We start from the raw sequence: 55,221 nt of genomic DNA on the forward strand, positions 1-55,221 counted from the left end.
ACCACATCAAAATCAACAATCCCTAAACGCCCCACCCCTGCAGCAGCCAAATAAAGCAGTAGCGGTGAGCCCAATCCCCCAGTACCCACACACAACACAGAAGCAGCCTTCAGGCGCTTCTGACCCTCCATGCCCACCTCAGGCAGGATCAAATGCCTGGAAAAGCGTGCGATCTCATCTGGGCACAAACTGATTTCACTAGTGTTGAGCGGAAGCATCGCTGCAGGTATTGGTGCCAACGGCACCTAGCTAATCCAATTGTCCCAAACAATCAGCCAATGCCCATGGAGTAGAAGCACACCTGGTTAAACCACGAAGTTCTCGATAACTTGACCCCAGCATCCATTCCAAAAAGTCCATGACGGAGCCCAGCGAAGTGAACATCGACGCTCAGCCAGTGGACAGCAGCACAGCTGAAAACTCCAATCCCCTTGGGGATTTAGGCGGTGCCGCCGCTGATTTCAAAGAGCGCTATAGCGACGTGCTCGGCAAGGTAAATAACGCTCTTGATGGCGTTAATTGGGCCCAGATGGGTCGCATCGGTAAATCCGTTGGCATCTTGGTGGCCGTGATCGTGGCCCAGGTGTTGATCAAAGGCGTGCTCGACACCATCAATCTTTTACCTGTGGTGCCAGGGCTGCTGGAGCTTCTCGGTTTAGTGGTGGTGGGTAACTGGAGCTGGGGCAACCTGCGCACCAGCACCAAGCGGGAAGAACTGGTGCAGCGGATCACCAAATTGCGTCAGGAATACTTGGGTTGAATCAATCCCCCTGGGATGTGGTGGTAGTTGGGGCCGGCATTGCTGGCCTCACCGCTGCTGCCCTAGCAGCAAAAGCTGGCTCACGGGTGCTGCTACTTGAAGCCCATAACCAAACTGGTGGTTGCGCCGGCACTTTTAGGCGCGGACCATTCACCTTCGACGTTGGTGCCACCCAAGTTGCTGGCCTTGAACTGGGGGGTAGCCACCAAAGGCTTTTTGGTGAGCTCGGCGTAAAACTTCCCAATGCAGCCCCCCTTGATCCCGGCTGCGTTGTGGATCTAAACGATGGCCAGCGGCCAGTGATGCTCTGGCGTGATCCCAAGCGCTGGCAACTGGAACGCAAACAACAATTCCCTGGCAGTGAAGCCTTTTGGCAGCTTTGCGCTGGGCTGCATCATTGCAACTGGGCTTTTGCTTCCCGCCAACCCATCCTGCCGCCACGCAACGGCTGGGATCTGCTGCAACTGCTTAAGGCCGTTGGCCCCGGCAGCCTGGCAAGTGGGCTTTTTATCGGCAACAGCGTGGCTGATTTGCTCAGGCTTTGCGGTTGCCCCAACAACAACGCCAATCGCAGGCTCTGGCGCTTTTTAGATCTACAGCTGCGCCTTTATTCGCAAGAGTCTGCTGAGAACACCGCTGCCCTTTATGGCGCAACTGTGCTCAACATGGCCCAGGAGCCCCTGGGGCTCTGGCATCTTGAAGGTTCAATGCAAGCCCTAAGCGCTGGTTTAGAGCAAGCACTCACAAACCAATCGGGTGAGTTGCGCCTCGGCCATCGCGTTGAAAAGTTGCGTTTCATTGATGGCACCTGGCAAATCAGCGGTCAAAGCATCGCTAAGCAAAAATTTGAGCTAACGAGCGCCCATGTGGTGTGCAGCCTTCCACCCCAGTGCCTACCAGGGCTGTTGGGGGAGCAGCTGCCTGAGTTCTATGCCAAGCGGCTCGCAAGCTTTGCTGATCCATCAGGTGCTTTGGTGCTTTATGGCGCAGTAGAGCGGCAATGCTTACCGCAGGATTGCCCCGGCCACTTTCAGCTCGATTGGCAACAGCCGGGTTCAGTTTTTGTTTCGATCAGCAGTGATGGTGATGGCCGCGCCCCGAGGGGCAAAGCCACGGTTATCGCCAGTGTGTTTACTCCCGCCAAACAATGGTTTGACCTTGATCCCAGCTCCTATGCCAGCAAGAAACAAGAAGCACAACTGGGCATAGAAGCAGCCCTAGGCCAGTTGCTTGGGATTGGCCCCAATGATTGGATTCAACGCGAACTATCAACCCCCAGGGGTTTTGCCCGCTGGACGGGGCGACCCTATGGATTTGTTGGGGGCTTAGGTCAACGGCCTAGGCATTTTGGTCCATTTGGCCTTGCTAGCCGCACACCCTTAAAGCGTCTTTGGCTATGCGGTGATGGCATCTATCCGGGGGAGGGAACCGCTGGGGTGAGTTTGTCTGCGGAAATGGCAGTGAAACAACTATTGGCTTCTGGGGATTAGCTGTGCTGATTGGTTGAATTCAGAGAAATTCTGGCCGCAAGGCCTGGCCACGGCTCAGATGTTGTTCCAATTGATCCCACTGCTCAGCTTCGATTAATTGGCCTATCAACTTGAGTTCTTGGTTGTATAAATCGAGCGCGGCCATAAGAGCAACCCGATTTGATTGGGCAATTAAACGACCCAACTGGGGGTTGCCTCCACCCACCCTTGTGGTGTCTGCAAAACCACTGGAGGCCAATTGCCGAGCCAGGTGGCCTCCAGTGGCAGCTGATTGCAGCAGAGCTGCCCCAGCTAGCACCGGCAGGTGGGAAATCAAGGCAACTGCTTGATCATGCGCTTTGGCATCGCAATACACAGGCTTTGCCCCAAGGGCTAAGGCCAGGGCTTCCACCAACTCCACGGCCGTGGAATCCTCTTGCCCTGAGGGGCTAATTACCCAGGGGCGCCCCTGGAATAGTCCCGCCACTCCAGCTTCCACCCCTGCCGCTGCCGTGCCCGCCATGGGATGGCTTGGCACAAACCGCGGCAAGCGCGAGGCAAGGGCTGCCGCAACAGGTGCTTTAACCGATCCCATATCAGTAATTACTGCCCCAGGGGGCATGGCCTGCACCAGGGCTTCATTGGGGGTAATCAATTGATCTAAAGGCAGTGCTAACACCACCAGGCCACAGTTTTGCAAATGAACTGCGGAAATATCCACCGCGTCTACCAAACCCCTTTCCTTGGCCCGGGTAGCAGTTGCTTGGCGATGCACCCAGCCATTCACCACAAAGCCAAGCCCACGTAAATCAAGGGCCAGGGAGCCACCCATCAAACCCAAACCCACCACACCAATGGGTGCGCCAGCAAGGAGAGTTTTTAGCTGCTGCACCGGATCGAGCTTGGTTGCTGTCATTTTTGGCACGGTGCTGAGGGAAAAGAGGCCATAAAAAGGGGTGCGCTTGGGCAGCTTCCTACGATTGCGCTGCTCAAATTGTGTGAATGCTGGAAGCCCAGGCCCACCTTCGCTTAAAGCAACTGCTTAAGCAGGGTGGTGGATCCAGCTGGCCCCATCACCTAACCCTCACCCGTTTGGTGGCACGCAGCCTGAGGCGGGGGGACCACAGCCTATTTCCAGTGAGTGCCACGGTGGATCGCCCCTGGCTGCTGGGCTTGCTCCTACCGGTGTTGATGGCAAACCATCCGGTGCTGTTGGTGGCAAGTGAAGCTTTACAGCGGCGCTTGCTGCAACGGGAACTGATGTTGCTAGCCGAGGTGGGGTTGCGTCGCCCCCTGTGGCAGGGCATCAATCCACCCCATGAACCTGGGTTATGGATGGTTAGCCCAGCTGAATTAGTGCAGATCTGGCGGAGCGGCAATCTTGGCGAATATCAATTGGTCTGCGCTGAAGCAGAGGAATTGGAGGAACTACTGCGCCAAGGGCAAGCAATTCGTTTAACGCCAAAGGATTGGGATCAATTGGGCAGGGCTAAACCGGAGCTAGCTCAAACCTTGTTGGTTTTACATGAACGCTTGAGCCGGCAATTGCTCAATCGCCCCATTGGCCGCAGCCCGAGTGTTGCGATTGCCGCTGAACAGGAAGCACCCTTACGGCTCTTATTGCAAGGGGTGGAGGGGTTGCCTGAACTCTGGCAACACTGGTGCAAAAGCGATTCACAGCAATGGACCAGCTGGGCGATAACCGAACCGCAGCTGCTGCAATGGAGCTTGGAACGCCAACCGCTTAAACCGCTGGAAAGCCTCAATGGTTTGTTGCTGCAGCGGGGGGCAATTTTGGTGGGTTCTTTGATGCCCCATGGCAAAAGACTGCAAGACCTTGGCCTACGCGAACCGGTATTGGTGCCACTCCACACGCCAGAACGGCAAACGGCCATACCCCTCTATGCCCCAAGGCTGCAGGCGCTGCCAAACAGCCCCTTATTTCCAGAGCAACTTTTGAGCCAATGTAGGCGGCTGGTGCTGGGTCAAATAGGGCTTTCGGTGGTTTTAGTAGACGACAATCCCTTGCGGCAATGGCTGACCAGTGCTCTGGCGGCAGAATTTGGCAGGCGGGTAGACCACGAGCAAACAGCACCGGAAAGCAATGGGGTGATCTGCTGTAGCTGGAGCTGGTGGCTAGCCCACCATCAGCAATTGCCTGCACCAGGCCAACTAATCGTGGGATTGCTGCCGATTGCAAGTTTGGAGGATCCCCTCACGGCAGCTCGGGTAAACGACCTACGGCAGCAGGGGAGGGATTGGTTCAGGGAGCTATTACTGCCGGAAGCGATCGAAAAATTACAAAGGGGGCTTGCACCGCTCCGCGTTAGGGAAGCCGGGCGGCTGGCGATGCTGGATGGAAGATTGCGGGGTAGGGGTTGGGGCCAAAGGGTATTAGAAGCGCTAGAGCCCTTCGAGCCACTGGAACGACTATTGCCGTTCTAGTGGCCAGTTGCACTGCCACACTGCAAATAAGCCGATAAAAAAGCATGGGTGAAGCCCGCCGTCGCTCCAGCCAGGGATTACCCCCTAGGCAAACCAAAAAGGCTGCGCCTAAAGACGACTCCCCCCGCATTATGGCCTGGCTACCGCTAACTCAAAACCAAGCCCGTGAGTTTGTAAGCCTCACCAGCAAAGGCGCCTGGGTTGGCATCGGTGCCATGGCATTGCTCTGGATCACCGTACGTTTTATTGGCCCAGCCGCTGGCTGGTGGCAGCTCTCCGATGGCTGAGCCGGTGCCGTTCCCCACACATTGCAAACCCACTAGGTATTTACACTCCCAAAATCAAAAGAAATCATTAGGATGGGGCAACTTCAGGTGTTACCTGTGTTCCTACGTTTATCCGCCCAGTACCAAGACTTAGTAAAAGATCTGGTTCTCAGCCTGAGGGCCCTGGCCGACACCCTTAAAAAAGAAGGTGTTGCCGCCAGCTGCTACTCCTGCGGTGATGACGGCAGCCATGGCGCCTCCTTCGTTGCCGACCTACTTGATGGCCATGCGGTGCGGTTTCTGGTTTCTGATTGCGGAATCAGCTGGATGGAGATGCGCCACGGGGTAGAGCTGGTGAAACTTGAAGGAGCTGAAGCAATCCAAGAACTGGATCGCCTCAGCAAACACCTGCGCAGCATCCAAAGCAAAAGGCGCTCTGGAAAGCAAGCGCAAATCCCCGCAGCCGCTTCAGCTCGCCTCGGCTAAGGCCGCAGAGCCGCTGGAATCTTCACTAACGCCCCGCTCAGATCCCTCCTTACGTTTTGCTGCAGCCACAGCAAGAGGTTTCATTGAATTAGCGGTTACATCCGCCCCCTCAGTGAGTTTCTGACGGGTTTTAACTTCAATAACTTCTTTGGCTTCAGGGTTTTGCTCAAGCCAAGTGATCGTGTTGTCACGACCCTGGCCAACGTTGTCTCCGTCGTAGCTATACCAAGCACCCTTGCGAATCACCACACCGGTTTCTTCCGCCAAGTCGAGTAGGCAACCCAAGGTGCTGATGCCGCGGCCAAAAAGGATGTCGAACTCAGCGATGCGGAAGGGCGGTGCAACCTTATTTTTTGCCACTTTCACCTTGGCGCGAATTCCATATTCCTCAGTTCCCCGCTTGAGGGTTTGAATCCTTCTGATATCAAGCCGCACGGAGGCGTAAAACTTCAGCGCATTACCACCGGTGGTTGTTTCAGGGTTGCCATAGGCAATGCCGATCTTCTGGCGCAACTGGTTCAGGAAGATCACGGTGCAGCCGGATTTGCCGATGTTGCCGGTGATTTTTCGCATCGCTTGGCTCATCAAACGGGCCTGACTACCTACCGCCAGATCACCCATTTCCCCCTCAATCTCAGCCCTTGGAGTGAGGGCCGCCACGGAATCCACCACCACGATGTCTACGGCAGCGGAACGCACCAGTTGATCAACGATCTCAAGGGCCATTTCGCCAGTGTCTGGCTGGGACACCAACAGATTTTCGATATCCACCCCCAGGGAGGCCGCATACATCGGATCGAGGGCGTGTTCAGCATCCACAAAGGCAGCCACGCCGCCCCGCTTCTGCACCTCGGCAATGGCATGGAGGGTGAGGGTGGTTTTACCGGAACTCTCCGGGCCGTAAACCTCCACAACCCGACCCTTTGGATAGCCGCCACCAAGGGCGAGATCAAGGGTGAGGGCACCAGTGGAAATGGTTTCAACCCGCATGCGGGAAGCATCCCCCAAGCGCATGATCGAACCTTTACCGAAATTGCGCTCGATCTGGTTCAACACAAGCCCTAGGGCTTTCTCTCGCTCCCCGGCGGAAGGTGCACCAGCTTGGAGGGAACCAGCCGTGGGTGAGCTGGCTTGGGATTTCGAATCAGCGGTCATGGGCTACTCAGCAGCAAAGAAAAAGTGGCTAAATCAAGTGAAAACAGATAGCTCCGGAATATCCGGGCATCGTGCAACCACCAGGAGAGAAGTGCCACCCAAGCCGCCCGGTGTATCGATCGGCAGGGGCAGAACTGGTTAGTTCAAATGTATTGTAACAAATCAGGGCCAATCGTCTAGGGGTTTCGCCAGGGTTTCAGGGTTGAGCAGCCCAATCCGTGCCGGTAGGTGGTCTTTGTCTTCAGGCAGCAGGTAGCCCCAGCTCACCAGCAGGCAACTCACTTGCTCCAATCCTGGGGTTTCCAACACCTCCTCGAGGGTGAGGCGGCGATCCTCTAAAAATCTCCAAACGCTCTGCCCCGTTCTCCGTTCAGCCAGCAAGCGCCTTAAAACTGAGGGCTTAGGCCCCTGTTCGCGGCCATAAACGGCAGCCGGCTCCAAGCCATGGGCTTGCAGCAACTCGCGGGTGAATTCAGCACTTTTAGTTGTAAGCACCTGCCAGGGCTCACCATCCTCCTGAAAACGCCACAAGCGCTCCTGCATCCAGGGGTAAACCCGATGCCTAGCCAGCCAACCTTCACGGTTGCTTGCAATCGCCTCTTGCCGCACCTGGTCGAGCAATTGGGTTAGTTGTGCCTGCTTCCAGCCAAGCAAGGCAAGACTTGCCTGCAGAGCCGAGCTGTAATTGCGCTGAAAATCGGCTTGGGGTAGGGCCTTTCCAGCCACTAAAGCTGCCAGCACCGGCATTTCCCAACCAGCCAAAACCCTCGGGCGCAGGGCTGTAAATAAGGCTGGAATCGCCTCAGGCAGGGGTTCGAGGGAGGGGAGCAAACGCAGGGCGCAGCTCCTGGCGGCCCACCAATATTCCGCCATGCCATCGATCACCACCCCGTCGAAATCGGTGATCAGCACAGGGATCCCCCAATAAAAAAGTCAGCAAAGGTAACTAAAAACTGGGTCGCTAGGATTCGAACCTAGGAATGGCGGTACCAAAAACCGCTGCCTTACCGCTTGGCGACGACCCATTGGAGCGGAATCAGGCCCATAACTGCCTGACGAGCTCTTATATAGCCATAAAAGGCCACCCAGCGTCAAACCCTTAGCCCAAACAGCCCAGCTATTCAGCTGTCAACTTTGCACCGTGGTGGCGCAACAAGCGCTCTAGGGCCCGTTGCACCTGGGTCAAACTATTGGCCTTGATCACATGGATTGGCACCCCGCCATCGCGGGCCTCTCGCCGCACCTCCGGGTTCAAACCCAATTGCTGCCGGCCGGCTAATACCGCGTCAGCAAGGGGAAGTTCATCGGCCAATTGCACAGGCCAATGGCGACTGCGGGCCGCCTGCAACACCAGCCGCGGGGCAATGCCGCAGCAATAAACCCGCAGGGGTGCAGTTGTTGGCTGCAATGGTTTCAACACTGGCTTTAAAACCGGCTTGGCCGGCCGCAACAGCAGGCGCGGCAAGGGCTGCTCCACCCTCAAGCAACCCTTGCTATCCACGCTGCGAATTTCAGGCTGGGCTGCATCACCCCGGAGCAAGCGATCTACGGTGGCGGCCACATCTGCGTGCACCAGCCAGCGGCTGCGGCTATGCATCTCCACCGCGAGGGGAAAAGTGGGGGCAGCAGAGCGCTCTAAAACCGCCTTGCGGCTTCCCCTGCGGCGGGCTTCATCATCCCCAAGCGTTACAGCTTGAATGCCGCCTACCAGGTCGGAAAGGGTTGGATTGCGCAACAAATTTTCTAAGGCGTTGCCATGGGCGGTGGCCACCAGCTGCACCCCCCGTTCCGCGATGCTGCGGGCAGCAAGGGCCTCCTCGGCGGTGCCGATCTCATCGATCACGATCACCTGAGGCATGTGATTTTCCACCGCTTCAATCATTACCCGGTGCTGCCACTGGGGTTTTGCCACCTGCATGCGCCTGGCGCGACCGATGGCCGGATGGGGCACATCGCCGTCGCCGGCGATTTCATTACTGGTATCAATAACAACAACCCGCTTAGCAAATTCATCGGCCAACACCCTGGCAATTTCCCTTAGGGCCGTGGTTTTACCAACCCCTGGCGGCCCCAAAAGCAGCAGTGATTGGGCTGAATCAAGCAGATCCCGCACCATTGCCACGGTTCCTGAAACTGAACGCCCCACCCGGCAGGTGAGGCCGATCACCACACCAGAGCGGTTACGCAAGGCACTGATTCGATGCAAGGTGCCTGCAATGCCAGCCCGGTTGTCACCACCAAAAGCCCCCAGTTGATCGATAACAAATTGAAGATCCTCGCCACTGATTGGCTTTGATCCCAAATCAACGCAACCATTTAGGTAGCGGGCCTCAGCTGTTCTACCCAAATCAAGAACCACCTCCAGCAGGCCCTCCCGCTGGGCTGCCGTTGCCAGATGGGGTTGAAACGAAGGGGGAAGCACCGCCAGAAGGCGATCCAAATCATCGGTAACCCGATGTTCCTTGATCGTTACCGCAATGGACGTTTGGCCAGCTGCTGCGAACACAATTCCAGTTAGGGCCAGATCCCCACTGGTTTTAGCAGGCCCAGAGCTGCTCCAGGGAGCGTTGCGCCTGGGGCCAGAGGTTTGGGCAATTAAGAAGCCGTTGCCCGCCCAGCTCTGCCTCCAGCAAAAAAGGTTGCAATAGGGAGCGGGCACTACCCCCGTAGGCGATGCCAGCAATCCCGCCACGGGCGGGGGTAAGGGGAAGCTCAAGCCGCTGCAAACGCCTGCGGCTATCAGCATTGGTGCCCCCAGCCAGCTGCAGGCAACCCGGTGGCAAAGAGCGGCGCCACCGCTCCAGCAGAGCAATGGCGCCTTGGGCAGTGCCCGCTCCAATATCACCACTCATCGGCCGCCCATCCAATTGCCACAACCAAGGCCAACCGGATTGTTTTAGGTGGCCGTGCAGCTGCCAGAGGTAAGCCGCGTATGGCAACTGGCCAGCTCCAACAACACCGGCATGGCAACTCACAGCCAAAAGTTTGAGGGGTAAGCCACTGGCCTTTAATCCCGCCAGCAATTGGACAAAGGCCTCGCCGCGGCCAACGGCGGTGTGCACTTCGATGGCATCGGGTTTCAGCTCCTGCAAAAGTTGCAAAAGTTGGGCACTATCAAGCTTTATCGCCTGCTCTTGGATCAAATCCAAGGGGCATATCGATAAACAACGGCCACAGCCATAACAACGTTCAGCAATAACGCCGCAGGCGGCATCTATCGCCCTCGCCGGACAAACAGGGATGCAGGGTTTTGGACAATCGCTTGGGCATAGCTGGGGATCAAATACGGCTTTACGAAAGTGGGGATCAGCGCCGTCGTTGAGGCTGAGCATCAACCAGGGCCGGCGGGGCACTCCCTGGTTGAGGGCCCAATCAATTCCGCGCTTAACGGCAGCCACCACGCCGAAATCAGCAGCCACATCAAGGCAATGGGCGCCTGCCATGGTGGCCAAAGCAGCCTGATCTTCAAGGCCCTGCAGGTCGTGGTTGCTCGCACCACCAATCCACTTAACCCAGCACCCTTTGGCTAGGGCTTCTTTGGGATCAAGCCATGGCTCAGCTGATGCCAAGGTCTGCCAGGGGTTGCCAGCGCAAATTGCGAGAACCACCCATTTCGAGCACAAAATGCAAGCGGGGCTCCCTTTCACAAAGGGCCAGCAGGCTGCTGCGCTCCGCCGCCGATAAAACTTGGCCTTCCAGCAACCAAATCAACACGGGGTTGGGCCCTGAAAGGGCTGGGCCCAGTTGGGGCATCACCATTTGAACCTCCCCCACAGCAGCTTCTTTACCAACCCTTTGATGGCCCAGGTGGGGAGGGCGGATGCCATGGAGACCAAGCAAAAACACCTCTGGATCGCCCAAGCCCCGCACGGAACTCAGCTCGGTGTGATAACCGCAGGCCCGCATGCGCCTCAGCAATCTGGTTTCAGCACCACCCTCCAATGGGGCATATAAGGCCAATGCTTTGGATCGCTCCAGATCTCGGCGGAAAGTGCGGCCGCTGAGCAGCAGGGGCATGGGGGGCACCAGCAATTGAACAGAGTGTGGCAGGGATGGGGGCTAACTCCCATGGGTTAGGATATTTGCTTGCGCATTTGATGTTGCGCCCGAGCGCTAGCCGGGCCTCCAATTTCAATGCTAGGAGCCATCAGAGTTGATGGCCTCCTTTTGGCCAGTGCAGGTTCTGAGTTTTCAGAATTTGCCGGGAAACTTGCACCGGAATTCCTCCCCTAAGGGAAATCGCGGTGATCAGTCTCAGCCACCCCTGTCCTGAAACTTTTTCAGATTCAGACAGATCCCTGCCGGCTTCAACGGTTTTCCGTTGGGGGCTGGCTATTACAGCTGGCGTGTTTCACCTCCCATGTCTATCGGCATTCTTGGGAAGAAATTGGGCATGTCCCAGTTCTTCGACAACGAAGGCAAATCCATTCCGGTCACTTTGATCGAAGCGGGTCCCTGCCGCATCACCCAAGTCAAAACCCCAGCCAACGACGGTTACACCGCTGTTCAAATTGGTTTTGGCGACATCCGCGAAAAACTCGTAAACCGTCCTGCCCAGGGTCACCTGAGCAAATCCGGTAGCGAGCCCCTGCGCCACCTCAAGGAATACCGCGTCGATTCCATCGATGGGGTTGAACTTGGCGGCGATCTCACAGTTGAAGCCTTCAGTCCTGGACAGAAGGTAGATGTGAGTGGCGACACCATGGGCCGTGGTTTTTCCGGATTGCAAAAACGCCATGGCTTTAGCCGTGGACCCATGACCCACGGTTCAAAAAACCACCGGGAACCTGGATCCATCGGCGCCGGCACCACCCCTGGCCGGGTTTACCCCGGTAAGCGGATGGCTGGTCGCTACGGCGGCACCAAAACCACCGTTAAGGGTTTGGTTGTGCTGAAGGTTGATACCGAACGCAACCTCTTGGTGGTGAAGGGCTCAGTTCCGGGTAAGCCGGGAGCCCTGTTGAGCATCCAACCCGCCAAGCGGGTTGGCTCCAAGGCCGCATCGTGAGGGAGGGAACCATGGTTAATTGTGTAATTCGCGACTGGCAGGGCAAGGAAGCCGGAAAAGCTTCCCTGGATCTAGCCGTTGCCAAAGAAAGCTCCGCCGCCAACATCGTTCATCGCGCAGTGGTGCGGCAGCTGGCCAATGCCCGTCAAGGCACCGCCAGTTCCCTCACCAGGGCCGAAGTGCGTGGTGGTGGCCGCAAGCCCTACAAGCAAAAAGGCACTGGTCGAGCCCGTCAGGGTTCGATCCGCACCCCCCTGAGGCCAGGTGGTGGTGTGATTTTCGGCCCTAAGCCCCGCTCCTACGAGCTGTCCATGAACCGCAAGGAGCGGCGCCTAGCGCTGCGCACTGCGCTCATGAGCCGCAGCGCCGACCTAGTGGTGGTGAAAGCCTTCGGCAGCGAACTGGCAAAACCCCGCACCAAAGATGTGGTGGCTGCCCTCGAGCGCTGGGGAGTTCCCCAGGGCACGAAGGTGTTGCTGGTGGTAGCCGAACTGGCCAGCAGCGTGAAGTTGTCCGTGCGCAATCTGCCCACGGTGAAACTTATCGCTGCTGATCAACTAAACGTTTTTGATCTCCTCAATGCCCAAAAGCTTGTGGTGAGCGAAGACGCCCTTGTGAAGATCCAAGAGGTGTATGGCAATGGCTGAACGTTTTAGCGATCGCCTGGCGGACGTAATCCGTCGGCCCCTGATTACCGAGAAGGCCACCCGCGCCCTCGAGCTAAATCAGTACACCTTCGAAGTAGACCCCAGGGCCGCCAAGCCCGACATCAAGGCCGCAGTTGAGCATCTCTTCTCGGTCAAGGTAATTGGGGTTAGCACCATGAATCCACCGCGCCGCACCAGGCGGGTGGGTCGCTTCTCCGGTCGCCGCGCCCAGGTCAAAAAGGCCGTGGTGAGGTTGGCCGAGGGCAGCAGCATCCAGCTTTTCCCTGAGTCGTAAGGAGCGCTAACCATGGGAATCCGTAGCTATCGCCCCTATACCCCCGGCACTCGCACCCGGGTGGTTAGCGATTTCAGTGAAATAACCCGGCGCAAGCCGGAACGCAGCCTGGTGGTGGCAAAACACCGCCGCAAGGGCCGCAACAACCGCGGTGTGATCACTTGCCGTCACCGCGGCGGTGGCCACAAACGCCTCTATCGAATCGTTGATTTCCGCCGCAATAAGCACGGTGTTGTGGGTCGGGTGGCCGCCATCCAATACGACCCCCATCGCAATGCTCGCCTCGCCCTCCTCTATTACACGGATGGTGAAAAGCGCTACATCCTCCACCCCGCTGGAGTGGTGGTGGGTCAGGAGGTTGTTTCCGGTCCCGATTCACCGATAGAGGTGGGCAATGCCCTTCCCCTATCTGCCATCCCCCTTGGTTCAAGCGTCCACAATGTGGAGCTATATGCCGGCAGGGGTGGCCAAATGGTGCGCACCGCCGGGGCCAGCGCTCAGGTGATGGCAAAAGAGGGGGATTATGTCGCCCTCAAATTGCCCTCCACTGAGGTAAGGCTTGTGCGCCGCGAGTGCTACGCCACTTTGGGCGAAGTAGGTAACGCCGAAATCCGCAACACCAGCCTGGGCAAGGCAGGTCGCAAACGTTGGCTGGGTCGCCGGCCCGAGGTTCGCGGCAGTGTGATGAATCCCTGCGACCACCCCCACGGTGGTGGTGAGGGACGCGCCCCCATTGGTCGCTCTGGTCCTGTTACCCCTTGGGGTAAACCCGCCCTGGGCTACAAAACCCGGAAGCGCAACAAGCCCAGCAACCAATACGTTCTCCGCAAGCGTCGCCGCATCTCCAAGCGGAGCCGTGGCGGACGGGATTCTTGATGACTTACCTCTGCCCGCTGATCGCTTAAACCGCCATGGGACGTTCACTAAAAAAAGGACCATTTGTTGCCGACAGCCTTCTCCGCAAAGTGGAGAAGAACAACACTGCCGGAGAAAAGCCTGTGATCAAAACCTGGTCACGAGCTTCAACAATCCTGCCGATGATGATCGGCCACACCATTGCCGTTCACAACGGCAAAACCCATGTGCCGGTCTACGTGACCGAGCAAATGGTTGGCCACAAACTGGGGGAATTCGCCCCCACGCGCTCCTTCCGGGGCCACATCAAGGACAAGAAAGGAGCACGTTGAGATGGCCAAAACAATCCTCACCCCAAACCAAGCCCTTGCCCACGCCCGCTACGTGCGGGGTTCCGTGTCCAAGGTCCGCCGTGTGCTCGATCAAATTCGGGGTCGGAGCTACCGCGACGCCCTGATCATGCTCGAGTTCATGCCCTACCGCTCCACCGGACCCATAACCAAGGTGCTGCGGTCTGCGGTGGCCAATGCCGAGCACAACCTCGGCATCGACCCCGGCAGCCTGGTCATTTCGATGGCCAGCGCCGACATGGGACCTTCCATGAAGCGCTTTCGGCCCCGCGCCCAAGGGCGGGCCTACGCGATTAAGAAACCCACCTGTCACATCTCCATTGGTGTGACTCCCCAAGACGCCTAAAGACCGATGGGACACAAAATCAACCCGACCGGCCTGCGCCTGGGGATCACCCAGGAACATCGCTCCCGCTGGTACGCACCCGCCCGCACCTACCCCACCTTGCTCAAGGAAGACGAGCAGATTCGTCTGTTCGTTAACAAGAAGTACGCAGCTGCTGGCATCAGCAGTGTGCTCATCGCCCGCAAGGCAGACCAGCTTGAGGTGGAACTAAAAACCGCCCGCCCTGGTGTGTTGGTGGGTAGGCAAGGCAGCGGCATCGAAGAGCTTCGTGCCGGAATCCAAAAAACCATCGGAGATACCACCCGTCAGGTGCGCATCAACGTGGTTGAGGTGGAACGGGTAGACGCGGATTCATTCCTGTTGGCTGAATACATCGCCCAACAGTTGGAAAAACGTGTGGCCTTTCGCCGCGTAATTCGCATGGCCGTTCAACGGGCCCAGCGGGCAGGAGTGCTTGGTTTGAAAATTCAGGTGAGTGGGCGCCTAAATGGTGCCGAAATCGCCAGAACGGAATGGACCCGCGAGGGCCGTGTTCCCCTTCACACCCTGCGGGCAGACATTGATTACGCCACCAAAGTGGCCAGCACCACCTATGGGGTGTTGGGCATCAAGGTTTGGATTTTCAAAGGTGAAGTTCTGCCAGGGCAAAAGGAGCAGCCCCCTGTGGGAGCCGCTCCCCGTCGCCGCACCAGTCGGCGGCCCCAAGATTTCGAAGATCGCTCTAACGAGGAGTGAGGGAGTCCTAAACCATGCTTAGTCCACGTCGCGTCAAATTCCGCAAACAACAGCGAGGTCGCATGCGCGGCATCGCCACCAGAGGCAACACCATTGCCTTTGGTTCGTTTGCCCTCCAAGCCCAGGAATGCGGTTGGGTTACCGCTCGGCAGATCGAAGCCAGCCGCCGTGCCATGAGCCGCTTAACCAAGCGGGGAGGAAAAATCTGGATTCGGATCTTCCCAGACAAACCCGTCACCATGCGGGCTGCGGAAACCCGGATGGGCTCCGGCAAGGGCAACCCAGAATTCTGGGTTGCAGTTGTTAAGCCAGGTCGAATTCTCTTTGAGATGGGTGGCCCTGAAATCAACGAAGCCTTGGCTAAACAAGCCATGCGTCTCGCCCAATACAAATTGCCGGTGAAAACCAAATTCATCGTCAAAGCGGAAGAGGAGGCCACCACGGAGGCCGCCGCTGAACCCATCGCAGTGGAGTCTTAAACCATGGCCCTACCCGAAATCGCCAACCTGCGCAGCCTCAGCGACGGCGAAATTTCAGAACAGATCAGCGGCACCCGAAGGGAACTGTTTGATCTGCGTTTCCAGCAGGCCACCAGCCGTCTGGAAAACCCCCACCGTTTCCGCCATGCCCGCCTCAAGCTGGCCCAGCTACTAACGGTGCAAAAGGAGCGCTCCAGCTCCATTGCCGCCCTCTGACCCCCTAAAAACCATGGCACTCAAAGAAAGGGTCGGCACCGTCGTTAGCGACAAGATGGACAAAACGGTGGTGGTGGCGGTGGAAAACCGTTTTCCCCATCCCATCTACAAAAAGACGGTTAGCCGCACCACCAGATACAAGGCTCACGATGAGGAGAACCGTTGCCAAATCGGCGACAAAGTCCGCATCACCGAAACTCGCCCCCTCAGTCGCACCAAGCGCTGGACGGTGGCCGAGATCATGACCACCCTCCTAGGGGCCCGCTGAGCTAAAACCCATGATTCAGCAAGAAACCTATCTAAACGTTGCCGACAACAGCGGCGCCAAAAGGATCCAATGCATCCGTGTATTGGGAACCAATCGGCGTTATGCCCACGTTGGTGATGTGATTGTTGCCGCCGTTAAAGACGCCATGCCCAACATGGGCGTGAAAAAGTCTGATGTGGTTAAGGCAGTAGTGGTGCGCACAAAGCACACCCTGCGCCGGGATACCGGCAATTCGATTCGCTTCGACGACAACGCCGCAGTGATTATCAATGCCGACAACAACCCAAAGGGCACGAGGGTTTTTGGCCCCGTGGCTAGGGAATTAAGGGAACGCAATTTCACCAAAATTGTTTCCCTTGCTCCGGAGGTGATCTGAAATGGCCGCCTCCACCCCCACCCGGATCAAGATGAAGATCCGCAAGGGCGACACCGTTCAGGTGATCACCGGCAAAGACAAGGGTAAAACCGGCGAAGTAATTCGCACTTTCCCCTGGGAGAACCGTGTTCTTGTTCAAGGGGTAAACCTAAGAACCAAACATGTGAAACCCACCCAAGAGGGTGAATCCGGCCGAATTCTCACCGAAGAAACATCCCTGCATGCTTCCAACGTGATGGTTTATTCCACCTCTAAACAGGTGGCCAGCCGCGTGGAACTCGTTGTCGATAAAGACGGCAACAAAAAGCGCAGGCTCAAGAAAACTGGGGAATTTCTTGATTGAGGCCCCAGCCTCCGCCCACCAGTTAAAGCCCCCCTTCTGGCTCTGACCCAGTCCAGAGTCATCACCAAAACCCCGCCATGTCTCTCAAAACTCGCTACCGGGAAGCGATCCAGCCAAAGCTGCTCAAGGATCTCAACTTTTCCAATATCCACCAGGTTCCCAAAGTGGTGAAAATCACTGTGAACCGTGGATTAGGTGAAGCGGCAACAAATGCCAAGGCCCTTGAAGCATCCCTAACTGAAATCGCCACTATCACCGGCCAAAAGCCGATGGTTACCCGCGCCAAGAAAGCGATCGCCACTTTCAAAATTCGCGCTGGCATGCCGATTGGCATCGCTGTAACCCTCAGGGGCGACAGGATGTATGCGTTTTTAGAGCGCTTGATCAATCTGGCCTTGCCACGGATCCGCGATTTTCGCGGCGTAAGTGAAAAGAGTTTTGATGGCAGGGGTAACTACACCCTTGGAGTTCGGGAACAGATCATCTTTCCTGAAATCTCCTTCGACAAAATCGACGCCATCCGGGGCATGGACATAACCATCGTGACCAGCGCCCGTAACGACGAAGAAGGCCGCGCCCTTCTCCGCGAGATGGGGATGCCGTTCCGCAGCAACTGATCGCCCTCGTTCCGGAAACCGCTATGGCCAACCACGACCCAATTTCAGACATGCTCACTCGCATTCGTAATGCCTGTGAGAAACGTCACCCAACCACCCGCATTCCTTCCTCTCGGATGTGCCGCAGCATCGCCAAGGTGCTGCAGCAGGAGGGCTTCATCTCCGAAATCGCCGAGGAGGGCGAAGGGGTGAGCAAGGAGCTTGTGCTCTCCCTCAAATACAGCGGCAAGCAACGCCAGCCCTCAATCCGCTCAGTGCAGCGGGTGAGCAAGCCAGGTTTGCGCATCTATAGCAATCGCCGCGAGCTTCCCAAAGTATTGGGGGGCCTGGGGGTTGCAATTATCTCAACCTCGAAAGGGGTAATGAGCGACCGCACCGCCCGTAAAGAAGGCGTGGGCGGTGAAGTGCTCTGCTACGTGTACTGATCGGAGAACAAACCATGTCACGCATAGGAAAAAATCCGATCCCCCTCCCCGACAAGGTGTCTGTGGAGATCAATGGCCTCGCCGTAAAGGTGAAGGGTCCCAAAGGTGAATTGAACCGTGTGTTACCTGAGGGTGTAGTTGTCACCCAAGCGGAAAACATTCTCACCGTGGCCGCCCTAGATGGCACCCGCCGTTCGAGGGAGCGTCACGGCCTTTGCCGCACTCTGGTGGCAAATATGGTTGAAGGTGTATCGAAAGGATTCACCCGCAAATTAGAAATTATTGGGGTTGGCTATCGCGCTGCTGTAAAAGGCACAACCCTTGTTGTTAACGCTGGCTATAGCCACCAGGTGGAAATTGAACCTCCCACCGGGGTAACTTTTGCGGTGGAAAACAACACTCAGGTGATGGTTTCCGGGGCAGATAAGGAGATTGTGGGCAATGAAGCCGCCAAGGTTCGCGCCATCCGACCACCGGAGCCCTACAAAGGCAAAGGGATCAAATACGAAGGCGAACGCATCCTTCGTAAGGCCGGAAAGACCGGCAAGAAATAAAGCCGCTCTCCTGTACTTCCAATTCCTGCCATGTCTTCCACTTCCCGCAAACAGCAAACCCAACGCCGCCACCGGCGGCTCCGTCGCCATCTCGAGGGCACACCGGATCGTCCACGGCTTGCTGTTTATCGATCCAACGAGCACATATATGCTCAAGTGATAGATGACGCCGCCCAGCACACCTTGGCGGCTGCTTCCAGCCTCGATAAAGACCTGCGCACTGGTTTACCCAGTGGCTCCAACTGTGATGCTTCCATCGCCGTTGGCCAGCTGGTTGCCAAGCGTGCCCTTGCCAAAGGCATCCAACAGGTGGTCTTCGACCGCGGCGGCAACCTGTACCACGGTCGGGTGAAAGCCCTTGCCGAAGCTGCCCGGGAAGCGGGCCTTAAGTTCTGATCCTGCGAAAACATGACTGAATCCAACGACCAGATCCAGGCCCAGGACATTCCCGGCGCCGCTGATGTTCCCGCCGCTGCCGATGGGCAGGGCGATCGCCGTGGCGGCCGCCAAGGTGGTGGCGGTGAGCGCCGCGGCCGCGGGGAGAGGCGCGGCAACCGCAGAGATCAAGAACGCGATTCCGAATGGCAGGAACGGGTTGTTCAAATCCGCCGCGTTTCTAAAACCGTTAAAGGCGGTAAAAAAATGAGCTTCCGGGCCATCGTTGTAGTTGGCAACGAAAAGGGCCAAGTGGGCGTTGGCGTTGGCAAAGCCGGTGATGTGATTGGTGCCGTTAAGAAAGGCGTTGCCGATGGCAAAAAGCATCTGGTTAAGGTGCCCCTCACCCGTCACAACTCCATACCCACCATGGGAACTGGTTGTGATGGTGCAGCCAGTGTTTTGATGCGTCCCGCAGCCCCTGGTACCGGAGTAATTGCAGGCGGATCAATCCGCACGGTGTTGGAATTGGCTGGGGTTAAGAACGTTCTTGCTAAGCGCCTAGGCAGCAAAACGCCGCTCAACAATGCCCGGGCAACCATGGTGGCCCTTCGCGGGTTGCGCACCCACCAAGACACCGCCAAAGAGCGCGGTATTCCCCTAGAGCAGATCTACTCCTAACCCCATAGCCATGTCCCTAACTCTTCAAACCCTCCAGCCACAAAAAGGCTCCCGCCGCCGCAAATTGCGCAAAGGTCGCGGCATCGCCGCCGGCCAAGGCGCCAGCTGTGGTTTTGGCATGCGCGGTCAAAAATCCAGATCCGGTCGCCCCACCAGGCCCGGATTTGAAGGTGGGCAAATGCCCCTTTATCGCCGGGTGCCAAAGCTCAAGCATTTCACCCTGGTTAACCCCACCTTTTTCACAGTGCTCAATGTGGGCAAGTTGGCCCAGTTAAAAGCCGGTACGGTTGTTACGCGCGAGTCTTTAGAGGAAGCCGGGATCCTCACCAGTCCTAAGCATCCCCTTAAGGTGCTTGGCAACGGTGAACTAAAGGTAAAACTCACCGTTCGGGCTGCCGCTTTCACCGCCACCGCCCGGGAAAAGATCGAAGCCGCTGGCGGTAGTTGCGAACTGATCGACTAATTGATTATTCACCTCCTGCGTCCACCGATCCATGGTTGTTAGTAGGGGTCGCACCCCAAGCGCTGGGGAAGTAATCACCCAGTTGATTCAAGCCAAAAGTTTGAGGGATCGTGTTCTCACAACCCTTGGTCTTTTGGTGTTAGTGAGGCTTGGCATCTATATCCCAATGCCAGGGATTGATCGTGTGGCCTTTCAGCAATTCATCCAGCAGGGTGGTCAGCTGATTGGTTTCCTCGACATCTTTACCGGTGGTGGTATTTCATCTTTAGGGATTTTCGCCCTAGGCATTCTGCCTTTCATCAACGCCTCGATCATCCTGCAGTTGCTTACTGCATCCCTACCCAGCCTTGAAGATCTCCAAAAAAATGAAGGTGAGGCTGGCCGGCGCAAAATTGCCCAAATCACCCGTTACGTAGCCCTTGGCTGGGGCATTTTGCAAAGCGTGGTTTTTGCTTTGATACTGCGGCCCTATGCCGTGGAATCGGTTTCACCAACTGTATTTGTGGTGCAAACAGCCCTTGCCCTGGTTACGGGTTCAATGGTGGTGATGTGGATCTCAGAGGTAATTACCGAACGGGGCATTGGCCAAGGCGCCTCCCTGGTGATCTTTCTAAACATCGTTGCCACTTTGCCCAAGGCCCTCGGTTCAACCGTTGAGCTGGCTCAAAGCGGAGATCGAGGCACGATCGCTGGCATTCTTGTACTGGTAGTTATTTTCATAATTACGATTTTAGGGATTGTTTCTGTTCAAGAGGGCAGCAGACGCATACCCATAGTTAGTGCGAAACGCCAGGTTGGTAGCGGTGCAATGTTGCCGGAAAGGCAAAGCTACCTACCCCTGAAATTAAATGCCGGTGGAGTGATGCCAATCATCTTTGCCTCTGCCGTGATATTTCTACCCCTAACCGTGGCAAATCTCACAAAAAGTGAATTGCTTATCAAGGTTGCTGGCTACCTAAATCCAAACAGCAGTACCCCATGGGTATATGCATTGGTGTTTTTTGGCCTGATTTGCGGCTTTTCCTTCTTCTATGCCACCCTCACCCTTAATCCCCAAGACATCGCTACGAACCTAAAAAAAGGTGGTGTAGCGGTACCTGGTGTGCGGCCTGGCACTGCCACTGCCAAGTTTCTTAGTGGGGTTCAAAACAGGCTCACCCTGCTTGGTGGCCTATTCCTCGGTGCCGTAGCAATTATTCCCGCCGCCGTTGAGGGGGCCACAAATGTAAAAACTTTCCAGGGGCTTGGGGCCACATCCCTGTTAATCCTTGTGGGTGTTGCTATCGACACGGCTAAACAGGTGCAAACCTATGTGATTTCCCAGCGTTACGAAGGGATGGTGCGCCAATGAGTTTTCGCTTGCTTTTTCTTGGCCCCCCCGGAGCGGGCAAAGGAACCCAGGCCCAACTGCTCGCCTCAAACCACCAACTGCTCCATCTATCCACCGGTGATCTGCTGCGGGCGGAAGTTAAAGCTGCAAGCCCCTTGGGCCTTGAGGCTGAAGCGGTCATGAATCGGGGTGAGTTGGTGAGCGATGCCTTAGTGCTTGCAATAGTGCGCAGCCGGCTCAGCAACCACGAGGGGGGATGGCTACTTGATGGATTCCCCCGCAATCTGCCCCAAGCGGAAGCATTAGATCAACTGCTAACTGAATTAAATCAACCGCTCCACAAGGTGTTGTTGATGGAATTAAACGATGATGAATTAGTGGAGCGTTTATTAGCCCGTGGCAGGGCCGACGACAACGAAACAGTGATTCGGCATCGATTGCAGGTTTATCGCGAGCAAACCGCCCCACTAATTGATTACTACCAAGCCCGCGGCCAATTGCATGCCGTGCCGAGCACCGGTAGCATTGAAACAGTTGGCAGGGCAGTAGAAGAAGCCCTTAAGGCCGCGTGATAAGATCTTTGTTTGTGAATAGGAGAGCACACCAATGAAGGTGCGCGCCTCAGTGAAGCGCATGTGCGACAAATGCCGGGTGATTCGTCGCCACGGTCGGGTCATGGTGATCTGCACCAACCCAAAGCACAAGCAGCGCCAGGGTTAACCCCCTCCCCTAGGTCCAAGGCCTAGGGCCCGCCTCAAATTCATCACTCTCTACAACATTTCCCCAGTGGCTCGGATTATCGGCGTAGATATCCCCCGCGACAAGCGGGTGGAGATCTCCCTCACTTACATCTATGGCGTGGGTCTTACTAGGGCCCAAAAGATCCTTGCCTTGAGTGGCGTTAATCCGGATACCCGGGTTAAGGATCTGAGCGATAGCGATGTCCAGAAACTGAGGGTGGCAGCCGAAACCTTCACCCTTGAGGGTGACCTTCGCCGCCAAGAGGGCATGGCGATGAAGCGCCTCCAAGACATCGGTTGCCTGCGTGGTCGTCGTCACCGCATGGGTCTGCCTGTTCGCGGTCAACGCACCCGCACCAATGCCCGCACCCGCCGTGGTGCCCGCAAAACCGTGGCCGGCAAGAAGAAGTAATTCTTCCTGTTTGTTTGCTGCTGTTTTCACCAGTTCTGCCGCTTGGAAAAGGTTTTTCCTTGCGTCACCAGAACTTCCACTGTTCTTTGATCACCTTCCTGCACCAGCAGGCCCACCACCATGGCAAAGCCAGCCAAAAAAACAGGCCCTAAAAAGGCCAAACGCAATGTCCCTAATGGCGTTGCCCACATTCAAAGCACGTTCAATAACACGATCGTGTCGATCACAGACACGGCCGGGGAAGTGATTTCCTGGTCGTCTGCAGGGGCTAGCGGCTTTAAAGGGGCCCGCAAAGGCACTCCCTTTGCTGCCCAAACCGCCGCTGAAGCCGCTGGTCGCCGTGCCCTCGAGCAGGGCATGCGTCAAATCGAAGTATTGGTTCGTGGCCCTGGCTCAGGTAGGGAAACGGCCATCCGGGCCCTTCAGGTGGCTGGGCTCGAAATCACCTTGATTCGCGACGTAACCCCCTTACCCCATAACGGCTGTCGCCGAGCCAAGCGCCGCCGCGTTTGATCGCTTCAGTTTTGCTTTAACCGCCCTTCGCCCTTTAGATCTTCCGGCCGTGTTGCAGTTCCAAATTGACCGCGTCGACTACCAGATCGGCGAAGACCGCTCCCAAACCGGAGTGTTCGTAATCGGCCCCCTCGATCGGGGCCAAGCCACCACCCTTGGCAATTCCCTGCGCAGGGAATTGATGAGTGGTTTAGAGGGCACCGCCGTTACTGCAGTGCGCATCAGTGGTGTTAACCACGAATACGCCACGGTTCCTGGCGTTCGCGAAGATGTTCTCGACATCCTTTTGAACTGCAAGGAGCTAATCCTCAACAGCCGTAGCCGCGATACCGAAATCGGCCGCTTGGTGATGAACGGCCCCGCCCTTGTAACTGCTGCTGATCTGCAGTTCTCTTCCCAGGTTTCGGTAGTAGATAACCAAAGGCCAATCGCCACCATCGCCGAAGGCCATAGCCTCGAGCTGGAAATCCACGTGGAGCGTGGCGTGGGCTACCGCCCCGTGGAGCGCGGCTGCGAAGACACCGCCTCCCTTGATCTTCTTCAGATCGATGCGGTGTTCATGCCCGTTCGCCGGGTGAACTACACAGTGGATGAAACCGCTGTGGGTGAAGGCGGTTCCGCCCGGGAAAGGCTGCGGCTTGAGATTCAAACCAATGGCTCGATCACCCCAGACGACGCCATGGCCCAAGCAGCAAACCAGCTGATCACCCTGTTCCAACCGCTGGCCACCCTTTCCATGGTGGAAGAACCAGGCGTGGAACCTGAACCAACAGCTGAAAGTCAAATTCCGCTCGAGGAACTCAATCTTTCAGTGCGGGCCTACAACTGCCTCAAGCGAGCCCAGGTGAACTCTGTTTCAGATTTAATGGGCTTTAGCTATGAAGATCTCCTAGAGATCAAAAACTTCGGCTCCAAATCGGCAGACGAAGTTATTGAAGCCCTGGAGCGCATTGGCATCTCCCTCCCCCAAAGCCGCACCCCTGCCTAAATCCACCCATAATTTCCTCTCACCATGCGCCACCAATGTCGCGTCCCCATGCTGGGACGCCCCGCCGACCAACGCAAAGCCCTGCTTAGGGGCCTCACTACCCAATTGATCAGGGAGGGTCGCGTTACCACAACCAAAGCTCGCGCCAAGGCCCTGCGGGATGAAGCCGAACGCATGATCACCCTTGCTAAAGATGGCAGCCTTGCCTCTCGCCGTAGGGCCATGGGCTACATCTACGACAAGCAGTTGGTGCATGCCCTATTTGATAAGGCAGCCGACCGTTATGGCGACCGTAAGGGCGGCTACACCCGCATAATCCGCACCGTGCCCCGCCGTGGTGACAACGCTGTGATGGCCATTATCGAATTGGTTTGAGCCAACGCATTGCCCTTTGTGTGCAATACGACGGCAGCCATTTTTGTGGCTGGCAAAGGCAGGATGGCAAACCCACCGTGCAAGCCAGCCTTGAGCAAGCAATCAATAACCTTGATCCTCTGCCAGGGGAATTGGAGCCCACCGGCCGCAGCTTTGCCGCTGGCCGCACCGATGCCGGTGTTCATGCCGCTGGCCAGGTGGTTCATTTCGATTGCCATGGCCCCATACCTGCCGATCGCTGGGCCGCTGCCTTAAATGGTCGCCTACCCGCCAGCATTCGTGTGAGTGCTGCAGTGGTGGTAGACACCCCTTGGCATGCCTGTTTCTCAGCCAGCTACCGGCGCTACCGCTACACCATTTTAAATAGCAGGCGCCCCAACCTGTTTCTGGCCCCCTTCAGTTGGCATCGCTACCAATGGCAACTGGAAGCAGAACCGATGGCCAGGGCCTTAAACGAACTTGTTGGCACCCACGACTTTGCAGCCTTTCAAAAAGCCGGCAGCTCCAGGAGCCATAGCCGCACCACCGTAGAGGAGGTGGATTTACAACGGGAGGGTGACATTCTCAGCATCGAAATCCAAGCCACAGGCTTTTTATATGGAATGGTTCGGTTACTGATGGGTCAATTGGTGGCGGTTGGTGAGGGTCGCCTCAGCGAAGCCTGCTTTCGCAAGCGCTGGCAGGAATGCCAACGCCAGGAAGTGAAGGAAGCCGCTCCCCCCCAAGGGCTTTGCCTTCTTAGGGTTGGTTACCCGCAGCCAATATTTCCCTTAGCTGCATGGTACGATTGTCTACCGCGGTATCGGCTGGAGACTTCCGAACCGCCGCCTGTTGCCAGGCTCAACTCAAGCTCCTTATCCACCAGATCCTGCATAGCAGGGCAAACCCCGTGATTCCGGCCTGCCGGCGCGATGAACAAAACAGTAGTCCCCTCCATTGCATCCCTCGAACGCCACTGGTATGTGGTTGACGCGGAAAATAAGTGCCTCGGCCGCCTCGCCAGTGAGGTAGCCCAGGTATTGCGCGGCAAAAACAAGCCCACCTTCACGCCTCACCTGGATGCTGGTGATTTCGTGATTGTGATCAACGCCGAGAAGGTGAAGGTTACAGGCAATAAATCCAGCCAAAAGGTATATCGCCGCCATTCCGGCAGGCCCGGTGGCATGAAGGTGGAAACCTTCTCTGCCCTCCAAGGGCGCATTCCTGAAAGGATTGTGGAAACAGCCATTAAAGGAATGCTCCCCCACAACGCCTTAGGCCGTCAGTTGTTTCGCAAACTGAAGGTTTATAAGGGCACTGAGCATCCCCACGCTGCCCAGTTACCAAAACCCCTTGAGCTCAATCCCGCCGCAACCCTCAAATGACATTAAGCAATAAGCCAGTTGTGTATTGGGGCACAGGTCGCCGCAAAACCGCAGTTGCCCGTGTGCGGGTAGTTCCTGGTAGTGGCACCATCACCATCAATGGCCGCCCCGGCGATAACTACCTCAACTACAACCCCACCTACATCAGTTCCGTTCGGGCACCGTTGGAAACCCTCGGCCTGGCTAAGGAATACGACATTCTGGTGAATGTTCGTGGCGGCGGTTTAACCGGCCAAGCCGATGCCATCAAGCAGGGGGCGGCCAGGGCCTTGTGCGATCTGTCTCCCGACAACCGCAAACCACTTAAAAGTGAAGGTCACCTCAGCCGTGATCCTCGCGCTAAGGAACGTCGTAAATACGGCCTGAAGAAAGCCCGTAAAGCACCTCAATTCTCCAAACGCTAAACACAGCCATGCCAAAGGCCGATATTCATCCAACCTGGTATCCAGATGCCAAGGTGATCTGCAATGGAGAGGTGGTTATGACCACAGGCTCCACTTCTCCTGAACTACATGTGGATGTGTGGAGTGGCAACCACCCCTTCTACACCGGTACGCAAAAAATCCTTGACACCGAGGGCCGCGTTGATCGCTTCATGCGCAAATACGGCATGGGCGGCGTTAATGATGCGCCAAAAGAAACCTGATCACATCCTGAGTTCCGCCTGTTTTGGACAGCTCCTTCGTGACCGATCGGCTCGAAGCCACCTGTCGCACCTTTGAAGCCCTTGAACGCCAACTGGCTGATCCCAGCGTGGCGGCTGATCCGCAGCAACTACTGAAACTTGCAAGGGAGCGTTCCAAGCTGGAACCCCTGGTGCTTGATTACCATCAGCTGCAAAACATCACCAAGCAAAGCCTGCAGGCAAAGGAAATGCTGCGGGAATCAAGGGGTGATGCCGAAATGGAATTACTGGCCCAAGAAGAAATTCAAAATTTAGAAACAGATCGTTTATTACTTGAAGAAAAACTACGCCTAGCACTATTACCAAGCGATCCCCGCGATGAACGCAGTGTGATGCTTGAAATTAGGGCTGGTGCCGGCGGTGATGAAGCTGCCCTATGGGCAGGTGATCTAGCCAGGATGTATGAACGCTTTGCTCAAACTGAAGGCTGGCAGGTGCAACCTGTGAGCACTTCAGAAGCAGAACTTGGTGGCTTTAAAGAGCTTATTTTGGCAATTCGTGGCGATGGAGTATTTAGCCAGCTGAAATATGAAGCCGGTGTTCATAGGGTGCAACGGGTGCCAGCTACTGAATCCCAAGGCAGGGTGCACACATCAACCGCCACCGTTGCGGTAATGCCAGAGGCAGATCCTGTTGATGTTCAACTAGACCCTAAAGATTTAGAAATAAGCACCGCCCGCTCCGGTGGTGCTGGCGGCCAAAATGTAAACAAAGTAGAAACTGCCATCGACCTATTTCATAAACCAAGCGGCATCAGAGTATTTTGCACCCAAGAGCGTTCGCAAATGCAAAATAGAGAGCGGGCCTTAGAAATATTAAGGGCCAAATTATTAGCTTTGGAGATGGAAGCAGCTGCAAATGCTGAAAGCTCAGCCCGCAGGGCACAAGTTGGTAGTGGCGATCGCAGTGAAAAAATCCGCACCTACAACTACAAAGACAACCGCACTACCGACCATCGCCTGGGGCGTAATTTTCCATTGGAAACAGTGCTTCAGGGTCAACTAGCTGAAGTTATTGGTGCCTGCATTCATGCCGATCAACAAAAACAGTTAGAAGAGCTTGCCCACAATCACAATTAACTCAAGCACCGATCACATATTTACGCCATTCTTCTCTACGGCCATTGCGTATTTGACGGGTTGCTTCGAAATAGAGAGTGCTCACTGGCCGGCGCGGCACTGAACCCATAGGCATGTCGGCTTCCTTCGGGGTGCGGCTGCCTTTTCTTACATTGCAACGGATGCAGGCAGTTATCACATTTTCCCAAGTGTCTTGGCCGCCGCGGCTGCGGGGAATTACATGATCAATTGATAATTGCTCACCTTTATATCCACAATATTGACAGGTGTGGTGATCGCGTTGGAAAACATTGCGGCGTGTTAGTGGTAATTCCTTAAAGGGAACCCGCACAAATTGCCTTAATCGAATAACGGTGGGCGATAAAAAGTCTTGGCGCAGGGTTCGCTGTTCATGTTCGAGCCCCTCCGCCTTTCCCTTAAGCACCATCACCACCGCCCTGCGCCAACTGGTGATATTGAGCGGCTCGTAGGACGCATTGAGAACGAGAACGTGGCCCACGCAATGCGCCCTGGGTGCGTTCATGCTAACGAAACATCGACCCCCATCAATGTCGCTCGTGATGCATGGTCCCCAGCAACGGGCCTGGGTGGAAATCAACCGGGAAGCGATCACTCAAAACACAAGCCGCATAATCGCCTCGCTCGCAGCTGATTGCCAGTTGATGGCAGTGGTAAAAGCCGATGGCTATGGCCATGGGGCAGTAACAGTGGCCCAGGCGGCCCTTAAAGGTGGTGCCAGCAGCTTTGGCGTTGCAACCCTCGCCGAGGCCATTGAACTGCGTCAAGCCGGTATCAAGCAGCCTGTGTTGGTGCTGGGCAATCTGCTCGAGCCTGAGGAATTTCGCTGTTGCCTCTATTGGCAATTGATGCCCACCATCAGCTGCCTCCGCCAAGCGCAGGTGGCAAACCAGGTGGCAGCAACTGCAGGCACCGCCCTTGCCGTTCAACTCAAGCTTGATACGGGCATGGCCCGTCTTGGCGCCCCATGGCAGGAGGGGCCGGATTTATGGCAAGCCCTAGGCGCCATGGCTGATCTGGAACTGCATGGTTTGTATTCCCATCTGGCTGATGCTGATCAAGCCGGCAGCAGCCAAACCGATTTACAAAAGCAACGCTTTGAGCGGGTTTTAAAACAGCTAGGTGACATTCAACAAAGGCCTGGTTTTTTCCACCTGGCTAATTCGGCCGCCACCTTGGCTGATCGCAGCTTGCACTACAACCAAGTGCGGGTTGGGCTCGCGATCTACGGCCATGCACCCGCTGCCCACCTAAGCCAGAAACTAAACCTGCAAGCTGCGATGAGTGTGCGGGCCCGGGTAACCCTGATCAGGGAAGTGCCAAGCGGTGTTGGGGTGAGCTATGGCCATCGCTTCATTACAAAACGCCCCAGTCGCCTGGCCGTTTTAGGCATTGGCTATGCCGATGGTGTGGCCCGGTTGCTATCTGGACGCATGCATGTAATGGCCAAAGGCCAACGCCTACCCCAAGTTGGCAACATCACCATGGATCAAATGGTGATCGATGCCACCGACCTACCCAGCCTGCAGGAGGGGGAGGTGGTAACCCTGCTGGGGCAGGGGGAAAACGACCAAATCGGCCCTGAAATTTGGAGTGAAGCCTGTGGCACAATTCCCTGGGAAATACTTTGCAGCTTTAATCACCGCCTACCGCGGCTGCCCTCCAGCCAGGAGCACTGATAAGCTGCAAATACCGCTGGAGAGGTGGCTGAGCGGTTGAAAGCGGCTCCCTGCTAAGGAGTTACAGGGGGCAACTCTTGTCGAGGGTTCGAATCCCTCCCTCTCCGTTCCCACTAAAAAAACCTAGAGCAGATTTATCTCTTTAGGGATTCACTGAGCCTGCGCGCCAAAGCAGGCAAAAATTGGTTATCCGCTGCCCAACTGCTGCCTTCACTAAAGGCAACCAGCAGAAATGGAGCGCAATCTGGTACTTCGCAATAGGCCGCATCATGGCGCGCTTTGCTCATCCACCCGGCTTTGCTCCACAGGCAACTGCCTTCAGCTAAGCCTTCACCAAAAAAACCATCCACTTGATTTTCGGGATCGCTGAGGCGTTCAGATTTATCAAGGCTGCGGCTCAAAGCAGCACGAATTCGGGCACTCGCTAATGGTGATTGCCAAGCGCCAGCGATCACCCCATGCAATAAACGGGCCGTTACATCTGTATTAAGGCGGTTGCGATTTTCTTTATTGCTGCCATAAAACTTTTGTTCTCGGCCATAGGGGCCATCGGTCCAGGTTTTTTGACAAACATTGCAACCCTCCCATTCCGGCCATGCCAAGCCTTCAAACCATTGATTAATTAGTTGGCGCTGGCGGGCCCAACTATTGAATGGATCAGCTGGTAACTCCGAGCCGCTGCTGGTGCCTGTGAGTAGGTCAACCACAAGGGAAGTGGCATCGTTGCTGGAATCACGCAACATCGCCCCAAAGGCACGGCGTAATTCAGCGCCTTCCAGCAATAGATCCCGGGCCAACCAACTTTCAACAGCAGCGGCATAAAAAAGCTTCACCACACTTGCTGGGTAGCGAAGCTGCCGGCCAAGGTGGCTGGCTCCAGCCTGGGGCATTTGCCAAAAATCCGCCTCACTTATGGAAGCTGCTAAATCAAGGGGAGAGCTGGAATAAACCAACCAAGTAACACTCAGTTCACTCAGATCAGCAGAGGTTTGCTCTGTTAGCTCAGCCAAATTGGCCGCCAGCAGTTCCCCCAGATTTGGATCCTGGCTGTAGAACGCCATTGCATCAGCACACCGCAATGGCGACCCTAAACGCCCTGCCCGAAAATCTTGCGGCAACGCCAGAGCTGCTGCTACCCCTTAGCCGCTGGCAACTAACTCTCCCCTTAAACCTCTACAGCTCCCCCAGGGGCATGGGTTTAGCCACCCAGGCATGGCCAGGCCGCCGCTTGCAGTTGCTGGCGGAACCAGCCCAAGAGAAGCGCCGCCTGGTGCAACTAGAGGAAGATGGCTATCGCGGCTGGATTGATCCCCAGCAATTGCTTGGCAATGGGGTTAGCTGCCCGGCCCATCGCCCCAGGCTTCTAGATGCAGCGGCAATTGATGCCCTGATGCCTCAATTGCTCACAAATGCAATGGCGGCAATGGCTGTGCCAAACAATTACCTATGGGGAGGCAGCCTCGGCCCCAACTTTGATTGTTCGGGCATTGTTCAACGTTTATTTGCCGATCTCGGTGTTTGGATTCCAAGGGATGCCTATCAACAGGAACGTTTTTGCCAAGCCATAGCTGTTAATTCAAATTGCTTAAGCCTCTTAAAGCCAGGTGATCTGATCTTTTTTGGCAGCCCCCAACGCTGCAGCCATGTGGGTTTGCACCTAGGCGAGGGCAGATACCTGCACAGCTCTGGGGCCAGCCATGGCCGCAATGGCATCGGCATCGATGCGTTATGGGCTAGCGATAAGCACCCTGTTGCCTGCCATTACAGGGCTGAATTACGGGGTGCTGGCAGAGTGCAGCGCTGCCACGATGGCAGCCATCTCCCCTGAACATCCGCCGGCCGTGACCATTTCCGTGGTGATACCCCTTTTCAATGAAGAGGAGAGCCTGCCCCTACTAGTTGCCCAATTGCTTGGCACCATGCGGGGTTTTGGCGAACCATTTGAACTGGTTTTAGTAGACGACGGCTCCAGCGATGGCACCGCAAAAGTTCTAAGCCAACTCAGCAAAACCACCCCTGAATTGGTGGCCGTATTACTGCGGCGCAACTATGGCCAAACAGCGGCAATGGCTGCTGGTTTTGATGCAAGCCAAGGGGAAGAGATCGTTACCCTCGATGGTGATCTTCAAAACGACCCAGCCGATATCCCACTGATGTTGCAGAAATTACGGGAGGGTTTTGATCTGGTGAGCGGCTGGCGCCATCAACGTCAAGATGCTGCCCTTAGCCGCCTTCTGCCCTCAAAACTGGCTAACCGATTGATTGCTTCCGTTACCGATGTGCGGCTCCACGACTACGGCTGCTCCCTAAAGGCCTATCGCCGTGAAGTGTTAGCCGACATGAATCTCTACGGTGAATTGCATCGCTTTCTGCCGGCCCTGGCCTCAATTGAAGGGGCTCGGATTACAGAACTGAAGGTGAACCATCAACCCCGCCGTTATGGCAAAAGCAAATACGGCATCGATAGAACCTTTCGGGTGCTGATGGATTTGCTCACGGTGTGGTTCATGAAGCGCTTCCTCACAAGGCCCATGCATGTTTTTGGCTTCTGGGGATTACTTGCAATTGCAGCAGGCAGCCTCATGGGTTTGGTGTTGGTGGCCGAAAAGCTCTTGGGCAACAACATTGGCAACCGCCCCCTGCTCACCCTTTGCGTGTTGCTACTGCTGGCAGGGGTGCAACTTTTTTGCTTTGGCCTTCTGGGGGAACTAATGATGCGCACCTACCACGAAAGCCAAGGACGCCCTATTTATCGGATTAGAGCCACCTTGAGGGGTGCCGCAGGTTGAACTTTTATGACGCCCATGGCAAGCCAGCGAACCTGGGCAATAGAGCTCCGTACAGTCCGATGGCTGGAGCCTCGGCTCCTGATGTCCTGACAGGTGTTTTCAACCAATGACGGGAGAATTTGCCGCAGCCTGGATGCCCTCAGTGTTCATTCCACTGGTGGGAATCGGCTTGCCTGCAGTGGTTATGGCTCTGCTTTTCAATGTGATTGAGGCTCGCGACTGAGATGACTGTTACCCCCGTGGCCGACCCCTGCGTCGGCAATCTGGCCACACCGGTAAATAGCAGCTGGTTCACGAAGGCCTTCCTGAATGCCCTGCCTGCCTATCGCCCTTCCCTTTCCCCTAATCGCAGGGGCTTGGAAGTGGGGATGGCCCATGGCTTCTTCCTCTACGGACCCTTCAGCATTTGCGGCCCACTCCGCAACACCGATTACGCCGCCACCGCTGGTTTACTAGCCGCCGTTGGTTTGGTTTCAATCCTCACGGTTTGCCTCTCCATCTACGGCACCGCCGGCAGGGGACCAAACGTGCAGCCCCCTGATGCCACCATTGACAATCCCCCCGCAGACCTGTTCACCAAAGCGGGTTGGGCGGAATTTGCCAGTGGTTTTTGGCTAGGCGGCTGCGGTGGTGCAGCCTTTGCTTGGTTCTTAGCTGGCACCACCCTGGTTTCACCTCTGGTGAATATTGCCGGTGGTGTTTGGAGCGTGGGTTAAGCAAAAACTGACAAGATCGGTTAACCACCGCAGGCATTCCTGCTGATGTCGGTTTCTGATCCGTTTTTAAAGCGACCGCTGCTCACCTTGGTGCTCAGCGTGCTCGTGGTACTTGCTGGGGTGCTGAGCCTTTTGGGCATGCAGGTGGAAAACCTGCCCCCCATCGCCCCCAGCAAAGTAACCGTTAGGGCCAATTACCCTGGCGCTGGCGCTGAGGTGGTTGAGCAGGGTGTAACAACCCTGCTGGAACGCCAGCTGAACAGCCTGGAGCGGCTTGAATCGATTCGCTCCTCCAGCACCGCCAATGGGGCAAGTGTTGAACTCACTTTTAGTGAGGGAGTTGCAGATGATCGTCGCAGCTCAGAACTAAATCAAATCAATGTTCAAAACGAAGCAAACCTCGTTACACGCCAATTACCGCAATCGGTAATTCGCCAAGGTTTGCAGGTGAGGCGCACCAGCACCGATTTGCTCATGGTGCTTAGTTTTAGCGATAAAAGTAAAATATATAGCCAGCAATTCATCAGTAGCTGGGTAGATCGCTACCTGCGCGATCCCCTATTAAGGCTTCCAGGAATTGGCGAAGTTACACTCACCGGCAGCGGCAATCTTGCCTATCGGCTCTGGCTTAATCCACAACAATTAAATCGCTACCGCCTCACAATCAACGACGTTAGCGCCGCATTACAAAAAGAAAATGTATTAGCGGCACTGGGGCAGGTGGGTGATGCGCCAAGCCCTGATCGCCAGCAATACAACCTCCCCCTGCGCATGGAGGGCCGCCTGCGCAGCCAAACCGAACTCGAAAATCTAATCGTTGCTCCTTTAGCTGATGGCAATAGCGTTAGGTTGAAGGATTTAGGCAGAGTTAGCCTGGGGGATGAGAACTACAGCAGCAGCGCCCGCAACTTAAAAGGTGAGGCAACCGTTGCCCTTTCCATATATCAAAGGGATGGCAGCAACGCCCTGGAATTAAGTGAAGCGGTGCAACAACTTTTAGATCAAGTGCGCGCTGATGTGCCGCCAGGGCTTCAGATACAAACGATTGTAGATGTGGCAGATAACGTTCGCGAAAACATCCATCACGCCGTTGATGCCCTTAGGGATGCGGTTCTACTGGTGTTTTTAGTTTTACTATTAGGCTTAGGGAATTGGCGCCTAGCTGTGATAACAGCCATCGCAGTTCCGGTTTCATTGTTTGGCAGCTTTATTTTATTGCGGGGCATGGATGGCTCTATTAACACCCTCACCCTATTCGGCCTTGTTTTGGCATCTGGGGTGGTAGTTGATGATGCAATTGTTGTTAGCGAAGACATTGGCAGACGCATCGATCAAGGGGAGACGCCAAGCCAAGCGGCAGCTAATACGATGCGGGAACTTAGCGGTGCCGTAATTGCCACATCACTGGTTTTAGTGGTGGTATTTCTGCCGGTATTACTAATGCCTGGCTCCGTAGGAAAACTATATCAACCGATCGCAGTGGTAATTGGCAGTTCAATTTTAATCTCAATGCTCAACGCACTCACCTTCACACCAGTTGCATCTACGCTAATACTTTCACAAAAATTCGGGGCAGCTCCCAAACAACTTCTACCTGTACAAAATTTCATAAAACGCTGCGAAAAATGGCTGCTTAGTTTACAAAATCCATACCAGAAAGCATTGGAATTCGCCTTGAGGCAGCGGCGTTTTGTTGTTATTGGTTTATTTGCGGGCCTGCTAATTACCGGCATTGGCGTTAAGAGTATTCCCACTGGCTTCATTCCCCAAGAAGACGATGGTCAAATCCGTGGTGTGCTTGTTCTGCCTGAAGGTGCTTCCCTAAAACGTACGGAAAAAGCGATGGAGCAAATCCGTAAAGTAGTTGAGAAAGAACCATTAATACGCGTTGGTAATTTCTATGCAGGCCGTTCATTTGGTGATAGCGCTTCAAATAAAGGTGTATTTTTTCTACGGCTACAGCCATTGGATAAAAGGGGCTACGGCAAAGAACAAAGCACGGCTGCGGTTATTGAGAAACTAAATCTGCCCCTACGCAAAGCATTAAAGGGAAGCGGCCGGGTAAATCTCAGCCAGCCACCGCCGGTGCGGGGATTTGGATCAGAAGGTGGGCTTGAACTCGAATTATTGGATGTGAGTGCAGGCGGCCTAAGCCTTGGCGCCTTTGGGGAGGAGGCGCAAGACTTTATCCGTAAAGCGGAAGCCACTGGCAAATTTGAAAGGGTAAGCACTCGATTTAATCCAGATTCACCCGCCCTACAGGTGGTGCCTAATCGCGAAAGAATGGCGGCCGTTGGTGTGAACCTGCAAGATCTGGTGGCCGTGTTGGGCGAAAGTTTTGGCAGCAGTTATGTGAACGACACCTTTGAAGACGGCAGGGTGCGCCGCATCCTGATTCAGTTGGAAGCTGAAGACCGCAGCAAACCAGAGGATGTGCTGCGTTTAATGGTGCGCAATCGCAAGGGTGAATTAATCCCGGTTTCCAGCTTGGTGCGCCTTGAGCAGGCCTATGGACCCACAAGCATCAACCACAGCGAACAAAGCCGTTCCATAGCAATCCAAGCCTTGCCCAAAGCAGGCATCAGCAGTGGCCAAGCAATTGAACTGGTGCAACAGGTGCAGGCCCAGCGCAATAGCCCCATCACTGAATTGAACTTCACAGGTCTTACCCGGGAAGAACAAAAAGCCAGTGGCAGCACCTGGGGTTTATTTGGGCTTGGTTTAGCAGTGGTGTATCTACTGCTGGCAGCGCTTTATGAAAGTGCAATCGATCCATTGGTGATTCTAATCACCGTGCCTTTGGGTTTACTTGGCGTGGTGATTGGGCTTGCCAGCAGGGGATTTTTTCTTGATGTGTATGGCCAAGTGGGAATTTTGGTGCTGATTAGCCTCGCGGCAAAAAACGGGATTTTGATCGTTGAATTTGCCAATCAAAAACTGCGTGAGGGCAAAGCAGTGGAAGTGGCAATTAGGGAAGCAGCTGCCTTGAGATTGCGGCCAATCCTGCTCACTGCAGTGGCTTCACTGGCAGGGTTCCTACCACTTGTGCTTGCTAGGGGCGCAGGGGCTGCCAGCAGGGCAAGCATTGGCACCGTGGTTTTTAGCGGTTTGCTTGTTTCCACAAGCTTAAGTTTATTTGTACTGCCGGTGATCTATGAAATTGTTAAACAGTGGGAGCTGAGGGGCAAAAAAAATACTGGTTAAGAAATGGTTTAGGCGGGCTTTGATTTGGCAGGATCAAGTTAGATAGCTCCAAGCAAATGAAAGCACCAAAAAAGCTGCCTGATCACTTGAAATTTGAAGAAAGTACCCTGCGGGCTGCCGCTTCGGTTCTATTTAGACGCCTTATTGGTGGCGGGATGAAGGCAGAGGAGGCAGCGGGCTTCATTTGCGATCAGCTCAAGCAGCATTTAATCAATGAACATAAAACTGATATGGAATGCCTAAATAAATAAAAGATACTGAGAAAGGGATATAAATAAAGGCATAAAAAAACCTCCGCTGCGGCGGAGGTTTGAGATCAATCAGAATGATTAATCAGAATGGTAGTAGCAACTATCCAAACTTACTTGCAGTTGATGCAATCAAGAATGCAGCGTAGGTGAGGATATAACCAATGGTGAAATGAGCCAAACCAACCACCCGAGCCTGCACGATAGATAGGGCTACGGGCTTATCACGCCAGCCCACCAAGTTGGCGAGGGGAGTGCGTTGATGGGCCCAAACGATGGTTTCAATCAGCTCCTGCCAATAACCACGCCAAGAGATCAGGAACATGAAACCGGTTGCCCACACAAGGTGACCAAACAGGAACATCCAAGCCCAAACGGCGAGATTATTTGAACCCATGGGGTTGTAGCCATTGATCAACTGGGAGCTATTAAGCCACAGGTAATCACGGAACCATCCCATCAGATAGGTGCTTGATTCATTGAACTGGGCCACATTTCCCTGCCAAATAGCAAGGTGTTTCCAGTGCCAATAGAAAGTAACCCAACCAACGGTATTCAAGGCCCAGAAAACAGCTAGATAGAAGGAATCCCAGGCTGAGATGTCGCAGGTGCCGCCACGGCCGGGGCCATCACAGGGGAAGGAATAGCCGAAGTCCTTTTTGTCGGGCATCAGCTTGGAACCCCTGGCATCAAGGGCACCCTTCACAAGTATGAGCGTTGTGGTGTGAAGTCCGAGGGCAATTGCGTGGTGCACAAGGAAATCACCAGGGCCGATCGGCAGGAACAGATCGGTATTAGGTGAGTTGATTGCATTCATCCAACCACCCATGTAGGCCGCATTTGCATGGCTGGCGGCGCTGCCCGCATTAGAGAGCAGCACATCCATGCCATACATGGCCTTACCGGAAGCAGCCTGCACAAACTGGGCGAAAACCGGCTCCACCAAGATCTGCTTTTCAGGGGTACCGAAGGCAACTACTACGTCGTTATGAACGTAGAGGCCAAGGGTATGGAAACCAAGGAAAAGAGATACCCAGCTGAGGTGACTAATGATTGCTTCTTTGTGATCAAGCATCCGAGCCAGAACATTGTTCTTATTGGCTTCAGGGTCGTAATCACGAATGAAGAAGATCGCACCGTGGGCAAAGGCACCGCACATCAAGAAGATGGCGATGTATTGGTGGTGGGTATACAGGGCTGCCTGGGTTGTGTAGTCCCTCGCGATGAAGGCATAGGAGGGCATGGCATACATGTGTTGCGCCACCAAACTGGTGATCACACCTAGGGATGCCAAGGCCAAACCAAGCTGGAAGTGCAGCGAGTTATTAATCGTGTCGTAGAGGCCCTTATGGCCGGCGCCCAAGTTGCCTGGGGTGCCCTGGGGGGGATTGTGGGCTTCAAGAATTTCGCGAATCGAGTGACCGATGCCGAAATTGGTGCGGTACATGTGGCCAGCGATCACAAAGATGCAACCGATAGCCAAATGGTGGTGGGCGATATCAGTGAGCCACAGGGCTTCACTCTGGGGGTGAAAACCACCGAGGAAGGTGAGGATCGCTGTGCCAGCTCCTTCGGAACTACCGAAGATTTGGTTCATGCCATCTGGATTTTCGGCATAAACACCCCAATTGCCGGTGAAGAAGGGTCCAAGACCGGCTGGGTGGGGAAGCGTGGTGAGGAAGTTGTCCCAACCAACGTGTTGACCGCGGGCTTCTGGAATGGCCACGTGAACCAGGTGACCGGTCCAGGCGATTGAACTAAAGCCAAACAGCACCGCAAGGTGGTGATTGAGCCTTGATTCAGCGTTTTTAAACCACGCCAAGGAGGGGCGGAATTTTGGCTGGAGATGGAGCCAACCGGCAAATAAAGCCCAAGCCGAGAGGATCATCATGAAGATGGAACCTTGATACAGCTCGGCATTGCTGCGCATTCCAATGGTGTACCACCAGTGGTACAAACCGGAATAGGCAATGTTTACCGGGGATGAGGCACCCGCTTGGGTAAAGGCATCGATGGCGCCTTGACCGAAGTGGGGATCCCAAATCGCATGGGCGATGGGACGGATATGCAGGGGATCTGTAACCCACTGCTCAAAGTTGCCTTGCCAGGCGATATGGAACAGGTTTCCCGACACCCAGAGGCCAATGATGGCCAAATGTCCGAAGTGGGTGGAGAAGAGCTTTTGGTAAAGCTTCTCCTCGGTCATGCCGTCGTGGCTCTCGAAATCGTGAGCCGTGGCAATGCCGTACCAAATGCGGCGGGTGGTGGGGTCCTGGGCCAGACCCTGGCTAAACGAAGGAAATTTCGTTGCCATTGGATGAGGTCAGAAGGGGGTAAGTCAGCCCACCGCGATGATGCGGGCCAAGAAGAAGGACCAAGTGGTAACGATGCCGCCTAACAAGTAGTGGGCAACGCCAACCGCACGGCCTTGAAGAATGCTCAGGGCACGGGGCTGGATAGCCGGAGCAACCTTGAGCTTGTTGTGAGCCCAAACGATGGACTCAATCAATTCCTGCCAATAGCCGCGGCCGCTGAACAGGAACATCAGGCTGAATGCCCAGATGAAGTGGGCGCCCAGGAACATCAGGCCATAGGCACTGGTGGCTGAGCCGTAGCTGTTGATCACCTGGGAGGCTTGGGCCCACAGGAAATCACGCAACCAGCCATTAATGGTGAGGGCACTTTGGGCAAAGTTGCCGTTGGTGATGTGCTGAATGGTGCCGTTTGCATTAACGGTTCCCCAAACGTCGCTTTGCATCTTCCAAGAGAAGTGGAAGATCACGATCGAGAGGGAGTTGTACATCCAGAACAGGCCAAGGAACACATGGTCCCAACCGGAAACCTGACAGGTACCGCCACGGCCGGGGCCATCGCAGGGGAAGGCAAAACCGAGGTTTGCTTTGTCTGGAACCAAGCGTGAACTACGGCTATAAAGCACGCCCTTGAGCAGGATCAACACCGTCACGTGAATCGTGAAGGCATGGATGTGGTGCACCATGAAATCAGCGGTGCCTAGGGGGATTGGCCCCACCGCAATCTTGTTGCCCACCGCTATCACCGTGCCATTGAACACTTCGCTCACGCTGGCAAGGGCGTTGGGGGCAGTGGTGCCCGCTGCTGCCGCATGCAGGCCTTGAATCCACTGGGCAAATACCGGACGCAGCTGAATTGCTGAATCACTAAACATGTCTTGGGGACGCCCCAAAGCACGCATGGTGTCGTTGTGGATATACAAGCCAAAGCTATGGAAGCCCAACCAGATGCACACCCAATTGAGGTGGCTGATCAGGGCATCACGGGCCTTGAGTACCCGATCAAGCACGTTGTCCACATGCTTGGCGGGGTCGTAGTCGCGCACCATGGCGATGGAAGCATGGGCCCCAGCACCAACGATGAGGAAACCACCAATCCACATGTGGTGAGTAAATATCGACAGCTGCGTTGGGTAATCGATACCTATATATGGATATGGAGGCATCGCATACATGTGCTGGGCAACGATGATGGTTAAGGAACCAAGCATCGCCAAGTTCACAGCCAACTGGGCATGCCAGGAGTTGGTCATGAACTCAAACAAACCATCGTGACCACGGCTAGCTGGGAACAGGAGGGGATCACCCTTCTGGCCCTCAAGGATCTCCTTGATGCTGTGGCCAATGCCCCAGTTGGTTCTATACATGTGGCCAGCAACGATGAACAGAACCGCAATCGCCAAGTGGTGATGGGCGATGTCTGTCATCCAAAGGCTGCCGGTTACAGGATTCAGGCCACCCTTAAAGGTGAGGAAATCGCTGTAGGCAGCCCAGTTACCGGTAAAGAAAGCACCAATGCCTTCCTTAATACCTGGATACAACTGACCCAACAAATCCTGATTCAGGAAAGCGTGGGGCAGGGGAATATCAGCCACTGAGGCAATGGTTTTGCCATCAAGACTGAGGGGTTGCCCCGCATCGATGGCATCCATCAACAGGGTGGTGGGCAGGGACACATGAATCAGGTGTCCTGTCCAGGAAAGGGATCCCAACCCAAGCAAACCAGCCAAGTGGTGGTTGAGCATCGACTCAACGTTTTGGAACCACTCCAGCTTTGGTGCTGCCTTGTGGTAGTGGAAAACGCCTGCATTGAGCATCAGGCCAGCCATCACAAGAGCGCCAATGGCGGTAGCCAGTAGCTGGGTTTCATTGGTGAAACCCCAGGCGCGCCAAACATGGAAAAGGCCGGAGGTCATCTGGATGCCGTGGAATCCAGCACCCATGTCGCCGTTAAGGATCTCCTGGCCAAAAATTGGCCAAACCACCTGGGCACTCGGTTTGACGTGCAGGGGATCGGCTAACCAGCCGGAGTAGTTGGAGAAACGCGCTCCGTGGAAGAAGGCGCCGCTCAACCAAATAAAGATCACGGCCAAGTGGCCGAAGTGAGCGCTGAAGATCTTGCGGGAAACCTCTTCAAGATCACTGGTGTGACTGTCGAAGTCGTGAGCGCGAGAGTGGAGGTTCCAAATCCAGGTTGTGGTTTTGGGGCCTTTAGCAAGGGCTCGATCGAAATGTCCGGGCTTGCCGAGCGTGTCGAAATCGACAGGTACGGGGTTCCGGTCGACCATTGCCTTCGCTTTACTCCCACGTTCTGGTGGGCTGATGGTCATCGAGACGTTCCTCGAGGGTTGGGGTCGGAGGCCAAGGGGAAAAACCCAAGGCCGCTGGGGCACAAAATCCCAGAAAAAACAAGGGCAAAACCCCTGCTAGCACTGGGTAACGGGCCCCAGCTTGGGGGACCGCTTTTTTGAGTATACGCATCAAAAGCGGCCTGTTTGCAATGCAGTTACAAAGGTTCAATCCCTGTGGGGGACAGGGGTTTTTACTAAGCAAAATAACAACAAAAAGCTTTTATTTTTTGGAGTTGATAAACACATTTAAGGGGTAATTGCCCCGTTTGAATCATGTGATTAATCGGTGCATTAACTGCGCTTCACTGGAATAGCGTCAACCTGTTTGCCAAATTGGGCCGCCTGCTCTTGCACCTTCAAGCCTTGCGCGCCCGCTTGATCGGGGCAATAGTGCTAATCGCCCTCGGCCTAAGCCTGGGACTTAGCTCAATACAGCCTGTATTCGCAAGCGATTTACAGGAAGTTGCCCCTCCGGGAGCCGCCCAACAATTGAGCAAAGCCCTTGGCCAACGCCAGCCGCAGTTGGAACTGCTAAGCCCAAGCGATGGCAGCCTCTTGCCCGATGGTCCCTGGACCCTGAAATTGCGCCTAAGCGATTGGCCCCTGGTACAAAGCAACGATTTTGGGCCGGGGCCCCACCTGGTGATTCAACAAGACAACGAGGCACCGATCAGGATCTTCGAAGCTCCCTCTGGTACTAACAGCATCGAAATCCCCATGGCTGCACTAACCCCTGGCAGCCACCGGCTCAGTGCCTATGCCGCTTTGCCCTGGGGCGAGGCAGTGGCCAATCGAAAGGCAAGGGGAAACTGGCGTTTTCAGCGGCTAGCGGCCAACCCCCAAGCATTGCCAGCCCCAAACAGCCCCCAGCTTGTGGCAGTGCCTTCACCCCAATTGGCAGCTGGCTACCCGGTGCCAATCAATTGGTTCCTTGTTGATGCTCCCCTACAAAATTTGAAACCAGATGATGCCCATTGGCGCCTGCGGCTAAGCCTTGATGGAGCCGCAAGCCTTCTGCAGCAGGAAGACCCCCTATGGCTTGCCCCCCTAGATCCCGGCAGCCATGCCTTGGGCCTTGAGTTGCTTGATGGCAATGGCACGCCCCTAGGGGCGCCATTCAATAGTTTGATGCAAGAACTGAAGGTGCCGCCTCGCAGCGTGGCGCCGCCAGCAATGTTTAAAAACCAATTGCAGCCGGAAGAATTGGAAGCATTGCTAAATCCCAACTACCAATCAGCAAAACCGGAACCGGTGGTTGCACCTGAACCAGTGGTTGAACTTGTAGTTGAGCCTGAACCGGTAGTTGAACCTGAACCTGTAGTTGAGCCAGAAGCAGTTGAAAATGGGGAAGAGAGTTGATGCAACTTGGTATCTGTGCCAGCCAAGCTGGCCTCAGCCAGCTGGAGCCTTTGCTGCTCTGCGGCGAACTGCAAGCAATCCTGGTGCCCGAGCACCTACTCAATCCAAATCGGCCGCAACTGCAAGCCAGCAGTGAATTAAACAAGCTCTGGCCCGATATTGAATTACTGCTGGGTGCCATGGCTGCTGGCGCTTTAATTCGCCTGGTTTCACCATTATTAAAAAGTAAAAATAGTGATCCCGCAGTATTACTAATTGATGGCAGTGGTGAACTGTTAATTCCTCTGTTAGGGGGCCATGGCGCCGGCGGTGATCGCCACGCCAATCGTGTTGCGCCACTGCTGAAAGCAAAAGTTGTATTCACTGGTTTCAGCAGTAGCAACGGCCGAATTGCCTTGGATAGCTGGGGTGCCAGCTGGGGTTGGCAAAAAGGCCAAGGTGCCTGGGATGAACTGATGAAACAAACGGCGCGCAACCAGGTGGTGCTTATTTCCCAGGATTCAGGCAACCCCTTAGCCCTGGAGAGCCTTAAGGCCAGTGGTGTGCCAATGCAAATTGCTGAAAGCGATAGCCAAGCTGAGTTGCTGATTAGCGCAAAGCTCGGCCCTGGCTGCCGCTGGCATCCAGCGGTGCTTTGGCTTGGTATTGGTTGTGAACGAAATAGCAACCTATTGCTGTTGCAAAAGGCAGTAGCCCAGGTTTTTAAGGAAGCAAATTTGGCAGAAGCAGCCATAGCTGGTGTGGCCAGCCTTGATCTAAAAGCAGATGAACCAGCCCTACTTGCCTTGGCAGCTGGGCGTAGCTGGCCATTGCGCTTTTTTTCTGCCGAAGCGCTCGCTCCAATCAAAGTGCCAAACCCGTCTGCCGTGGTGGCAAAGGAGGTGGGCACAGCCAGTGTGGCGGAAGCGGCTGCCCTGGCGGCAGCAGGCCCCGGCGCTGAATTGATCAAACCTAAGGCGATTTTCCATGGCGCCCCCGGAGAAGGGGCCGTAACCGTTGCTGTCGCCAAGGCCGCCGCGGGCTGGGCACCACAACAGGGTGCTTTGCATCTGGTGGGGGCAGGACCCGGCTCCATTGAACAACTAACAGCGGCTGCCCGCAGCGCCCTCGCTGCAAGCCAGGTTTGGGTTGGCTACGGCTTGTACCTAGATCTTTTAGAACCCCTACGCCGCAAAGATCAAATTCGGCTGGAGGGCCAATTAACCCTGGAAAGGCAGCGCTGCCGCCAGGCCTTGAACTTGGCCTGTGGGGGCACATCAGTGGCGCTGATTTCAAGTGGCGACAGTGGCATGTATGGCATGGCAGGCCTTGCCCTTGAGGAATGGCTTGTTTTAGGGGAGCAGGAACGGCCCGAATTCATCGTTCACCCTGGCATCTCCGCATTTCAGATGGCCGCGGCCCGCCTAGGGGCACCACTAATGCATGATCTCTGCACAATCAGCCTCAGCGACAGGCTTACCCCTTGGGCCCTGATTGAAAAACGCCTAGGGGCAGCCGCAAATGGTGATTTTGTGGTGGCTTTATATAACCCCCGCTCCCAGGGGCGCTCCTGGCAACTGGCTCGAGCCATTGAATTGCTGCTTGAGCAGCGAGCCCCCACAACACCAGTGGCAATCTGCCGCCAACTTTCAAGGCCAGAAGAATCAATCAGCCTGCACCAATTAGCTGAATTACCTGTTGAACAGGTAGACATGTTTAGCTTGGTATTAGTTGGTAATAGCAGCACAAAAGTTGCAGCTGGCATGATGGCAACCCCCAGGGGTTATCCCGGAGCTGAATTGAGTTAGTTCGTAGATTATTTGTTATTTAATTATTCGATTAGCAGAGCCTGAATTATTTCAAACAATTGCCTTTGGGTTTATGGCTGTGGCTCTTCCCCCTCCCGAACGCCCATGCGGAGCTCTCAAGAAACAACACCGCGTCTGCCTGATCACGCAAATAATCAATCAGCACATCCGTATCTACAACCAATACTGACGATTGCTTGGGTTCAACCATCAAGGAACTAGCGGCGCCTGGCGGTTGAGCTCAGAGCGCAGATCGAGCCAACTGGGAAGATCCTCCCTAGCGGCCCAAAGCCCGTGGGCCTGATGTATACGGTATACATCAGTTCGAGCTGGTTTAAGTCGGGATGACAGGATTCGAACCTGCGGCCCCTTCGTCCCGAACGAAGTGCGCTACCAAGCTGCGCCACATCCCGATAGGTTGATTCTAGGAGAGTGTTGTGTTGAAACCCCCCTGGTTACGCGTGAAGGCCCCCCAGCGGGCCCGCATTGGAGAGGTGGCTGATCTCCTGCTGGATCTCAAATTAAATACGGTTTGCCAGGAGGCCAGCTGCCCAAATATTGGTGAATGCTTTGCCGCTGGCACAGCCACTTTTTTAATCATGGGGCCTGGGTGCACCAGGGCCTGCCCCTATTGCGACATCGACTTTGATAAAAGTGTGCGGCAGCTGGATCCCAGCGAACCGGAACGGCTTGGTGAGGCAGTGGCCCGCATGGGACTCGGCCATGTGGTGATCACCTCAGTTAATCGCGACGACCTCGCCGATGGTGGCGCTAGTCAATTTGTTGCCTGCATTGAGCAGGTGCGCAGGCGCAGTCCATTCACCACGATTGAATTGTTGATCCCTGATTTCTGCGGCAACTGGGATGCCCTCGCAGCTGTGATGCAAGCAGCCCCTGAGGTGCTTAACCACAACATCGAAACGGTGCCACGGCTCTATAAACAAGCGCGCCCCCAAGCCAACTACGCCCGCTCCCTCGAACTACTGCAGCGGGTGCGCAGCGGCTGGCCGCGCTCCTACACAAAATCAGGCCTAATGGTGGGTTTAGGTGAAAGCAACGCCGAAGTTGTGGAGGTTATGGCTGATCTACGCCAACACAAAGTAGACATCGTTACGATCGGTCAATACCTGTCGCCGGGGCCGAAACATCTAGCCGTAGATCGCTTCGTAACGCCGGAACAATTTGAGTTATTCCGCCGCCAAGGCGAAGCCGAACTGGGCTTCCTGCAGGTGGTTAGCAGCCCCCTAACCCGCAGCAGTTACCACGCCGGAGAGGTGCAACGGTTGATGCGGGAGCACCCCCGTTAACTGGGCGTTACTAGCACCTTAAAACGCTGTTTCCAACTGGGCCAATCCGCCAGCAAAGCTGCAGCCTTGGCGCTGCCGGTGGCCTCTAGATGGCCCTCCAGCAGTGATTTCAGCAGGGCATCTTGTTCAGAGTTGCTGATGGGCTCGATCGCCACGATCTCCTGGTTAACGCGCTGGGCGAGGCCAGCATCCTCATCAAGAATGAAAGCAATTCCACCCGTCATACCGGCCGCCACGTTGCGCCCCGTGGAGCCAAGCACAACCACCACGCCGCCTGTCATGTATTCACAACAGTGGTCGCCGGCACCTTCCACCACCGCTTTACAGCCGCTGTTGCGCACGGCAAAGCGCTCGCCAGCCCTACCAAGGGCATACAACTCACCGCCGGTGGCGCCATAGAGGCAGGTGTTACCAAGGATCACCTGGTTGCCTGGATCTTTAACCCCCGCCGGTGGTACCACGATCAGGCGTCCGCCATTAATGCCTTTACCCACGTAGTCGTTTGCTTCGCCCACCAAACGCAATTGCATGCCTTGAAGCACAAATGCACCAAAACTTTGGCCAGCGGCGCCATTGAAATTGAGCGCAAGTTCGCCGTTGAAACCTTTATTGCCATGGCGAGCTGCAATCTCCCCTGCAATGCGCGCACCCACACTGCGATCAGTGTTAACAATCTCTAAATCACAACTCATGCGGCCATGGCCATCAATCGCAGCCATCACCTCAGCATCAGCTAAAAGTTGATCTTCCAGAACCAAACCATTGCCATGGGCAGTGGCTGAATGCTTCAACCAAGAACGATCAGCGGCGGCGGGGATCGAATTAATTAAGCAGGAAAGATCAAGCGCTTTAGTTTTAGCAAGGGCCACCACACGGGGTTGCAGTAATTCACTGCGGCCAATTAAATCCTCCAAGCGGGCCACACCGAGCACACTCAATAGCTGACGCACCTCCTCAGCTACAAACAGGAAAAAATTCACCACATGTTCAGGCACCCCAGGGAACCGCTTACGCAGATTTTCCTTTTGGGTAGCCACCCCCACAGGGCAGTTATTGGTGTGGCAAACCCTGGCCATGATGCACCCCTCCGCGATCATCGCCACCGAACCAAAGCCAAACTCTTCAGCACCTAAAAGCGCAGCAATCAGCACATCCCAGCCGGTTTTAAGGCCACCATCAGCCCGCAGTAAAACCCGATCGCGCAGGCCATTTTCCAGTAGGGCGCGATGTACCTCAGTGAGGCCAAGCTCCCATGGACTGCCGGCATGTTTAATCGAGCTGAGCGGCGAAGCACCGGTGCCACCATCGTGGCCGGAAATCTGGATCACATCGGCATTTGCCTTAGCTACGCCAGCGGCAATGGTGCCTATACCTATCTCTGCCACAAGTTTCACACTCACCTTGGCGGCGGGATGAACCTGGTGTAGATCGTGAATCAGCTGGGCTAGATCTTCAATTGAATAGATGTCGTGATGGGGTGGCGGTGAAATCAAAGCAACACCCGGCTTGCTATTGCGCAACCAGGCGATGTAGCTATCAACCTTGGGACCGGGCAATTGGCCGCCTTCCCCTGGCTTCGCCCCTTGGGCAACCTTGATTTCTAGTTGACGGCCGCTGCGTAGATATTCGGGCGTAACACCAAAACGGCCAGAGGCGATTTGTTTAATCGCTGAACAGGCGCTATCACCATTACGCAGGCCATTGAGGTTTGGCAGGGTGGCTGAATGCCCCTCGCCATCCACATCCTTAAGGGCATGGAAGCGGGCTGGATCTTCACCGCCTTCGCCGCTGTTGCTCTTGCCGCCGATGCGATTCATCGCAATTGCCAACACCTCATGGGCCTCCCTTGAAAGGGCGCCCAAACTCATGCCACCGGTGCAAAAGCGGCTGCAAATGCTCTCCACACTCTCCACCTGTTCGATCGGCAGGGGGGTGGCCGCCGGCTTTAGCTCAAGCAGGTCCCGCAGGGCCGTAACCGGACGGTTTTCCAGCAGGGTTTTGTAGGTATTGAAATGGTTGTAGCCGGGGCCCTCTTTAACAGCTGCGTGCAGGGCTTTTGCCATATCCGGGCTGTTGAGGTGATATTCCCCACCAGTGCGGTATTGAACAAAACCCATGAATTCGAGCTTGCTGCGATTCAGCTCTGGGTACGCCTTGGCATGGAAACCAAGGGTTTCATTAGCCAACTCCGCCAAACTCAAACCCGCCACGCGGCTAGTGGTACCGGTGAAAGCCAATTCAATTAAATCTGCACCAATGCCAATCGCCTCAAATATCTGGGCACCGTGGTAGCTAGCAAGCAGGGAAATACCGATCTTAGATAAAATCTTACGCAGGCCATCTTCCAGAGATTTACGTACATTTGCCTGCACCTTATCAATACTTAAAGCCGGCAACTTACCGGTTTCAATTAATTTCTGCACCCGTGCTTGAGCCAGCCACTGGCGACTGGTTTCCCAGGTGAGCCAGGGGCAAACGGCACTGGCGCCATAGCCAATCAAACAAGCGAGATGATGGGTGGTCCAGCACTGGGCCGTATCCAGCACCAGAGATGTTTGTAAACGCAGGCCTAGCTTGAGCAGGTGATGGTGCACAGCACCCACCGCCAAAAGCGGAGGGATATAACTGGTGCTGGCATCAATACCTCGATCGGAAAGTATCAGGATCTGATTACCACCTTTCACCGCCTGTTCAGCATCAAATTGCAAGCGCTTTAAGGCTTGCTCCAGAGCCACTGGACCAGGGCTGATCGGCATCAAAGTTGAGATGCAACAGCAGGGGAGCCCCTGGTTTGCAAGGGAGGCCAATTCCGCCTCGTTGAGCACTGGGCTTGAAAGATGCAATACCGCCGCCGCCTCAGCTTCGGGCTTAAGGGGCGAACCTCGCTTACCCAAGTGCATCTCCAGGCTCATCACCAACTTTTCCCGCAATGGATCAATCGGCGGGTTGGTTACCTGGGCAAAACGTTGCTTGAAATAGTCGTAAAGCAGATGGGGTTTATTGGATAAAACGGCAAGGGGAATGTCGTCGCCCATGCAGTAGGTGGGCTCCTTACCCTGGCCTGCCATGTCTTCGATTACAAGATCAAGATCCTCTGCACTGAAGCCAAAGGCGGTTTGCAGCCGCAACAGCTGCTCTTCTTGCAGCTGGCTGGCCTGTTGCCAGGGTTGCGGGCTAAGGCTTAAGCGGTGCTCTTTTAACCAAGTGCCGTAGGGGTGCCGAGCTGCCACCTCTTGTTTTAATTGCCAATTGCGCAATAAACGGCCCTGCTCCAGATCCACAGCCAACATCTGGCCCGGCCCAAGGCGTCCCTTTTCAATAATCAAGCTTTCATCAAGTTCCACCACACCTGTTTCAGAACCCATCACCACGTAGCCATCACTGGTAATGCAATAACGAGCAGGGCGTAAACCATTGCGATCCAGGGTGGCGCCAACGCTGCGGCCATCGCTAAATACCAATAGGGCCGGCCCATCCCATGGTTCCTGGGTGCAAGCTGAATATTCGTAGAAGGCCTGGATTTCGGGCTTATCGGCCAGTTCCGGCTGATCCCTAAATGCCTCTGGCACCAAGGTGAGCAAACTTTCCGTAATCGGCCGGCCGCTGCGAACGAGCAACTCCAAGGTGGCATCAAGGTTGGCCGAATCACTGAAGGCTGGATTCACCAAAGGTTTGAGTTCGGCAGCAGCTTCGCCCCAAATCCCATCGAGATTTGCCTCTGCAGCCCTCGCCCAATTGATATTGCCCAGCAGGGTATTTATTTCACCGTTATGGCCCAAGAGCCGCATCGGCTGGGCCAGGGGCCAACGGGGCAGGGTATTTGTACTAAAGCGCCGGTGGTAAACGGCGTAACTTACGCAAAAGCGTTGATCGCGCAGGTCTTGATAAAAGGCAGATAACACCGCAGAACGAACCATCGCCTTATAAACAACGGTGCGGCAACTGAGGGAAGCGAAATAAAGCTCTCCCACCTCAGCGCCCCAGGCTGCCGCCCGCACCCTTTCACCCACCCGCCGCCGCAGGCGAAACAACAAAGCCTCTAGGGCTTCAGCAGCTTGCAGCTCCCCTGGTGGTGCGATCAGCCACTGCTCAATAACGGGGGCTGTTTTGCGTGCCATCGCACCCAAAACAGCATCAACCACTGGCACCTCTCGCCAACCCAGGCTGGAGAGGCCAAGGGCGAGGGCCTCCTCCTCACAAAATTGTTTGGCTTGGGATCGCCTACTGCCATCGGCAGGCAAAAAGACCATCCCCAAGCCCCGCAATTGCTTGGCGCTGGCAGCCGCCTGGGGCCACACCGCCTCTAAGTAGTGCCAGGGGATGCCGCACAAAACCCCGGCGCCATCACCGGAATCACCATCACCGCAGGAACCACCCCGATGTTCCATACAATCCAAGGCCCGCAGGGCTTGCTGCAACAACCAATGGCTGGCTTGCCCCTGGAGCTGCGCCAAAAACCCAACGCCACAGGCATCTTTTTCCCCAGCCACAGCTGCTGGAGCAGGGCTATCGCAATGGGGCCACTGGGCGTTATCGATCAGAAACATGGGCGGGGGAGCACCTGCTGGAATGCAAACAATCCGAACAACTTCCGGATTGCCGTAAACCAGCCCAAGCTGGAATCCTAAAAGTTTGCTACCTAGCTAAGTTGCATCCCTTAGTGCCGGGGGGAAAGTGCTGCCATTAGAGCCACCGGCTGCCTTGATTTCTCAAGTTGCCCCAAGGGAAGGGGCCGATATAAGTATTAATGGCAAAAAGATGCAGGCGCCCTGGCGCTGGGAAGAAAGCAGCCCACCAAAGCTCTGGCTACCCCTAGACGTTCTAGAAGCCCAATTTGGCGTTAACAAAACCAGTGCTGCCAACGGCAGCTTGAATTTGAGCTGGTTTGGCCGTGATCTTGGCGTTCCAGTTCAAAACCAACGCAGCCTTCAAGACGAAGTGGCGGTGGAGGTGGGGGACTTTTTTCGCAATTTAGGGGTGGATAGCAAAGTGAAAACGTCCCCTTTGGGGGGCTCAACGCTGGAACTTGAACTGCCTGCCGCCAGGGTTTTGCAGGTGCGCAATTCCAGGTTGCATTCTCAATTGCGGGTTGTGCTCGACCTCAGCGGCCCAACCTTGGTGCAGAAGCAAGGGGAAAATTTGCAGCTCAATTTGAGTAATCCAGAACTTGCCCTTCGGGGCCTGCGCCAACAGGGATTAGCCGCTCAAATGAATGGTTCCCTTCTGCAGCTATCAAGCCAGGGGATTACTAATTTCAGCCTGGGGAGCCCAGCCAGGCTTGTTTTTGATCAAACCCTGCAAAGGGCAAGCATCAGCCCGCCAGCAATAGAGCCCTTAGCCGCTGCGGCCAATCCCAATGCCGCCCCGGCAATGGAGCAAAAAATATTGAACCTGAATGGCCAGCGCTATCAAATTAGTTTCGTGCGCTTTGATCCAATCCGCAGTGCCTATGCGTTGGTGCCCCTAAGCCGCAAACAAATGGAAGGCCTTGGATCATTGGCGGGCCTCGCCCGAGCCCAAGGGGCATTGGCGGCCCTCAATGGCGGCTTCTTTAACCGTGTGCGCGAATTACCCCTTGGTGGCCTGAGGGAGCAGGGGGCCTGGCTATCCGGGCCAATCCTCAACCGCGGGGCCATTGCCTGGCAAATAGGGCAACAACCAATTTTCAGCAATGTGCGCCTGGAGGAATGGCTGAGCGATAGCCAAGGCAATCGCTGGCCCCTCGGAGCACTTAACAGTGGATATGTGCAAAAGGGTTTTGGCCACTACAACAGCCTTTGGGGTGCGGTTTACAGGCCGATCACAAGCCAGGAAAGCGGATGGATTTTGGAAAATGGCCGCGTTTTGGAAATCCTGTCTGCAGAGCAGATGGCCGCTGGTGTGCCCCTGCGCCAAGGTCAAGCTTTAGTGGTGGCAAGAGGGGGCAGCCAATTGCCGCTGCAACCGGGGGATGCGGTTCAACTGCAAAGGGATTTATTTCCAGAACGGATGAATGCGATGCCAAACCTGCTTCAAGCCGGGCCGCTGCTCTTGAACCAAGGCCAGGTGGTGCTGAATGGGGCAGCGGAAAATTTCAGCCCAGCCTTTATGGAACAAAGGGCACCCCGCAGCGTGGTGGCGGGCGATGGTGATCAGGTGTGGCTGATCGCTTTGGAGGGTTTGGATAACAGGGGCCCCACCCTGGCGGAAAGCGCTGAGTTGTTGTTGCAACTCGGCTTAAAACAAGCACTTAACTTGGATGGAGGCAGTTCCACAGCCCTGTTAGTTGAAGGCCGTGAAGGTAAAAGTGGCCGGGGCATAGGTTCAGCCATTCATAACGGCCTTGGCCTTGTAGTTCGCACCAACCGCTAATTGCCATGAACCAAACTGCAGGCCTAAAGATCACAGCGCGGGCCGCCGCTGAACTTTGTCGCCAGGCGGCCTGCGGCGGCGAGCCAGGGGCGATGGCGCTGGAATTGGTGCCGGGCAGCTGTGAAGCCTGGGCGATTCAATTGCGGGCCGGCACTGGGGAGGCAGCCATTGCCCGCAGTGATGGCATAACCCTCTATGGCCATAGCCACCAATTGCAGCTACTTCAAGGTTTGCAGCTTGATTTTCAAAGTTCCCTCAGTGGCGGTGGTTTTTTGTTGCGGGGTGGCGAACAGATCCGCAGCTGCACTTGCGGAGCAGCTTTTACCCCGAGGGGGTAAAGTGTCAGATTGTCGAATCAGCACGGCCCTATGGCCTGCCACCGGTTTTAGATGCCCACCATCCAACAACTGATCCGCACCGAGCGGCAGAGTCTTATTCGTAAGACCAAATCCCCTGCCCTCAAGGCCTGCCCTGAGCGCCGTGGGGTTTGTACCCGCGTTTATACCTCCACACCTAAGAAGCCAAACTCAGCCCTCCGCAAGGTGGCCAGGGTGAGGCTCACCTCTGGTTTTGAAGTAACGGCCTATATCCCAGGTATTGGCCACAACCTGCAGGAGCACTCGGTGGTGTTGATCCGCGGCGGCAGGGTTAAGGATCTTCCCGGTGTGAGATATCACATCATCCGCGGCACCCTCGATACCTCCGGGGTGAAGGATCGCCGCCAGAGCCGCTCTAAATACGGCGCCAAAACACCAAAGGATTGAGCCCAGGCGCTGCTCAGCAATCAACTCCCGACCCTCGCTAATTTTCTCCCCCCATGTCCCGCCGCAACGCAGCTGAGAAACGCCCGGTTCTGCCCGATCCGCAATTCAACAGCCGTTTGGCCTCAATGATTGTGGCCCGCCTGATGAAGCACGGTAAAAAGTCCACAGCCCAGCGAATCCTCTCGGATGCCTTCGGCATGATCAACGAACGCACGGGGGTTGATCCCTTGGAAGTGTTCGAAACCGCTGTGCGCAATGCAACCCCCTTGGTGGAGGTTCGCGCCCGCCGGGTTGGTGGTGCCACCTATCAGGTGCCCATGGAAGTGCGCCAAGAGCGGGGTACGGCCATGGCCCTGCGTTGGCTTGTGAATTTCTCCAGGGCCCGCAATGGCCGCAGCATGGCCCAGAAACTTGCCGGTGAATTGATGGATGCCGCCAATGAGGCCGGCAGCGCCGTTCGCAAGCGGGAAGAAACCCACAAAATGGCTGAAGCAAACAAGGCTTTTGCCCACTACCGCTATTGAGCAACTTGATAGTTAGCGCTTGGGCCAACAGCTAACTAATCACCAACCTGTAGAGTTGCGCCCGCTTTTAAAGCACACCTAAGGAGCATCCCGTGGCTCGCGCCTTCCCTTTAGACCGCGTCAGAAATATCGGCATTGCCGCCCATATCGATGCCGGCAAAACCACCACCACCGAAAGAATTCTGTTCTATTCGGGTGTGGTGCACAAAATGGGCGAGGTGCACGATGGCGCCGCCGTCACCGACTGGATGGAACAGGAAAAGGAGCGGGGTATCACAATTACCGCCGCTGCTATTTCCACCAGCTGGAAAGATCACCGCATCAACATTATTGATACACCTGGCCACGTGGATTTCACCATTGAGGTGGAACGTTCCATGCGGGTTCTTGATGGTGTGATCGCTGTATTTTGCGCCGTTGGTGGTGTTCAACCACAATCGGAAACAGTGTGGCGCCAGGCGGATCGCTACAAAGTGCCGCGGATGGTATTTGTTAATAAAATGGATAGAACAGGAGCAAACTTCCTGAGGGTTTATGAACAAATCAAGGATCGATTGAAGGCAAAGGCAGCTCCGATTCAATTGCCAATCGGTGCCGAAAACGACCTTAAAGGAATTATCGACCTAGTTCAAAATAAAGCATTTATCTACACAAACGATCTGGGTACAGATATTTTAGAAGTTGATATTCCAGATGACATGAAGGAGTCGGCCGCAGAGTGGCGCTCCAAACTGATGGAATCAGTTGCTGAGCTGGATGAGGAGTTGATTGAAGTATTCCTTGAAACCGGTGAATTAAGCGAAGCTCAATTGCGCAAAGGTATTCGCGAGGGCGTTGTTAAGCATGGCCTTGTGCCGATGCTCTGCGGCTCTGCCTTTAAAAACAAGGGCGTTCAATTGATGCTTGATGCGGTGGTGGATTACCTGCCCGCACCCATTGATGTGCCCCCGATCCAAGGCATACTTCCCAACGGTGAAGAGGGAATCAGGGTCTGTGAAGACAACGCCTCCTTCAGCGCCTTGGCCTTCAAAGTTATGGCCGATCCCTATGGAAAACTAACCTTTGTTCGTTTGTATTCAGGTGTGCTGCAAAAAGGCAGTTACGTGATGAATTCAACCAAAGATAAAAAAGAGCGCATCTCCCGTTTAATTCTGCTCAAAGCAGATGATCGCGAGGAGGTTGATGAGTTGCGCGCTGGCGATTTAGGCGCTGTGCTCGGCCTAAAAGACACCACCACTGGCGATACCCTTTGCGTTGATTCCGATCCAATTATTTTGGAATCACTGTTTATCCCAGAACCGGTTATTTCCGTGGCTGTTGAGCCCAAAACCAAGGGCGACATGGAAAAACTATCCAAAGCCCTGCAATCACTCTCTGAAGAAGATCCCACCTTCAGGGTTAGAACGGATCCAGAAACAAGCCAAACAGTTATCGCCGGCATGGGCGAACTTCACCTGGAAATCCTGGTGGATCGCATGCTCAGGGAATTCAAAGTGGAGGCAAATATTGGTGCTCCACAGGTTTCCTATCGGGAAACAATTCGCGGCAGTTCAAAGGGTGAGGGCAAATTTGCCCGTCAAACCGGTGGTAAAGGTCAATACGGCCATGTGGTTATCCAGATGGAACCTGGCGAACCCGGCACTGGTTTTGTGTTTGAAAACAAAATTGTTGGCGGCATTGTTCCCAAGGAATACATCGGCCCTGCCGAAGCTGGCATGAAAGAAACTTGCCAATCGGGCGTTATCGCTGGCTATCCCCTCATCGATGTGAAGGTATCAATGATCGATGGTTCGTACCACGACGTTGACTCCTCCGAGATGGCCTTCAAAATTGCCGGTTCGATGGCTTTCAAAGATGGCGTGAAGAAGTGCAATCCTGTGCTTCTTGAGCCAATGATGAAAGTAGAAGTGGAAATTCCAGAAGATTATCTCGGTTCAGTTATTGGCGACCTTTCCTCTAGGCGCGGTCAGGTGGAGGGCCAGTCGATCGATAACGGCACCTCCAAGGTTCAATCCAAGGTGCCCCTGGCTGAGATGTTCGGCTACGCTACCCAGCTGAGATCCATGACCCAGGGGAGAGGTATATTCTCAATGGAGTTCAGCCATTACGAGGAGGTCCCTCGGAATGTGGCCGAAGCCATCATTTCCAAGAATCAGGGCAACTCCTGATCCCCAACTCCCTCTTCGTTTACCCTCGATTTTTATTTAACAATGGCCCGCGAGAAGTTTGAGAGAACTAAGCCACACGTCAACATCGGCACCATCGGCCACGTTGACCACGGCAAAACCACCCTCACCGCAGCGATCACAAACGTGCTCGCTTCAATTGGTCAGGCCAAAGCCCAGGCCTACGATGAGATTGATGGCGCCCCTGAAGAGAAGGAGCGCGGCATCACCATCAACACCGCCCACGTGGAGTACGAAACCGAGGGCCGTCACTACGCCCACGTGGACTGCCCAGGCCACGCTGACTATGTGAAAAACATGATCACCGGTGCCGCCCAAATGGACGGTGGCATTTTGGTGGTGGCCGCCACCGACGGCCCCATGGCCCAAACCCGGGAGCACATCCTGCTGGCAAAGCAGGTGGGTGTGCCCGCCCTGGTGGTGTTCCTCAACAAGAAGGACATGGTGGACGACGAGGAGCTCCTCGAGCTGGTGGAACTCGAAATGAGGGAACTGCTCGACAAGTACGACTTCCCCGGTGATGACA

Annotated in this window: 63 protein-coding genes and 3 tRNA genes (2 of these 66 cut by a window edge); 52 read left to right on the top strand and 14 right to left on the bottom strand. The window is 55.3% G+C overall.

From position 1 onward, the window contains the following. On the bottom strand, positions 1-218 hold the start of the coding sequence (gene moeB, locus KBY68_RS02595) for a molybdopterin-synthase adenylyltransferase MoeB (RefSeq protein WP_255095807.1). 955 nt of this gene lie to the left of the window's left edge; only the first 218 of its 1,173 coding nucleotides appear in the window; it begins with the start codon at positions 216-218; the stop codon falls past the left edge of the window. Positions 219-358: 140 nt separating this feature from the next. On the opposite strand from moeB, the gene KBY68_RS02600 reads away from it, so the two are divergent. Further along, positions 359-760 carry a CAAD domain-containing protein gene (locus KBY68_RS02600; RefSeq protein WP_106498689.1) on the top strand — a complete coding sequence of 134 codons (402 nt, stop codon included), beginning with the start codon at positions 359-361 and terminating at the stop codon, positions 758-760. Continuing rightward, positions 757-2,250 (top strand): C-3',4' desaturase CrtD, encoded by a 1,494-nt coding sequence (gene crtD, locus KBY68_RS02605; protein WP_255095808.1) that lies wholly within the window; start codon positions 757-759, stop codon positions 2,248-2,250. The genes KBY68_RS02600 and crtD overlap by 4 nt, the downstream gene beginning before the upstream one ends. A gap of 19 nt (positions 2,251-2,269) precedes the next feature. Here the strand turns inward: crtD and KBY68_RS02610 are convergent, their stop codons facing one another. Beyond that, entirely contained in the window at positions 2,270-3,145 is an 876-nt protein-coding gene (locus tag KBY68_RS02610) for a prephenate/arogenate dehydrogenase (RefSeq protein WP_255095809.1), read from the bottom strand. Between the two features lie 86 nt (positions 3,146-3,231). On the opposite strand from KBY68_RS02610, the gene KBY68_RS02615 reads away from it, so the two are divergent. The 3 genes from KBY68_RS02615 to KBY68_RS02625 all read left to right on the top strand — a co-directional run bounded on the left by KBY68_RS02615 (position 3,232) and on the right by KBY68_RS02625 (position 5,426). After that, entirely contained in the window at positions 3,232-4,674 is a 1,443-nt protein-coding gene (locus tag KBY68_RS02615) for a helicase (protein WP_255095810.1), read from the top strand. 44 nt (positions 4,675-4,718) lie between these two features. Further along, positions 4,719-4,961: a DUF2839 domain-containing protein gene (locus tag KBY68_RS02620; protein ID WP_255095811.1), complete on the top strand. Its 243-nt coding sequence runs from the start codon at positions 4,719-4,721 to the stop codon at positions 4,959-4,961. A gap of 96 nt (positions 4,962-5,057) precedes the next feature. Next, a complete protein-coding gene (locus tag KBY68_RS02625) occupies positions 5,058-5,426 on the top strand; it encodes a DUF1815 family protein (RefSeq protein ID WP_106498738.1) in 369 nt (122 codons plus the stop codon). On the opposite strand, the gene recA is transcribed toward KBY68_RS02625, so the two are convergent. From recA to ndhN, 6 genes are all read right to left on the bottom strand, one after another. Then, positions 5,409-6,581, bottom strand: coding sequence for a recombinase RecA (gene recA / locus KBY68_RS02630; RefSeq protein ID WP_106498685.1), 1,173 nt, complete (start codon positions 6,579-6,581; stop codon positions 5,409-5,411). The two genes, KBY68_RS02625 and recA, sit on opposite strands and share 18 nt — an antisense overlap. Positions 6,582-6,743: 162 nt before the next feature. Continuing rightward, positions 6,744-7,493, bottom strand: a complete 750-nt coding sequence (locus tag KBY68_RS02635; RefSeq protein ID WP_255095812.1) for an HAD family hydrolase — start codon at positions 7,491-7,493, stop codon at positions 6,744-6,746. A 41-nt stretch (positions 7,494-7,534) separates the two neighbouring features. Then, positions 7,535-7,606, bottom strand: a tRNA-Gln gene (locus KBY68_RS02640). A gap of 92 nt (positions 7,607-7,698) precedes the next feature. Beyond that, positions 7,699-9,048, bottom strand: coding sequence for an AAA ATPase domain-containing protein (locus KBY68_RS02645; RefSeq protein WP_255095849.1), 1,350 nt, complete (start codon positions 9,046-9,048; stop codon positions 7,699-7,701). Positions 9,049-9,118: 70 nt separating this feature from the next. Next, positions 9,119-10,189, bottom strand: coding sequence for a Light dependent period protein LdpA domain-containing protein (locus KBY68_RS02650; RefSeq protein WP_255095813.1), 1,071 nt, complete (start codon positions 10,187-10,189; stop codon positions 9,119-9,121). Continuing rightward, the gene (gene ndhN / locus KBY68_RS02655; protein WP_106498682.1) at positions 10,137-10,598 is read right to left on the bottom strand and encodes an NAD(P)H-quinone oxidoreductase subunit N; all 462 of its coding nucleotides are present in this window, start codon (positions 10,596-10,598) and stop codon (positions 10,137-10,139) included. Before ndhN ends, KBY68_RS02650 begins: the two co-directional genes overlap by 53 nt. Before the next feature lie 343 nt (positions 10,599-10,941). Here ndhN and rplC point away from each other — a divergent pair, with 343 nt between their 5' ends. From rplC to prfA, 30 genes are all read left to right on the top strand, one after another. Then, a complete protein-coding gene (gene rplC / locus KBY68_RS02660; protein WP_106498681.1) occupies positions 10,942-11,589 on the top strand; it encodes a 50S ribosomal protein L3 in 648 nt (215 codons plus the stop codon). A gap of 11 nt (positions 11,590-11,600) precedes the next feature. Beyond that, on the top strand, positions 11,601-12,236 hold the full coding sequence (gene rplD / locus KBY68_RS02665; protein ID WP_106498680.1) for a 50S ribosomal protein L4: 636 nt from the start codon (positions 11,601-11,603) through the stop codon (positions 12,234-12,236). Further along, the gene (locus KBY68_RS02670; RefSeq protein WP_106498679.1) at positions 12,229-12,531 is read left to right on the top strand and encodes a 50S ribosomal protein L23; all 303 of its coding nucleotides are present in this window, start codon (positions 12,229-12,231) and stop codon (positions 12,529-12,531) included. Before rplD ends, KBY68_RS02670 begins: the two co-directional genes overlap by 8 nt. 12 nt (positions 12,532-12,543) lie before the next feature. Next, positions 12,544-13,407 carry a 50S ribosomal protein L2 gene (rplB, locus tag KBY68_RS02675; protein WP_106498678.1) on the top strand — a complete coding sequence of 288 codons (864 nt, stop codon included), beginning with the start codon at positions 12,544-12,546 and terminating at the stop codon, positions 13,405-13,407. A gap of 35 nt (positions 13,408-13,442) precedes the next feature. Then, positions 13,443-13,718, top strand: coding sequence for a 30S ribosomal protein S19 (gene rpsS, locus KBY68_RS02680; RefSeq protein ID WP_106498677.1), 276 nt, complete (start codon positions 13,443-13,445; stop codon positions 13,716-13,718). 1 nt (position 13,719) lies between these two features. Then, a complete protein-coding gene (gene rplV, locus KBY68_RS02685; RefSeq protein ID WP_106498676.1) occupies positions 13,720-14,082 on the top strand; it encodes a 50S ribosomal protein L22 in 363 nt (120 codons plus the stop codon). Positions 14,083-14,088: 6 nt separating this feature from the next. Next, complete coding sequence (gene rpsC / locus KBY68_RS02690) at positions 14,089-14,817, top strand: 30S ribosomal protein S3 (protein WP_106498675.1); 729 nt, start codon at positions 14,089-14,091, stop codon at positions 14,815-14,817. A gap of 14 nt (positions 14,818-14,831) precedes the next feature. Then, positions 14,832-15,296: a 50S ribosomal protein L16 gene (gene rplP / locus KBY68_RS02695; protein WP_255095814.1), complete on the top strand. Its 465-nt coding sequence runs from the start codon at positions 14,832-14,834 to the stop codon at positions 15,294-15,296. Between the two features lie 3 nt (positions 15,297-15,299). Further along, positions 15,300-15,512, top strand: coding sequence for a 50S ribosomal protein L29 (gene rpmC / locus KBY68_RS02700; RefSeq protein ID WP_106498673.1), 213 nt, complete (start codon positions 15,300-15,302; stop codon positions 15,510-15,512). Between the two features lie 13 nt (positions 15,513-15,525). Then, entirely contained in the window at positions 15,526-15,780 is a 255-nt protein-coding gene (gene rpsQ / locus KBY68_RS02705) for a 30S ribosomal protein S17 (RefSeq protein ID WP_106498736.1), read from the top strand. A 10-nt stretch (positions 15,781-15,790) separates the two neighbouring features. Further along, positions 15,791-16,156, top strand: coding sequence for a 50S ribosomal protein L14 (gene rplN, locus KBY68_RS02710; protein ID WP_106498672.1), 366 nt, complete (start codon positions 15,791-15,793; stop codon positions 16,154-16,156). A 31-nt stretch (positions 16,157-16,187) separates the two neighbouring features. Then, positions 16,188-16,499 (top strand): 50S ribosomal protein L24, encoded by a 312-nt coding sequence (gene rplX / locus KBY68_RS02715; protein WP_193464796.1) that lies wholly within the window; start codon positions 16,188-16,190, stop codon positions 16,497-16,499. Positions 16,500-16,576: 77 nt separating this feature from the next. Next, positions 16,577-17,116, top strand: a complete 540-nt coding sequence (rplE, locus tag KBY68_RS02720; protein WP_106498670.1) for a 50S ribosomal protein L5 — start codon at positions 16,577-16,579, stop codon at positions 17,114-17,116. A gap of 23 nt (positions 17,117-17,139) precedes the next feature. Continuing rightward, entirely contained in the window at positions 17,140-17,541 is a 402-nt protein-coding gene (rpsH, locus tag KBY68_RS02725) for a 30S ribosomal protein S8 (protein ID WP_106498669.1), read from the top strand. Between the two features lie 14 nt (positions 17,542-17,555). After that, positions 17,556-18,095: a 50S ribosomal protein L6 gene (gene rplF, locus KBY68_RS02730; RefSeq protein ID WP_106498668.1), complete on the top strand. Its 540-nt coding sequence runs from the start codon at positions 17,556-17,558 to the stop codon at positions 18,093-18,095. Positions 18,096-18,125: 30 nt separating this feature from the next. Further along, positions 18,126-18,491, top strand: coding sequence for a 50S ribosomal protein L18 (gene rplR / locus KBY68_RS02735; RefSeq protein ID WP_106498667.1), 366 nt, complete (start codon positions 18,126-18,128; stop codon positions 18,489-18,491). A 12-nt stretch (positions 18,492-18,503) separates the two neighbouring features. Continuing rightward, positions 18,504-19,151 carry a 30S ribosomal protein S5 gene (rpsE, locus tag KBY68_RS02740; RefSeq protein ID WP_106498666.1) on the top strand — a complete coding sequence of 216 codons (648 nt, stop codon included), beginning with the start codon at positions 18,504-18,506 and terminating at the stop codon, positions 19,149-19,151. 10 nt (positions 19,152-19,161) lie between these two features. Then, complete coding sequence (gene rplO, locus KBY68_RS02745; protein ID WP_106498665.1) at positions 19,162-19,614, top strand: 50S ribosomal protein L15; 453 nt, start codon at positions 19,162-19,164, stop codon at positions 19,612-19,614. Between the two features lie 31 nt (positions 19,615-19,645). Continuing rightward, positions 19,646-20,965 (top strand): preprotein translocase subunit SecY, encoded by a 1,320-nt coding sequence (gene secY / locus KBY68_RS02750; RefSeq protein WP_106498664.1) that lies wholly within the window; start codon positions 19,646-19,648, stop codon positions 20,963-20,965. Further along, the gene (locus tag KBY68_RS02755) at positions 20,962-21,516 is read left to right on the top strand and encodes an adenylate kinase (RefSeq protein WP_106498663.1); all 555 of its coding nucleotides are present in this window, start codon (positions 20,962-20,964) and stop codon (positions 21,514-21,516) included. Before secY ends, KBY68_RS02755 begins: the two co-directional genes overlap by 4 nt. A 34-nt stretch (positions 21,517-21,550) precedes the next feature. Next, complete coding sequence (rpmJ, locus tag KBY68_RS02760) at positions 21,551-21,664, top strand: 50S ribosomal protein L36 (RefSeq protein ID WP_048018126.1); 114 nt, start codon at positions 21,551-21,553, stop codon at positions 21,662-21,664. A gap of 66 nt (positions 21,665-21,730) precedes the next feature. Continuing rightward, positions 21,731-22,096, top strand: coding sequence for a 30S ribosomal protein S13 (gene rpsM / locus KBY68_RS02765; protein ID WP_106498662.1), 366 nt, complete (start codon positions 21,731-21,733; stop codon positions 22,094-22,096). A 120-nt stretch (positions 22,097-22,216) separates the two neighbouring features. After that, on the top strand, positions 22,217-22,609 hold the full coding sequence (gene rpsK / locus KBY68_RS02770; protein ID WP_106498661.1) for a 30S ribosomal protein S11: 393 nt from the start codon (positions 22,217-22,219) through the stop codon (positions 22,607-22,609). Between the two features lie 49 nt (positions 22,610-22,658). Continuing rightward, entirely contained in the window at positions 22,659-23,597 is a 939-nt protein-coding gene (locus KBY68_RS02775; protein WP_106498660.1) for a DNA-directed RNA polymerase subunit alpha, read from the top strand. A 24-nt stretch (positions 23,598-23,621) separates the two neighbouring features. After that, the gene (rplQ, locus tag KBY68_RS02780; protein WP_106498659.1) at positions 23,622-23,972 is read left to right on the top strand and encodes a 50S ribosomal protein L17; all 351 of its coding nucleotides are present in this window, start codon (positions 23,622-23,624) and stop codon (positions 23,970-23,972) included. Continuing rightward, positions 23,969-24,865: a tRNA pseudouridine(38-40) synthase TruA gene (truA, locus tag KBY68_RS02785; protein ID WP_255095815.1), complete on the top strand. Its 897-nt coding sequence runs from the start codon at positions 23,969-23,971 to the stop codon at positions 24,863-24,865. The genes rplQ and truA overlap by 4 nt, the downstream gene beginning before the upstream one ends. Before the next feature lie 18 nt (positions 24,866-24,883). Next, positions 24,884-25,336 (top strand): 50S ribosomal protein L13, encoded by a 453-nt coding sequence (rplM, locus tag KBY68_RS02790; protein WP_106498657.1) that lies wholly within the window; start codon positions 24,884-24,886, stop codon positions 25,334-25,336. Further along, entirely contained in the window at positions 25,333-25,740 is a 408-nt protein-coding gene (gene rpsI / locus KBY68_RS02795; protein ID WP_106498656.1) for a 30S ribosomal protein S9, read from the top strand. Before rplM ends, rpsI begins: the two co-directional genes overlap by 4 nt. Positions 25,741-25,748: 8 nt before the next feature. Further along, on the top strand, positions 25,749-25,982 hold the full coding sequence (gene rpmE, locus KBY68_RS02800) for a 50S ribosomal protein L31 (protein WP_106498655.1): 234 nt from the start codon (positions 25,749-25,751) through the stop codon (positions 25,980-25,982). A 23-nt stretch (positions 25,983-26,005) separates the two neighbouring features. Further along, on the top strand, positions 26,006-27,100 hold the full coding sequence (gene prfA / locus KBY68_RS02805) for a peptide chain release factor 1 (protein WP_106498654.1): 1,095 nt from the start codon (positions 26,006-26,008) through the stop codon (positions 27,098-27,100). 1 nt (position 27,101) lies between these two features. Here prfA and KBY68_RS02810 read toward each other — a convergent pair whose 3' ends face one another. After that, positions 27,102-27,599 (bottom strand): HNH endonuclease, encoded by a 498-nt coding sequence (locus KBY68_RS02810; RefSeq protein ID WP_106498653.1) that lies wholly within the window; start codon positions 27,597-27,599, stop codon positions 27,102-27,104. A gap of 49 nt (positions 27,600-27,648) precedes the next feature. Here KBY68_RS02810 and alr point away from each other — a divergent pair, with 49 nt between their 5' ends. Then, on the top strand, positions 27,649-28,797 hold the full coding sequence (alr, locus tag KBY68_RS02815) for an alanine racemase (RefSeq protein WP_255095816.1): 1,149 nt from the start codon (positions 27,649-27,651) through the stop codon (positions 28,795-28,797). Positions 28,798-28,815: 18 nt separating this feature from the next. Further along, a tRNA-Ser gene (locus KBY68_RS02820) sits at positions 28,816-28,904 on the top strand. 27 nt (positions 28,905-28,931) lie between these two features. Here KBY68_RS02820 and KBY68_RS02825 read toward each other — a convergent pair. Next, positions 28,932-29,858, bottom strand: coding sequence for a serine hydrolase (locus KBY68_RS02825; RefSeq protein ID WP_255095817.1), 927 nt, complete (start codon positions 29,856-29,858; stop codon positions 28,932-28,934). 17 nt (positions 29,859-29,875) lie between these two features. Here KBY68_RS02825 and KBY68_RS02830 point away from each other — a divergent pair, with 17 nt between their 5' ends. The 6 genes from KBY68_RS02830 to KBY68_RS02855 all read left to right on the top strand — a co-directional run bounded on the left by KBY68_RS02830 (position 29,876) and on the right by KBY68_RS02855 (position 35,757). Continuing rightward, complete coding sequence (locus KBY68_RS02830; protein WP_255095818.1) at positions 29,876-30,625, top strand: C40 family peptidase; 750 nt, start codon at positions 29,876-29,878, stop codon at positions 30,623-30,625. Then, positions 30,606-31,586, top strand: a complete 981-nt coding sequence (locus KBY68_RS02835; protein ID WP_255095819.1) for a glycosyltransferase family 2 protein — start codon at positions 30,606-30,608, stop codon at positions 31,584-31,586. The genes KBY68_RS02830 and KBY68_RS02835 overlap by 20 nt, the downstream gene beginning before the upstream one ends. Before the next feature lie 106 nt (positions 31,587-31,692). Continuing rightward, entirely contained in the window at positions 31,693-31,809 is a 117-nt protein-coding gene (locus KBY68_RS02840) for a photosystem I reaction center subunit VIII (protein WP_106498649.1), read from the top strand. 1 nt (position 31,810) lies between these two features. Beyond that, on the top strand, positions 31,811-32,302 hold the full coding sequence (locus KBY68_RS02845; protein ID WP_106498648.1) for a photosystem I reaction center subunit XI: 492 nt from the start codon (positions 31,811-31,813) through the stop codon (positions 32,300-32,302). Positions 32,303-32,347: 45 nt separating this feature from the next. Then, entirely contained in the window at positions 32,348-35,506 is a 3,159-nt protein-coding gene (locus tag KBY68_RS02850) for an efflux RND transporter permease subunit (RefSeq protein WP_255095820.1), read from the top strand. Positions 35,507-35,562: 56 nt separating this feature from the next. Then, positions 35,563-35,757, top strand: a complete 195-nt coding sequence (locus KBY68_RS02855) for a hypothetical protein (RefSeq protein WP_255095821.1) — start codon at positions 35,563-35,565, stop codon at positions 35,755-35,757. Between the two features lie 100 nt (positions 35,758-35,857). On the opposite strand, the gene psaB is transcribed toward KBY68_RS02855, so the two are convergent. Beyond that, positions 35,858-38,068 (bottom strand): photosystem I core protein PsaB, encoded by a 2,211-nt coding sequence (gene psaB, locus KBY68_RS02860; protein WP_106498645.1) that lies wholly within the window; start codon positions 38,066-38,068, stop codon positions 35,858-35,860. 24 nt (positions 38,069-38,092) lie between these two features. Beyond that, complete coding sequence (gene psaA, locus KBY68_RS02865) at positions 38,093-40,396, bottom strand: photosystem I core protein PsaA (RefSeq protein ID WP_106498644.1); 2,304 nt, start codon at positions 40,394-40,396, stop codon at positions 38,093-38,095. Positions 40,397-40,765: 369 nt separating this feature from the next. Between psaA and KBY68_RS02870 the strand changes: the two genes are divergently transcribed. After that, on the top strand, positions 40,766-41,776 hold the full coding sequence (locus KBY68_RS02870) for a hypothetical protein (RefSeq protein WP_255095822.1): 1,011 nt from the start codon (positions 40,766-40,768) through the stop codon (positions 41,774-41,776). After that, positions 41,776-43,563 (top strand): precorrin-3B C(17)-methyltransferase, encoded by a 1,788-nt coding sequence (gene cobJ / locus KBY68_RS02875; protein ID WP_255095823.1) that lies wholly within the window; start codon positions 41,776-41,778, stop codon positions 43,561-43,563. Before KBY68_RS02870 ends, cobJ begins: the two co-directional genes overlap by 1 nt. A gap of 339 nt (positions 43,564-43,902) precedes the next feature. Here cobJ and KBY68_RS02880 read toward each other — a convergent pair. Continuing rightward, positions 43,903-43,976, bottom strand: a tRNA-Pro gene (locus tag KBY68_RS02880). A gap of 24 nt (positions 43,977-44,000) precedes the next feature. Here KBY68_RS02880 and lipA point away from each other — a divergent pair. Continuing rightward, entirely contained in the window at positions 44,001-44,870 is an 870-nt protein-coding gene (gene lipA / locus KBY68_RS02885; protein WP_106498641.1) for a lipoyl synthase, read from the top strand. On the opposite strand, the gene gltB is transcribed toward lipA, so the two are convergent. Then, complete coding sequence (gene gltB, locus KBY68_RS02890; RefSeq protein WP_255095824.1) at positions 44,867-49,417, bottom strand: glutamate synthase large subunit; 4,551 nt, start codon at positions 49,415-49,417, stop codon at positions 44,867-44,869. The two genes, lipA and gltB, sit on opposite strands and share 4 nt — an antisense overlap. A gap of 127 nt (positions 49,418-49,544) precedes the next feature. Between gltB and KBY68_RS02895 the strand changes: the two genes are divergently transcribed. The 6 genes from KBY68_RS02895 to tuf all read left to right on the top strand — a co-directional run. Then, positions 49,545-51,221: a phosphodiester glycosidase family protein gene (locus tag KBY68_RS02895; protein ID WP_255095825.1), complete on the top strand. Its 1,677-nt coding sequence runs from the start codon at positions 49,545-49,547 to the stop codon at positions 51,219-51,221. Between the two features lie 5 nt (positions 51,222-51,226). Further along, a complete protein-coding gene (locus KBY68_RS02900) occupies positions 51,227-51,559 on the top strand; it encodes an AIR synthase (protein ID WP_255095826.1) in 333 nt (110 codons plus the stop codon). A gap of 51 nt (positions 51,560-51,610) precedes the next feature. Beyond that, positions 51,611-51,985 carry a 30S ribosomal protein S12 gene (gene rpsL / locus KBY68_RS02905; RefSeq protein WP_106498637.1) on the top strand — a complete coding sequence of 125 codons (375 nt, stop codon included), beginning with the start codon at positions 51,611-51,613 and terminating at the stop codon, positions 51,983-51,985. A gap of 53 nt (positions 51,986-52,038) precedes the next feature. Continuing rightward, the gene (gene rpsG, locus KBY68_RS02910) at positions 52,039-52,509 is read left to right on the top strand and encodes a 30S ribosomal protein S7 (protein ID WP_106498636.1); all 471 of its coding nucleotides are present in this window, start codon (positions 52,039-52,041) and stop codon (positions 52,507-52,509) included. 92 nt (positions 52,510-52,601) lie between these two features. Continuing rightward, positions 52,602-54,677 (top strand): elongation factor G, encoded by a 2,076-nt coding sequence (gene fusA, locus KBY68_RS02915; RefSeq protein ID WP_255095827.1) that lies wholly within the window; start codon positions 52,602-52,604, stop codon positions 54,675-54,677. A 42-nt stretch (positions 54,678-54,719) separates the two neighbouring features. Further along, positions 54,720-55,221: the 5' portion of an elongation factor Tu gene (gene tuf / locus KBY68_RS02920; protein WP_106498634.1), read on the top strand. Its footprint extends 728 nt past the window's final position; only the first 502 of its 1,230 coding nucleotides appear in the window; it begins with the start codon at positions 54,720-54,722; its stop codon lies off the right edge, out of view.

It is taken from the genome of Synechococcus lacustris Maggiore-St4-Slac (assembly GCF_024345595.1).
GTDB classification, from domain to species: domain Bacteria; phylum Cyanobacteriota; class Cyanobacteriia; order PCC-6307; family Cyanobiaceae; genus Synechococcus_D; species Synechococcus_D lacustris.

What these genes read in the sequence shown, in the direction of transcription:
- KBY68_RS02600 (WP_106498689.1), top strand. Translation starts at nt 359, where the DNA reads ATGACGGAGCCCAGCGAAGTGAACATCGACGCTCAGCCAGTGGACAGC.
- KBY68_RS02610 (WP_255095809.1), bottom strand. Translation starts at nt 3,145, where the DNA reads ATGACAGCAACCAAGCTCGATCCGGTGCAGCAGCTAAAAACTCTCCTT.
- KBY68_RS02615 (WP_255095810.1), top strand. Translation starts at nt 3,232, where the DNA reads ATGCTGGAAGCCCAGGCCCACCTTCGCTTAAAGCAACTGCTTAAGCAG.
- KBY68_RS02620 (WP_255095811.1), top strand. Translation starts at nt 4,719, where the DNA reads ATGGGTGAAGCCCGCCGTCGCTCCAGCCAGGGATTACCCCCTAGGCAA.
- recA (WP_106498685.1), bottom strand. Translation starts at nt 6,581, where the DNA reads ATGACCGCTGATTCGAAATCCCAAGCCAGCTCACCCACGGCTGGTTCC.
- ndhN (WP_106498682.1), bottom strand. Translation starts at nt 10,598, where the DNA reads ATGCCCCTGCTGCTCAGCGGCCGCACTTTCCGCCGAGATCTGGAGCGA.
- rplC (WP_106498681.1), top strand. Translation starts at nt 10,942, where the DNA reads ATGTCTATCGGCATTCTTGGGAAGAAATTGGGCATGTCCCAGTTCTTC.
- rplD (WP_106498680.1), top strand. Translation starts at nt 11,601, where the DNA reads ATGGTTAATTGTGTAATTCGCGACTGGCAGGGCAAGGAAGCCGGAAAA.
- KBY68_RS02670 (WP_106498679.1), top strand. Translation starts at nt 12,229, where the DNA reads ATGGCTGAACGTTTTAGCGATCGCCTGGCGGACGTAATCCGTCGGCCC.
- rplB (WP_106498678.1), top strand. Translation starts at nt 12,544, where the DNA reads ATGGGAATCCGTAGCTATCGCCCCTATACCCCCGGCACTCGCACCCGG.
- rpsS (WP_106498677.1), top strand. Translation starts at nt 13,443, where the DNA reads ATGGGACGTTCACTAAAAAAAGGACCATTTGTTGCCGACAGCCTTCTC.
- rplV (WP_106498676.1), top strand. Translation starts at nt 13,720, where the DNA reads ATGGCCAAAACAATCCTCACCCCAAACCAAGCCCTTGCCCACGCCCGC.
- rpsC (WP_106498675.1), top strand. Translation starts at nt 14,089, where the DNA reads ATGGGACACAAAATCAACCCGACCGGCCTGCGCCTGGGGATCACCCAG.
- rplP (WP_255095814.1), top strand. Translation starts at nt 14,832, where the DNA reads ATGCTTAGTCCACGTCGCGTCAAATTCCGCAAACAACAGCGAGGTCGC.
- rpmC (WP_106498673.1), top strand. Translation starts at nt 15,300, where the DNA reads ATGGCCCTACCCGAAATCGCCAACCTGCGCAGCCTCAGCGACGGCGAA.
- rpsQ (WP_106498736.1), top strand. Translation starts at nt 15,526, where the DNA reads ATGGCACTCAAAGAAAGGGTCGGCACCGTCGTTAGCGACAAGATGGAC.
- rplN (WP_106498672.1), top strand. Translation starts at nt 15,791, where the DNA reads ATGATTCAGCAAGAAACCTATCTAAACGTTGCCGACAACAGCGGCGCC.
- rplX (WP_193464796.1), top strand. Translation starts at nt 16,188, where the DNA reads ATGAAGATCCGCAAGGGCGACACCGTTCAGGTGATCACCGGCAAAGAC.
- rplE (WP_106498670.1), top strand. Translation starts at nt 16,577, where the DNA reads ATGTCTCTCAAAACTCGCTACCGGGAAGCGATCCAGCCAAAGCTGCTC.
- rpsH (WP_106498669.1), top strand. Translation starts at nt 17,140, where the DNA reads ATGGCCAACCACGACCCAATTTCAGACATGCTCACTCGCATTCGTAAT.
- rplF (WP_106498668.1), top strand. Translation starts at nt 17,556, where the DNA reads ATGTCACGCATAGGAAAAAATCCGATCCCCCTCCCCGACAAGGTGTCT.
- rplR (WP_106498667.1), top strand. Translation starts at nt 18,126, where the DNA reads ATGTCTTCCACTTCCCGCAAACAGCAAACCCAACGCCGCCACCGGCGG.
- rpsE (WP_106498666.1), top strand. Translation starts at nt 18,504, where the DNA reads ATGACTGAATCCAACGACCAGATCCAGGCCCAGGACATTCCCGGCGCC.
- rplO (WP_106498665.1), top strand. Translation starts at nt 19,162, where the DNA reads ATGTCCCTAACTCTTCAAACCCTCCAGCCACAAAAAGGCTCCCGCCGC.
- secY (WP_106498664.1), top strand. Translation starts at nt 19,646, where the DNA reads ATGGTTGTTAGTAGGGGTCGCACCCCAAGCGCTGGGGAAGTAATCACC.
- KBY68_RS02755 (WP_106498663.1), top strand. Translation starts at nt 20,962, where the DNA reads ATGAGTTTTCGCTTGCTTTTTCTTGGCCCCCCCGGAGCGGGCAAAGGA.
- rpmJ (WP_048018126.1), top strand. Translation starts at nt 21,551, where the DNA reads ATGAAGGTGCGCGCCTCAGTGAAGCGCATGTGCGACAAATGCCGGGTG.
- rpsK (WP_106498661.1), top strand. Translation starts at nt 22,217, where the DNA reads ATGGCAAAGCCAGCCAAAAAAACAGGCCCTAAAAAGGCCAAACGCAAT.
- rplQ (WP_106498659.1), top strand. Translation starts at nt 23,622, where the DNA reads ATGCGCCACCAATGTCGCGTCCCCATGCTGGGACGCCCCGCCGACCAA.
- rplM (WP_106498657.1), top strand. Translation starts at nt 24,884, where the DNA reads ATGAACAAAACAGTAGTCCCCTCCATTGCATCCCTCGAACGCCACTGG.
- rpsI (WP_106498656.1), top strand. Translation starts at nt 25,333, where the DNA reads ATGACATTAAGCAATAAGCCAGTTGTGTATTGGGGCACAGGTCGCCGC.
- rpmE (WP_106498655.1), top strand. Translation starts at nt 25,749, where the DNA reads ATGCCAAAGGCCGATATTCATCCAACCTGGTATCCAGATGCCAAGGTG.
- alr (WP_255095816.1), top strand. Translation starts at nt 27,649, where the DNA reads ATGTCGCTCGTGATGCATGGTCCCCAGCAACGGGCCTGGGTGGAAATC.
- KBY68_RS02825 (WP_255095817.1), bottom strand. Translation starts at nt 29,858, where the DNA reads ATGGCGTTCTACAGCCAGGATCCAAATCTGGGGGAACTGCTGGCGGCC.
- KBY68_RS02830 (WP_255095818.1), top strand. Translation starts at nt 29,876, where the DNA reads ATGGCGACCCTAAACGCCCTGCCCGAAAATCTTGCGGCAACGCCAGAG.
- KBY68_RS02835 (WP_255095819.1), top strand. Translation starts at nt 30,606, where the DNA reads ATGGCAGCCATCTCCCCTGAACATCCGCCGGCCGTGACCATTTCCGTG.
- KBY68_RS02840 (WP_106498649.1), top strand. Translation starts at nt 31,693, where the DNA reads ATGACGGGAGAATTTGCCGCAGCCTGGATGCCCTCAGTGTTCATTCCA.
- KBY68_RS02845 (WP_106498648.1), top strand. Translation starts at nt 31,811, where the DNA reads ATGACTGTTACCCCCGTGGCCGACCCCTGCGTCGGCAATCTGGCCACA.
- KBY68_RS02850 (WP_255095820.1), top strand. Translation starts at nt 32,348, where the DNA reads ATGTCGGTTTCTGATCCGTTTTTAAAGCGACCGCTGCTCACCTTGGTG.
- KBY68_RS02855 (WP_255095821.1), top strand. Translation starts at nt 35,563, where the DNA reads ATGAAAGCACCAAAAAAGCTGCCTGATCACTTGAAATTTGAAGAAAGT.
- psaB (WP_106498645.1), bottom strand. Translation starts at nt 38,068, where the DNA reads ATGGCAACGAAATTTCCTTCGTTTAGCCAGGGTCTGGCCCAGGACCCC.
- psaA (WP_106498644.1), bottom strand. Translation starts at nt 40,396, where the DNA reads ATGACCATCAGCCCACCAGAACGTGGGAGTAAAGCGAAGGCAATGGTC.
- cobJ (WP_255095823.1), top strand. Translation starts at nt 41,776, where the DNA reads ATGCAACTTGGTATCTGTGCCAGCCAAGCTGGCCTCAGCCAGCTGGAG.
- gltB (WP_255095824.1), bottom strand. Translation starts at nt 49,417, where the DNA reads ATGTTTCTGATCGATAACGCCCAGTGGCCCCATTGCGATAGCCCTGCT.
- KBY68_RS02900 (WP_255095826.1), top strand. Translation starts at nt 51,227, where the DNA reads ATGAACCAAACTGCAGGCCTAAAGATCACAGCGCGGGCCGCCGCTGAA.
- rpsL (WP_106498637.1), top strand. Translation starts at nt 51,611, where the DNA reads ATGCCCACCATCCAACAACTGATCCGCACCGAGCGGCAGAGTCTTATT.
- rpsG (WP_106498636.1), top strand. Translation starts at nt 52,039, where the DNA reads ATGTCCCGCCGCAACGCAGCTGAGAAACGCCCGGTTCTGCCCGATCCG.